General features: G+C 69.5%; 52 protein-coding genes and 3 tRNA genes (1 of these 55 running past the window's edge). 32 read left to right on the forward strand and 23 right to left on the reverse strand.

The genetic code is table 11. The annotated features are described in order from the left end of the window. From EXE52_RS18395 to EXE52_RS02550, 7 genes are all read right to left on the reverse strand, one after another. The coding region (locus EXE52_RS18395; protein ID WP_199239130.1) for a hypothetical protein at positions 1-940 on the reverse strand (940 nt) is incomplete at its 3' end. Further along, complete coding sequence (locus EXE52_RS02525; RefSeq protein WP_137703410.1) at positions 940-2,055, reverse strand: signal peptidase I; 1,116 nt, start codon at positions 2,053-2,055, stop codon at positions 940-942. The genes EXE52_RS18395 and EXE52_RS02525, both read right to left, overlap by 1 nt. After that, complete coding sequence (locus EXE52_RS02530; RefSeq protein ID WP_137703411.1) at positions 2,055-3,164, reverse strand: hypothetical protein; 1,110 nt, start codon at positions 3,162-3,164, stop codon at positions 2,055-2,057. The genes EXE52_RS02525 and EXE52_RS02530 overlap by 1 nt, the downstream gene beginning before the upstream one ends. After that, positions 3,161-3,934 (reverse strand): hypothetical protein, encoded by a 774-nt coding sequence (locus tag EXE52_RS02535; protein WP_086216600.1) that lies wholly within the window; start codon positions 3,932-3,934, stop codon positions 3,161-3,163. The genes EXE52_RS02530 and EXE52_RS02535 overlap by 4 nt, the downstream gene beginning before the upstream one ends. A 200-nt stretch (positions 3,935-4,134) precedes the next feature. Further along, complete coding sequence (locus EXE52_RS02540) at positions 4,135-5,841, reverse strand: SipW-dependent-type signal peptide-containing protein (protein ID WP_137703412.1); 1,707 nt, start codon at positions 5,839-5,841, stop codon at positions 4,135-4,137. Positions 5,842-5,955: 114 nt separating this feature from the next. Continuing rightward, entirely contained in the window at positions 5,956-7,299 is a 1,344-nt protein-coding gene (locus EXE52_RS02545; RefSeq protein ID WP_137703413.1) for a SipW-dependent-type signal peptide-containing protein, read from the reverse strand. 121 nt (positions 7,300-7,420) lie between these two features. Then, positions 7,421-8,908, reverse strand: a complete 1,488-nt coding sequence (locus tag EXE52_RS02550; protein ID WP_137703414.1) for a VWA domain-containing protein — start codon at positions 8,906-8,908, stop codon at positions 7,421-7,423. A 395-nt stretch (positions 8,909-9,303) separates the two neighbouring features. Between EXE52_RS02550 and EXE52_RS02555 the strand changes: the two genes are divergently transcribed. Then, entirely contained in the window at positions 9,304-9,834 is a 531-nt protein-coding gene (locus tag EXE52_RS02555) for a hypothetical protein (RefSeq protein WP_049932183.1), read from the forward strand. 86 nt (positions 9,835-9,920) lie between these two features. Here the strand turns inward: EXE52_RS02555 and EXE52_RS02560 are convergent, their stop codons facing one another. Beyond that, positions 9,921-10,784, reverse strand: a complete 864-nt coding sequence (locus EXE52_RS02560; RefSeq protein ID WP_094553616.1) for a hypothetical protein — start codon at positions 10,782-10,784, stop codon at positions 9,921-9,923. Positions 10,785-11,053: 269 nt separating this feature from the next. Here EXE52_RS02560 and EXE52_RS02565 point away from each other — a divergent pair, with 269 nt between their 5' ends. The 4 genes from EXE52_RS02565 (at position 11,054) to azf (ending at position 15,936) form a co-directional block, all read left to right on the forward strand. Next, on the forward strand, positions 11,054-11,608 hold the full coding sequence (locus tag EXE52_RS02565) for a hypothetical protein (protein WP_049932185.1): 555 nt from the start codon (positions 11,054-11,056) through the stop codon (positions 11,606-11,608). Between the two features lie 84 nt (positions 11,609-11,692). Continuing rightward, on the forward strand, positions 11,693-14,503 hold the full coding sequence (mutS, locus tag EXE52_RS02570) for a DNA mismatch repair protein MutS (protein WP_137703415.1): 2,811 nt from the start codon (positions 11,693-11,695) through the stop codon (positions 14,501-14,503). Between the two features lie 68 nt (positions 14,504-14,571). Next, positions 14,572-14,922 (forward strand): cell division protein SepF, encoded by a 351-nt coding sequence (gene sepF, locus EXE52_RS02575; protein WP_049932189.1) that lies wholly within the window; start codon positions 14,572-14,574, stop codon positions 14,920-14,922. A 120-nt stretch (positions 14,923-15,042) separates the two neighbouring features. Then, complete coding sequence (gene azf / locus EXE52_RS02580) at positions 15,043-15,936, forward strand: NAD-dependent glucose-6-phosphate dehydrogenase Azf (protein WP_049932190.1); 894 nt, start codon at positions 15,043-15,045, stop codon at positions 15,934-15,936. Positions 15,937-15,974: 38 nt separating this feature from the next. Here the strand turns inward: azf and EXE52_RS02585 are convergent, their stop codons facing one another. Both EXE52_RS02585 and EXE52_RS02590 read right to left on the reverse strand, forming a co-directional pair. Then, a complete protein-coding gene (locus EXE52_RS02585) occupies positions 15,975-16,655 on the reverse strand; it encodes a hypothetical protein (RefSeq protein WP_137703416.1) in 681 nt (226 codons plus the stop codon). Positions 16,656-16,815: 160 nt separating this feature from the next. Then, complete coding sequence (locus EXE52_RS02590; RefSeq protein WP_241897935.1) at positions 16,816-17,064, reverse strand: hypothetical protein; 249 nt, start codon at positions 17,062-17,064, stop codon at positions 16,816-16,818. Between the two features lie 490 nt (positions 17,065-17,554). On the opposite strand from EXE52_RS02590, the gene EXE52_RS02595 reads away from it, so the two are divergent. Further along, on the forward strand, positions 17,555-19,390 hold the full coding sequence (locus tag EXE52_RS02595; protein ID WP_094553613.1) for a sodium:proton antiporter: 1,836 nt from the start codon (positions 17,555-17,557) through the stop codon (positions 19,388-19,390). Between the two features lie 336 nt (positions 19,391-19,726). Here the strand turns inward: EXE52_RS02595 and EXE52_RS02600 are convergent. After that, a tRNA-Arg gene (locus EXE52_RS02600) sits at positions 19,727-19,799 on the reverse strand. 246 nt (positions 19,800-20,045) lie between these two features. Between EXE52_RS02600 and EXE52_RS02605 the strand changes: the two genes are divergently transcribed. The 3 genes from EXE52_RS02605 to EXE52_RS02615 all read left to right on the forward strand — a co-directional run bounded on the left by EXE52_RS02605 (position 20,046) and on the right by EXE52_RS02615 (position 23,062). After that, entirely contained in the window at positions 20,046-21,536 is a 1,491-nt protein-coding gene (locus EXE52_RS02605) for a single-stranded DNA binding protein (protein ID WP_179231124.1), read from the forward strand. An 89-nt stretch (positions 21,537-21,625) separates the two neighbouring features. Next, complete coding sequence (locus tag EXE52_RS02610; protein WP_049932198.1) at positions 21,626-22,057, forward strand: histone family protein; 432 nt, start codon at positions 21,626-21,628, stop codon at positions 22,055-22,057. Then, positions 22,058-23,062: a histone deacetylase gene (locus tag EXE52_RS02615; protein WP_049932199.1), complete on the forward strand. Its 1,005-nt coding sequence runs from the start codon at positions 22,058-22,060 to the stop codon at positions 23,060-23,062. 212 nt (positions 23,063-23,274) lie between these two features. Here EXE52_RS02615 and EXE52_RS02620 read toward each other — a convergent pair. Next, positions 23,275-23,347 (reverse strand) — tRNA-Asp (locus EXE52_RS02620). Positions 23,348-23,377: 30 nt separating this feature from the next. After that, a tRNA-Asp gene (locus tag EXE52_RS02625) sits at positions 23,378-23,450 on the reverse strand. 239 nt (positions 23,451-23,689) lie between these two features. Here EXE52_RS02625 and EXE52_RS02630 point away from each other — a divergent pair. The 8 genes from EXE52_RS02630 (at position 23,690) to EXE52_RS02665 (ending at position 33,213) form a co-directional block, all read left to right on the forward strand. After that, positions 23,690-23,920 (forward strand): DNA-directed RNA polymerase subunit H, encoded by a 231-nt coding sequence (locus tag EXE52_RS02630; RefSeq protein ID WP_004599097.1) that lies wholly within the window; start codon positions 23,690-23,692, stop codon positions 23,918-23,920. Further along, positions 23,917-25,482, forward strand: coding sequence for a DNA-directed RNA polymerase subunit B'' (locus tag EXE52_RS02635; protein ID WP_006111499.1), 1,566 nt, complete (start codon positions 23,917-23,919; stop codon positions 25,480-25,482). The genes EXE52_RS02630 and EXE52_RS02635 overlap by 4 nt, the downstream gene beginning before the upstream one ends. A gap of 2 nt (positions 25,483-25,484) precedes the next feature. Next, positions 25,485-27,314, forward strand: a complete 1,830-nt coding sequence (rpoB, locus tag EXE52_RS02640) for a DNA-directed RNA polymerase subunit B (protein ID WP_004599095.1) — start codon at positions 25,485-25,487, stop codon at positions 27,312-27,314. Between the two features lie 6 nt (positions 27,315-27,320). Then, a complete protein-coding gene (locus tag EXE52_RS02645; RefSeq protein ID WP_049932201.1) occupies positions 27,321-30,248 on the forward strand; it encodes a DNA-directed RNA polymerase subunit A' in 2,928 nt (975 codons plus the stop codon). After that, positions 30,241-31,455, forward strand: a complete 1,215-nt coding sequence (gene rpoA2 / locus EXE52_RS02650) for a DNA-directed RNA polymerase subunit A'' (protein WP_049932202.1) — start codon at positions 30,241-30,243, stop codon at positions 31,453-31,455. The genes EXE52_RS02645 and rpoA2 overlap by 8 nt, the downstream gene beginning before the upstream one ends. Further along, a complete protein-coding gene (locus EXE52_RS02655; RefSeq protein ID WP_049932204.1) occupies positions 31,455-31,874 on the forward strand; it encodes a NusA-like transcription termination signal-binding factor in 420 nt (139 codons plus the stop codon). Before rpoA2 ends, EXE52_RS02655 begins: the two co-directional genes overlap by 1 nt. 260 nt (positions 31,875-32,134) lie before the next feature. Then, positions 32,135-32,563 carry a 30S ribosomal protein S12 gene (locus EXE52_RS02660; RefSeq protein ID WP_006111505.1) on the forward strand — a complete coding sequence of 143 codons (429 nt, stop codon included), beginning with the start codon at positions 32,135-32,137 and terminating at the stop codon, positions 32,561-32,563. After that, on the forward strand, positions 32,560-33,213 hold the full coding sequence (locus EXE52_RS02665) for a 30S ribosomal protein S7 (RefSeq protein ID WP_049932207.1): 654 nt from the start codon (positions 32,560-32,562) through the stop codon (positions 33,211-33,213). The genes EXE52_RS02660 and EXE52_RS02665 overlap by 4 nt, the downstream gene beginning before the upstream one ends. A 134-nt stretch (positions 33,214-33,347) precedes the next feature. Here the strand turns inward: EXE52_RS02665 and EXE52_RS02670 are convergent, their stop codons facing one another. Beyond that, a complete protein-coding gene (locus tag EXE52_RS02670; RefSeq protein WP_049932208.1) occupies positions 33,348-35,333 on the reverse strand; it encodes an aconitate hydratase in 1,986 nt (661 codons plus the stop codon). A 275-nt stretch (positions 35,334-35,608) separates the two neighbouring features. On the opposite strand from EXE52_RS02670, the gene EXE52_RS02675 reads away from it, so the two are divergent. Continuing rightward, positions 35,609-36,082 carry a deoxyuridine 5'-triphosphate nucleotidohydrolase gene (locus EXE52_RS02675; protein WP_049932211.1) on the forward strand — a complete coding sequence of 158 codons (474 nt, stop codon included), beginning with the start codon at positions 35,609-35,611 and terminating at the stop codon, positions 36,080-36,082. 391 nt (positions 36,083-36,473) lie between these two features. On the opposite strand, the gene EXE52_RS02680 is transcribed toward EXE52_RS02675, so the two are convergent. The 3 genes from EXE52_RS02680 to EXE52_RS02690 form a co-directional block, all read right to left on the reverse strand. Then, a complete protein-coding gene (locus EXE52_RS02680) occupies positions 36,474-37,838 on the reverse strand; it encodes an LLM class flavin-dependent oxidoreductase (protein ID WP_086219935.1) in 1,365 nt (454 codons plus the stop codon). 122 nt (positions 37,839-37,960) lie between these two features. Continuing rightward, positions 37,961-38,368 carry a cyclic nucleotide-binding/CBS domain-containing protein gene (locus tag EXE52_RS02685; RefSeq protein WP_086215291.1) on the reverse strand — a complete coding sequence of 136 codons (408 nt, stop codon included), beginning with the start codon at positions 38,366-38,368 and terminating at the stop codon, positions 37,961-37,963. A 34-nt stretch (positions 38,369-38,402) separates the two neighbouring features. Next, a complete protein-coding gene (locus EXE52_RS02690) occupies positions 38,403-39,359 on the reverse strand; it encodes a DUF5787 family protein (protein ID WP_049932219.1) in 957 nt (318 codons plus the stop codon). Positions 39,360-39,524: 165 nt separating this feature from the next. Here EXE52_RS02690 and EXE52_RS02695 point away from each other — a divergent pair, with 165 nt between their 5' ends. The 3 genes from EXE52_RS02695 (at position 39,525) to EXE52_RS02705 (ending at position 41,496) form a co-directional block, all read left to right on the forward strand. Then, a complete protein-coding gene (locus EXE52_RS02695; protein WP_137703417.1) occupies positions 39,525-39,908 on the forward strand; it encodes a hypothetical protein in 384 nt (127 codons plus the stop codon). Continuing rightward, positions 39,905-40,552, forward strand: a complete 648-nt coding sequence (locus EXE52_RS02700) for an NUDIX hydrolase (RefSeq protein WP_137703418.1) — start codon at positions 39,905-39,907, stop codon at positions 40,550-40,552. Before EXE52_RS02695 ends, EXE52_RS02700 begins: the two co-directional genes overlap by 4 nt. Positions 40,553-40,656: 104 nt before the next feature. Further along, entirely contained in the window at positions 40,657-41,496 is an 840-nt protein-coding gene (locus EXE52_RS02705) for an NAD+ synthase (protein ID WP_049932225.1), read from the forward strand. 18 nt (positions 41,497-41,514) lie between these two features. Here EXE52_RS02705 and EXE52_RS02710 read toward each other — a convergent pair whose 3' ends face one another. Further along, positions 41,515-42,606: an anthranilate phosphoribosyltransferase gene (locus tag EXE52_RS02710; protein WP_094495608.1), complete on the reverse strand. Its 1,092-nt coding sequence runs from the start codon at positions 42,604-42,606 to the stop codon at positions 41,515-41,517. Between the two features lie 301 nt (positions 42,607-42,907). Between EXE52_RS02710 and EXE52_RS18400 the strand changes: the two genes are divergently transcribed. Both EXE52_RS18400 and EXE52_RS02715 read left to right on the forward strand, forming a co-directional pair. Continuing rightward, positions 42,908-43,066, forward strand: coding sequence for a hypothetical protein (locus EXE52_RS18400; protein ID WP_167373093.1), 159 nt, complete (start codon positions 42,908-42,910; stop codon positions 43,064-43,066). 141 nt (positions 43,067-43,207) lie between these two features. Further along, complete coding sequence (locus EXE52_RS02715) at positions 43,208-44,266, forward strand: Lrp/AsnC family transcriptional regulator (protein WP_137703419.1); 1,059 nt, start codon at positions 43,208-43,210, stop codon at positions 44,264-44,266. Between the two features lie 21 nt (positions 44,267-44,287). Here EXE52_RS02715 and EXE52_RS02720 read toward each other — a convergent pair whose 3' ends face one another. Continuing rightward, complete coding sequence (locus tag EXE52_RS02720; protein ID WP_086215295.1) at positions 44,288-45,037, reverse strand: bacteriorhodopsin; 750 nt, start codon at positions 45,035-45,037, stop codon at positions 44,288-44,290. 1 nt (position 45,038) lies between these two features. Next, positions 45,039-46,715: a methyl-accepting chemotaxis protein gene (locus EXE52_RS02725; RefSeq protein ID WP_094495606.1), complete on the reverse strand. Its 1,677-nt coding sequence runs from the start codon at positions 46,713-46,715 to the stop codon at positions 45,039-45,041. A 198-nt stretch (positions 46,716-46,913) separates the two neighbouring features. On the opposite strand from EXE52_RS02725, the gene EXE52_RS02730 reads away from it, so the two are divergent. The 3 genes from EXE52_RS02730 (at position 46,914) to EXE52_RS02740 (ending at position 48,544) form a co-directional block, all read left to right on the forward strand. Next, entirely contained in the window at positions 46,914-47,729 is an 816-nt protein-coding gene (locus tag EXE52_RS02730) for an aldo/keto reductase (protein ID WP_137703420.1), read from the forward strand. A gap of 64 nt (positions 47,730-47,793) precedes the next feature. Beyond that, positions 47,794-48,021 (forward strand): hypothetical protein, encoded by a 228-nt coding sequence (locus EXE52_RS02735; RefSeq protein WP_086215298.1) that lies wholly within the window; start codon positions 47,794-47,796, stop codon positions 48,019-48,021. 124 nt (positions 48,022-48,145) lie between these two features. Then, positions 48,146-48,544, forward strand: a complete 399-nt coding sequence (locus tag EXE52_RS02740; RefSeq protein WP_049932236.1) for a DUF5790 family protein — start codon at positions 48,146-48,148, stop codon at positions 48,542-48,544. Positions 48,545-48,564: 20 nt separating this feature from the next. Here the strand turns inward: EXE52_RS02740 and EXE52_RS02745 are convergent, their stop codons facing one another. Beyond that, a complete protein-coding gene (locus tag EXE52_RS02745) occupies positions 48,565-49,344 on the reverse strand; it encodes a creatininase family protein (RefSeq protein ID WP_137703421.1) in 780 nt (259 codons plus the stop codon). 149 nt (positions 49,345-49,493) lie between these two features. Here EXE52_RS02745 and EXE52_RS02750 point away from each other — a divergent pair, with 149 nt between their 5' ends. Beyond that, positions 49,494-49,832 (forward strand): hypothetical protein, encoded by a 339-nt coding sequence (locus EXE52_RS02750; RefSeq protein WP_137703422.1) that lies wholly within the window; start codon positions 49,494-49,496, stop codon positions 49,830-49,832. 46 nt (positions 49,833-49,878) lie between these two features. On the opposite strand, the gene EXE52_RS02755 is transcribed toward EXE52_RS02750, so the two are convergent. After that, positions 49,879-51,825: an ABC transporter ATP-binding protein gene (locus EXE52_RS02755; RefSeq protein ID WP_094495602.1), complete on the reverse strand. Its 1,947-nt coding sequence runs from the start codon at positions 51,823-51,825 to the stop codon at positions 49,879-49,881. Positions 51,826-52,021: 196 nt separating this feature from the next. Continuing rightward, the gene (locus EXE52_RS02760; protein WP_049932243.1) at positions 52,022-52,300 is read right to left on the reverse strand and encodes a hypothetical protein; all 279 of its coding nucleotides are present in this window, start codon (positions 52,298-52,300) and stop codon (positions 52,022-52,024) included. Between the two features lie 117 nt (positions 52,301-52,417). On the opposite strand from EXE52_RS02760, the gene rnz reads away from it, so the two are divergent. The 5 genes from rnz to pdhA all read left to right on the forward strand — a co-directional run. After that, on the forward strand, positions 52,418-53,350 hold the full coding sequence (gene rnz / locus EXE52_RS02765; RefSeq protein ID WP_094583469.1) for a ribonuclease Z: 933 nt from the start codon (positions 52,418-52,420) through the stop codon (positions 53,348-53,350). Between the two features lie 304 nt (positions 53,351-53,654). After that, complete coding sequence (locus tag EXE52_RS02770; protein WP_049932247.1) at positions 53,655-54,581, forward strand: replication factor A; 927 nt, start codon at positions 53,655-53,657, stop codon at positions 54,579-54,581. Position 54,582: 1 nt separating this feature from the next. Then, positions 54,583-55,215 carry an RPA family protein gene (locus tag EXE52_RS02775; protein ID WP_086219920.1) on the forward strand — a complete coding sequence of 211 codons (633 nt, stop codon included), beginning with the start codon at positions 54,583-54,585 and terminating at the stop codon, positions 55,213-55,215. Positions 55,216-55,339: 124 nt separating this feature from the next. After that, positions 55,340-55,744, forward strand: a complete 405-nt coding sequence (locus EXE52_RS02780) for a CopG family transcriptional regulator (RefSeq protein WP_049932250.1) — start codon at positions 55,340-55,342, stop codon at positions 55,742-55,744. 350 nt (positions 55,745-56,094) lie between these two features. Beyond that, positions 56,095-56,596: the beginning of a pyruvate dehydrogenase (acetyl-transferring) E1 component subunit alpha gene (gene pdhA / locus EXE52_RS02785; RefSeq protein WP_049932323.1), read on the forward strand. 602 nt of this gene lie beyond the right edge of the window; only the first 502 of its 1,104 coding nucleotides appear in the window; it begins with the start codon at positions 56,095-56,097; its stop codon lies beyond the right edge, outside the window.

Raw genomic sequence — 56,596 nt, forward strand, 5'->3', positions numbered from 1 at the left:
CGGTGTTCGACGTGTCGTCGGTGTTCGACGTGTCGTCGGTGTTCGACGTGTCGTCGGTGTTCGACGTGTCGTCGGTGTTCGACGTGTCGTCGGTGTTCGACGTGTCGTCGGTGTTCGACGTGTCGTCGGTGTTCGACGTGTCGTCATCGTCTGTCAGAGTCTTCGCGTTGGTCTCCGAACTCTGTGCGTCAGACGTGCTGTCGTCGGTGTTCGACGTGTCGTCGGTGCCCGAGGATGTCACGGCCGGGTCGGACTCGTTGCTGTCCGTGTCTGCGGATGTCACGGCCGGGTCAGACTCGTTGCTGTCCGTGTCTGCGGATGTCACGGCCGGGTCAGACTCGTTGCTGTCCGTGTCTGCGGATGTCACGGCCGGGCTCGACGCGCTCTCGTTCGCAGCGTCAGCCGTATCGGAATCCGTGGTGTCCGGCGTTTCAGACGGACTATCCTCGTTTTCCACGGTTGCCGTTTCGTTCCCCGACTGATCCGCTTCGGCTGTCGCCGAGTCGGTTACCGGGACCGAGGCGTTGGTGTCCGCGGTGGGTTCCGAGACGTTCTCTTCGGTAGGCGCCGAGACGTTGCCGCCAGTGGGCGCCGAGACGTTGCCGCCAGTGGGCGCCGAGACGTTGCTCCCAGCGGGCGCCGAAACGTTGCTCCCAACGGGCGCCGAGACATTCTGGTCCAGTCCGGCGCCGTCTCCGTCAGGGTCGCTCGTCCTGTTCTCGACGGCCACCGCGGTGAGATCGACATCGGCGGTCTCGTTGGTCTGGCTGCCGTTGGTCGAGGTCTCGTTGATCTGGTTCAGTTCGTCCGGGGTTTCGAACGTCGCGGTCACGTCGACGCTCGCCGAGAGGACGGCGACCGTGGCCCCTCCGGCGAACGCGACGCCCCACACGAGGACCGCCAGCGCGACGAGCGCGACGAGCCCACGGTTCGCGGCCATCAGTCGCCCTCCCCGGCGGCCTCGGGACGTGAGACCGGTGTCGACCCGGGCGTCGACGCCGGCTCGGCCCCGTCCTCGGCCGCCGTCGTCTCCGCCCCGGCGGCGACCGCCGCCGAGTCGACGGTGTCGTTCGGCTCGGACGCGCCCCCGTCGGACTCGGGGGAGTCTCCGTTACGCATCGCGTCTGTCGTCGGTCCGCTTGCGTCCGTTTCGACAGCCGGATCCGGCGTTCCACCGCTGCGGTCCAAGACACCGCTGGCGGGCACCCACGCGGCGAGCGCCCCGAGCAGCAGCGTCGACACGCCGATCGCGACCGATATCGCGACGGCGGTCCGGAGCTCGAACGCGACGTACACCACGTACGGGGCGAACGCGGCGAGCACCGCCGCCGCGCCGCCGACGGCGTCGACCGAGACGCCCCCGGAACCGCTCGCCTCCTCCGTCGCCTGCGCCGTCACGATTTCGGCCGCGGGACCGGGTCCAGCCGCCGGGTCGGGCCCGACTACCGGATCGAGTCCGGCCGTCGCCCCGTCTCCGTCGCCGGGTTCGTCGACGGGGTCGACCGGATCGACGGTCATCGAGGGTTGCGATTCAGATCCGTCGCGGCCCCAGACGATAGACCAGATCTCCGTCGCGGCGAGCAGCCCGAACGGGAACAGGACCAGCGCGACGAACCCCACTCGCGTCCCCGCGAACTGGATCACGTACCCGACGTACGGGATCGTCAGCGTCACGGCGCCGACGAGGCTCCCGGCGGGGACGAGCCCCGGATCCGGCCCCTCGTTGGCGTCGCCCATCGTCTCGAACGCGAGCGTGCCGGCCTCGTCGACCACGTCGATCACGCGGTGCGTCACCGGCACGTCGCTCGTGCCGCGGACGAACGTGATCACGTCGCCCTCGGCGATCGCAGTCGGGTCGCGCTCGGCGACGATCACCACGTCGCCCGGCGCGATGGCGGGCGTCATGCTCGCCGTGAGCACGACGAAGCTCTCGTCCGCGCCGACGACCTCCGGCGCCGCGTACACCGCGAACGGTGCGACGAGGGCGATCAGCAGGACGATCCCGAGTACGTTCGCCGCGCGCTTCGTCCGTGGTGATGTGAGTAGTTTGGTCATCAGTTCTCCTCCGTGCCGCACAGCGGCTCACCGCCCGTGGTCGCGGCCGCGGCGATCTCGTACAGCCCGCCGTAGACGTCGCCGACCCGGAGCGGAACCGAACAGCTCGTGTGGATGTTGACGCCCGCGTGGCCGCCGCCGTTGCCGCCATTTCCGTTTCCTCTGCTGCCGCCGCCGTTTCCACCAGTACCGTCGGCGTCGGTCTCGGGGTCGGTGCCCGTCCCGCCGTCGTCGAGGTAGATGTTGGGGCCGATCCAGCCCGGGTCGCCGTTGGTCGGCGCGGCGGTCCCGTCGACCACGAAAGTCCCGTCCGGAGTCACCTCGCCGTCGAACACGGTCGTCCCGGCGGTGCCTCGACCGCCCGCGCCGCCGCCGGTGGCGACGACGACCACGGTCGCCGGGTCGTCGCCGAGGTACCGGAGCGTGAGCGAGCCGACCGCGACGCCGTTCTCGTCCTCGCAGGGGACGCACGCGGACGCGCACTCGGTCTCTACGAAGGGGTTCGACCTCGCCGCGTCCGCCTCGGCGACGTGGCGGCACTGCTCCGCGTACACCCGGAACGTCAGGTCGGTCGCCGCGCCGCCCACGTCGGGCGAGTCCGCCGGGAGGTACGGGAACACCTCGACGGCGACCGGGTCGTCGTCGGGCCCGAGACACCGGGCGTCGATCCGCACCCCGGTCGCGAGGTCGCGCTCGACCTCGGCGAGGGGGCGGTACCCGCCGGTCACGGATTCGCCGTCGACGACGACCTCGACCTCTAGGGCGTTCCCGAGGCGATCGCCGTCCGGACAGGGGGTCGCGAGCCACACCCGTACCGGGTTCGCCGACGCCCCCACGTCAAACGTCTCGGGCCCGGGACGCTCGTCGAACGTCGTCCGATCGACCGTCAGCGGGCCGAGCGAGACGGTCCCGTCGGTGGGCACCCCATCGACCGTCAGTCCGACCTCGCCGGCGCCGAAGACATTGCCCGGGAACGTCTCCCGATCGGCGAGGTACGCGCCCGTGCCCATGCCGCTCGCCATGCCGACCGCGCCGACGCCGCCGATCCCGGCGAGCAGCCGTCGTCGGCTCAGCCCGCTCGGGCGCCGCCCGCCGTCGTCGGGGCTCATGCGTCGCCTCCGGCGCCGCCGCCGCCCCCGGCCGCTACGTTCCCGTCGAAGGGGTTCCCCTCGGCGCCGCACTCGTCGGCGGCGAACTCCACGAGGAAGTCGACCGCGCCGCCCTGTCCGGCGTTGCCGCCCTCGCCGTCGAACTCCCACGCGAAGGTCAGGCAGCGCTGTTCGCCCGGGGCGAGGCAGCCGTCGCCGAGGAGCCCGGGGCGCAGTTCGATCCCGTCCGCGAGCGCGGAGCCGTCGATGTCCGCGAACGTCTCGTCGGCGATCAGCTCCCCGGCGCTCGCGAACTCGCCTTCGGCGCCGCCGCAGCTACCGATGCCGAATATCCCGGTGTCTTGCCGGACCGTGAGCGTGACGCGCTCCGCGAGCGCGGCGCTCGCGGCGTCGGCGCCGTCGAGGTGCGGGTCGATCCGCAGCCACACGCGGGCGGTGTCCTCCGGATCTTCGAGCCGGAGCCCGACGCTCGCGGTGCCGTAATCGTGCGGCAGCGCGTTGCCCACGTCGACGAGCCGGACGCCGACCGCTCCGACGTCGTCGACCGCGCCGACCGCGCTCGAATCAACGAGCGTCCCGTTCTCCGTGCGCCGCCACCCGACGAGCAGATTGAACGGCGTGTCCGTCTGAGCGTACGTGTAGTTCGTGTACTCGTCCCAGTTGTCCGTTCCCGTCGGTCGTCCGGAGGCGGCCCCGAGGGCCGCGAAGCCGACGGCTCCGGCGCCCGCGAGTGCCTCCCGCCGCGTGAGTCCCGATTCTTTCTGTGTCATTGTGTGTCGTCGCGGCTCCGAACGGCCGTATCGTCGATACCCTTCCTACTCTCACGACGCTCGTATGTATGCGCGCCCTACCCGCCCGGACCGGTGACCGTACCGGGCGGTACGGACGCCGTACCCGCCCGCGGTCGGCCGATCGGCAACAGACCTCCGTTCTCGCCCGCCGACGCCGCGACGCGGTCCGAGACGCGCTCTCAGGCCGACTGAACCCCCGCGCCGTCGTTGTGGCGCGCCTGCTCGGTGTAGAAGCCGAGGTCGAAGCCGAGCGCGTCGCCCTGAACCTCGTTGCCCACGCCGATCGGCAGCTCCCATTCGAGCGCGACGCAGTGTATCACGCCGTCGCCCGCGAACGGGTCGCGGTTCCCGTCGTCGGCCGGGTCGGCCAGCTCGCCGTACGGCGTCGCGCGGTTCCCATCGAGCGGGATTCCGTCGCCGCTCTCGAGCTCGTCGAGCACGTCCGCGAGCGAGCCCTCGATGATGATCTTCTCCTGTCCAGTCTGTGCCGCGAGGTTCCCGAACACCGAGGGAATGACGAGCGGGTCGTCGACGTCGTTGAAGAATGACGGATCGCCGCCCGGCCCCCCCGCGGGGCCGGCCATCGACGACAGCACCGCGTCGTTCGCGCTGCCGACGGAGATGGTGTACACGTTCGTCGCGGGGTTCGGCGACGCCGCGCGGGCGTCGTCGGCCGCGTCCACGGGGTCGGCGAACTGGGTGCTGCCGGTCCCGTTGAACGACTCCCCGTCGGAGAGGACGATGTTCCGGAACTCGACGCCGCCGCGGCCGTTCGCGTCGAGTTCGGCCTGCGCGTCGTTGACGCCCTCGCCGATGTACGTCCCCGTCGCGATGCCGCTCGCGTTCGAGAACGGGTCCGCGTCGCTGTCGTCGATGTCGGGGTCGTTGTTCGTCCCGCTGACGACGTTCGCGAGCTTCTTCCGGAGCCCGTCGAGCGCGTCGTCGACATCGTCGAGGTCGGCCGTCAGCGGCTGGAGGAGCCCGGTCCTAGGCTCGGTGTCGCCGCTCCCCTCGCCGTCGAAGTACGTGACGCCGACCTGGACGTCCGACCCCTGCGACTCGAGGTAGTCGACGAACTGGCGGGTGCCGAGCTCGACGAGGTCGATCTTCGTGGTCTCGTCGTAGGTGGTCCCGCCCACCGTGATGTTGTCCTCGCTCACCACGCCGTCGAACTGATCGTACAGCATCGACCCCGAGAAGTCCAGCGTGAGCATGATGTCGGCCGGCTCCGCGCCGTCGTACACGTTGTCGCAGTCCTCGTCGTACCAGAGCTTCGCCTCAATGGCGTCGCCGAGGTCGCCGAGGTTATCCGGGTCGACGGTCAGTTCCGGTTCGGTTTCGGTGCCGCCGTCGTCGTCGACGTTGGCCGCCTGCATCCAGATGTAGCCGGGGTTGTCACAGAGGTGGAGCGAGAAGGTGATCTCGCCGGAGTCGCCGGGCTTCACGTCGGTGAGCCGGACCAGCGTCTCCATCACCTCGCCCGTGACGGGGTCCGTGCCGAAGTCCGCCTCCGACAGCGGCGGGATGGTCTCGCAGTCCAGGATCGGGAGGTTCGCGCCGTTGCTGTCCTCGTCGTCCTCGTCCGGGAAGTCGCTGTACGTGAACACCTCGCCGTCGATCTCGATCGACTGCTCGCCGTCGCCGTCGTGGTCCGGGTGCGCGCTGACGAACTGGTTGCCCTCGCCGAAGTCGTAGGTCTGTTGCCAGTCGACGAGCAGGTCCAGCTGGCCCGCGGTGAGGGTGTTCCCGTCGAACGACTCGGTGTCGTTGAAGTACGCCGTGGTACCGAGACCCGCGCCAGCCGAGGCCACGCCGACCGCGCCGAGGCCGGCCAGCACGGTCCGCCGCGACAGTCCGATGGAGTCGATGTTGTCGTTGTCTGCCATGATTGTGAATCCCCGAAGGGAGTCCCACCGACGGAGTCGAACCGTCGTCCCGGCCGCCCGCGCGGGTCCGGGGTGGGAGGCGATCACGCCGCTTCGAGCGACGTCGTCAGCACGTCAGTCGCTGAACTCGATCGCGTTCGCGCTGTTGTAGAAGTCCGGGCCCAACGAGGGGTCGACGTTGACCTCCGCGATGGGTCCCTCGCCGCCGGTGCTGCCGTACCCGAGCAGCCGGAACGTCGAGTTGATGTCGCTGTTCGGGATTCCGAACACGATCGTGTTCCCGACCTTCACTGCCGAGAAGCCGGCCGGAAGCGGTTCGGCGGCGCCGTAGCTCCCGCCGTTGTTCGGCTGGTAGCCGAACGGCGCGTCCGGGAACCCGGCGTTGGGCTGCCAGATGAGCTGCCAGTCGTGGGTGCCGTCATCGTCCGCGTCGACCGCGACCGGGAGATTCGTGCTGGAGTAGTCCGCGGTGTCGAGGAAGTCGACCCCGTCGCCGTCGTCGGCGAACGCGAAGCTCAGAACAGTCTGGTTCTGGCCGAACGAGACGCTGGTGTAGACGTTGCCCTCGGTGGGGTTGCCGAGCGTCTGGCCCTTCCAGTCGTTGTCGTACGCCGTGACGACGGTCTCGTCGACGCAGGGGTTGTGCGCCCCGTCGTTGTGGCGAGCCTGAACCGCGTAGAACTCGAAGTCGAACATGACCGAGTCCGTCTGGATCTCGTTTTCGACGCTCGTCGGCACCTCCCAAGTGAAGCAGACGCACTGCTCGTCGACGTTCGGTTCGCCGTCGGTGAACGCCTCCGTGACGCCATCGAAGGTTGGACGATCCGCGAGGGGCGCGTTCGCATCGCCGTCGCTGGACAGCGGGACGCCGGCCCGGAGCGCGAGCATCACGTCCCGCAGCGAGCCGGAGACGATTTCGTCGCCGATGTCGTTGCCGCCGTCGCCGTCGTCGGTACAGTACGAGACGGTTACCTGCATCGCGTCCGCGAGTTCGCCCGTGCCGTCTCCGGGGTCGCCGCCGGTGTCGTCGTCGTCCATCTCGGGCTCGGACTGCCCGTTCTCCGCGTTCGCGGTCAGCTCGCCGCACATCCACATGTACGCGGGGTTGTCGACGATCGAGAAGCAGAACTCGCCCTCGCCGGAGTCGCCGGGTTTCAGGTCGGAGACCCGGATGCTGAGGGGGTCGCCCGTCGAGCCTTGGCCCTCGATCCCGACCACGTTCCCGTCGACGTACGTTCCCGGCTCCGTGGAGTACTGCGCGTAGTTGCCCTGGTCCTCAGAGTAGTCGACGTGGACGAACAGGTCGAGCGAACCGGCCGTCAGCTCGTTGTTCGCGAACGTCTCCGTGTCGTTGAAGTACGCCGTGGTGCCGAGGCCCGCGCCCGCGGAGGCCACGCCGACCGCACCGAGTCCGACCAGCATCTTGCGCCGCGATAGTCCGATCTTGTCGTCGTTCATTGTGTATCATCCCCGAAGGGAACTCCCGGCGGCGGTCGCGAACCGCCGCGTCGGCCGCCCGAAGGCGCCGAGCCGGGAACCGGACGTGTCTCGTCGTCCGGGGCCGCGTCGCTCCGAGGAGCTAGTTCTGACCGCTCATGTTGCCGGTGACGTTGGGGGCGGGACCGGGGCTGGTGCTGTTCACGTCGGTCCCGTTGAACGCCACCTGCGGGTCGTCGTTGTGCCGCGACTGCTCGGCGTAGACGGCGAGATCGAAGCTCACGGAGTCGGTCTGGATCTCGTTGCCGACATCCGCCGGGAGCGTCCACTCGAAGCCGATGCACTGGGTGGTCGCGCCGGGGTACGGCTGCCGACCCTCCTCCTGCCGGTTGCCGTCGAGCGCCTCGCCGTCGGCCAGCTCCGCGAAGACCTCGCTCATCGTGCCGGAGAGGATCTTCTGTTCGCCCGCTAAGACGATCTGCGCGATCTCGGCGTAGACCGTGTCGAGGTCGGCCGGGTCGGGCGCGAGGAACGCGTCGCCGGGCGACGACGAGATGTCCTGGACGAGGCTGGCGTCGACGTTGTTGCCGAGCCCGATCCCGAAGATACGCGTGCCGGCGTTCTTGGCCGCGGTGGCGGCCGTCCGAGCGTCGCCGACGTTCTCGAAGCCGTCGGTCAAGACGATCATGACCTTCGAGGCGCCGGGCGTCGCGTTCGTGCCGCTCGTGAGCTCGGTCTGTGCGACGTTGATCCCGCCCGCGACGTTCGTGCTGCCGGACGCGGTGTAGTTGTTGATTGCGTTGATGACGTCTTGGTAGGTGGTCGTCAGCTTCTGGTCCAGCGACGCGCCGCTCGCGAACGAGATCGCGGCGGCCTCGTCCGGCGACGAGAGGTTACCGACGAAGCTCGTTGCGGCCGCCTGTAGCGCCGAAAGGTTCGCGCCGCTCATCGAGCCGGAGGTGTCGCTGACCAAGGCGACCTCAAGCTCCTGCCGCTCGCCCGTGCCCGTGGGCTCGTACACGTTGTCGCAGTCCTCGTCGTACCAGACGCAGACCTCGATGGCGTCGGCGAGGTCGCCCTGGTCGGGCGTGTCGTCCGCGTCCGCCTCGGGCTCGGACTGCCCGTTCTCCGCCTGGGTTAGCTCGCCCGCGAGGTAGACGTACGCGGGGTTGTCACAGATGTGGAGGCTGATCGTCACCTCGCCGGAGTCGCCGGGCTTCACGTCGTCGAGCGTGAACACCGGGATCCCGTCGCCGTTGACGAGGAACTCGTCCATCGCCGGTGAACAGAAGTCGATCTCGCCGGTCACGTAGTCCTCCCAACTCTGCCCCTCTCCGGGCGCGGGCGTCTGGTCGAGCAGGTAGCGCCCGTCGCCGAGGTCCTCGACGTCAGGGTACCCCATCGCCTCGATGTCGTCTAGGCGCCCGGGGCCGCCGAGGTACGTCGACTTGTAGTCCAGCTTCAGGTCCAGCTCGCCCGCGGTGAGGGTGTTCCCGTCGAACGACTCGGTGTCGTTGAAGTACGCCGTGGTACCGAGTCCCGCGCCCGCGGACGCGACGCCGACCGCGCCGAGGCCCGCGAGCACCTTGCGCCGCGAGAGTCCGATTTTGTCGTTTGTGTCTTTGCTCATGGTGTCTCCTCCGACTCGCCCCCCGTCCGCGCTGGGCTGACCGAATCGGTTACTTTCCCCTCCGAGGGACACCCACCTAGTTACGCGCTCCCACGTCACCGTCGAACGACCGATTCCAGCCGGTAGAAGCTTTCACGCCACCGGTCAAATGTCGCGTTCGACGGGCGGTCCGGCGCCCCTACCGTGGCGGATCGCGACCGCATGCGATTCATACCCACACCCCAGATCGCCGCACGGACACCGTACTCGGCGGGTCGAACCCGGCAGGCGACCCGTACCTCCCGCACCCGATCGGCGGTCCCCCCGGGTAGCCAGCCCATACATATACCCCCGTCAGACGCAGGAAGTAGCAGAACTCGGGCGCCGCCGGGCGCGGCCGCCCGGCCCCCATCTCCATGAAACTCCGAAACGACGTGCTTCCGGCCGAACAGGTGTACGCCATCCTCGCGAACGAGCGCCGACGGCGCGCGATCGAACAGCTCAGCTCCGTCGGCGGGACGGTCTCGGTCAACGAGCTGTCGACGCTCGTCGCGCGCCGCGAGACGGGGGAGACCCCGCCCCCGAAGCGCTGTCGCGAGAGCGTGTACACGTCGCTGGTCCAGACGCACCTCCCGAAGCTGGCCGAGGCGGGCGTGATAACGTACGACCGCGAGTCGCAGACGCTCGAACTCTCTCGACGCGCACGCGACGTGCGCCTGTACACGGAGATTCTCGCGCCCGGCGGCGCGACGTGGTCGGAGCTGTACCGCGCGCTGGCGGTGGGATCGCTGCTCGTCGTGCTCGCCGCGCTCCTCGACGTCCCGCTCGTGTCGGCGGTCGACCCCATGCTGTGGACCAGCCTCGCGCTCGGCGCCTTCGCCGCCGCCAGCGCCGCCCAGCTGTGGGTCAACCGCTTCTCGGTATTGCGACAGCTACGGCTACGCTGAGGCCTCTCCGACGCGACTTCCCGGAAACCCACTCCCCGAAAACTGACCGTCCATTCCTCTCGACTCGTCCGACCTCCCTCGGCTTCCTACTCGCTCGCGGCCGCGAGCGACGCCGGCAGTCGCAGTTCGAACAGCCGCGCGTCACAGCCCGCACAGCGACCGGCGACCACGTCGTAGCTGGAACAGCAGGACTCGACGACGCGCTCTTCGAGCGCCACGTCCCCGGCGCACGACGGACACTCCGCGACGAACAGCCGGAGGGCGCCGAGGACCGCGCTCCGCTCGGCGAGCGGGCGATCCGCCCAGTCGCCGTCGAGCCCCGTCAGCACGCGGTCGGCCGCGGCGTCGGCCCGGAACGCCGGCCGCGACTCCCAGTGACCGATCCGCTCCTCGCCGGCGTACGCGAACCCCGCGCCGCCCCGCCAGTCGATTGAGAGTTCGTGCCGGTCGAGTCCGGTGAGCGCCGCGAGCGCCGCGAGGTCGTCGCGGTCGGTCCGTCTCCCCTCGTCGGGCGTCGCTCCCGCCCCGTCCTCGGCCGCCGCCCGCCACGACGCGGCGAAGTCGGGGGCGAACGCGAAGTCGTCGCCCGCGGGCGTCTCGACGAGGACGCCCGCGTCGAGGAGGTACGTTTCGGGGTCTACCTCACCGACGCCCAGCCCGCGGGGCTCGGCGTTGCCGGGCGCCTTGCCGAACAGCGCGAGCGCCCGCTCCGGGAGGTAGCGCTTCGTGAGTTCCGGCGTCCCGGGAACGAGGTACCCGCGGAGCCAGATGGCTCCGAGCGCGCCGCCGAACCCGACCGCCCCGAGTAGCGGCGCGCCCACCGCGGCCACCGCTCCCGCCCCGGCCGCCGCGATGCCGACGTTGACGGCCGTACAGGGGAGACACCGGTTCGCACCGGTGTACTCCGGCTGCCGGAGGCGACCGACGACCGAGTCTCGTGACACGTTCATGCTGGTCCGAACGCGACGCACCGACCTATGTATGCGCCGCCTACCGCGTCCGACGCGGGCTCTCCGGCCCACAACATCGTTACAGCGCCCGGACAAATCCACTTGTATCGATGTGATGAACTGTGTCGGAGACGTCAAGAACGCCCGAAGTACGGCGAGTGTGTACGCTTCTGTTCGGGCGAATCTTCCGGGGACCGGCTCTAGTGGGTACAATGCGAAGTGATATATCCTCCCATGATAACCGTACTCTCATTCGGCATGTATGAGCTATGACACCACAACTCGCCAAACAAGCGGCGTCGTCGGACACCGACGGTGAGGGCCCCTCGCGCGACGAGGTGTTCACCGCGCTGAGCAATCGGCGGCGTCGCAACGTGATCAAGTACCTGAAGACCAACGGCACCGAGGCGCGCGTCAGGGATATCGCCGAGCAGCTGGCCGCGTGGGAGAACGACGTCGAGATTCCGGCGGTGACGTACAAGCAGCGCAAGCGCGTGTACACCGCGCTCCACCAGTCGCACCTGCCGAAGCTGGCGGCGAGCGGGTTCATCGACTACGAGTCGGACCGGGGGCTGGTGTCGCTCACCGAGGAGAGCCGACAGCTGGAGGTGTACCTGGAGATCGTCTCGGAGAACGAGATCCTCTGGGCCGAGTACTACGCGGGGCTCGCGGTCGTGTGCGGACTGCTGGCGACGGCGGGGTGGACCGGGACCGCCCCGTTCGGCGCGGTCTCCGGGTACGCGTACGCGGCGCTCTTCACGCTCGTGTTCGGGGCGTCCGGGATCGCTCACCGGGCGTCGACGAAGCGGAACCGGCTGGGATGACGGCGCGCCGGCGCGCGGCGGGGCTCGGGCCGACCGGACGGACACCCGCAGGGTTTTAGCCGCGCACGGCGGGAGTAGAGACATATGGCAACGGGGATCGTCGGGGAGTTCCTCGATCTCAAGGCGGAGACGGACGCGGACGTCCTCGCGATGCAGTGCGGCGACTTCTACGAGTTCTTTGCGGACGACGCGGAGTTGGTCGCCGACGAGCTCGATCTGTCGATCTCGCAGAAGTCCTCCCACGGCTCGTCGTACCCGATGGCGGGCGTGCCCCTCTCGGAGCTGACGCCGTACGTGAACGCCTTGGTCGAGCGCGGCTACCGGGTCGCGGTCGCGGACCAGTACGAGACCGAGGGCGGCGACCACGCCCGCGAGATCGTCCGCGTCGTCACGCCGGGCACGGTGTTGGAGACGAGCGACGACGACGCGCGCTACCTCGCGGCGGTCGTCCGCGAGGAGGACGGGCGCGGCGCGGCGGACGGACCCGCCGACGACGGGCCGTACGGCCTCGCGTTCGCCGACGTGACCACGGGGCGGTTCCTCGCCACGACCGTCGACGACGGGGGCGACCTGCGCGCCGAGCTCTACCGGTTCGGCCCGGCCGAGGTGCTGCCCGGGCCGCGGGTCCGCAACGACGACGGCCTCCTCGGCGCGGTCCGCGAGGACCTCTCGGGGCGCGTCACCGCCTTCGACGCGGAGGCGTTCGCGACCGGGCGCGCAGAGCACGCGGTACGGGAGCAGTTCGGCCGCGAGACGACCGACAGCGTCGGGCTCGACTCGACGCTCGCCGTCCGCGCCGCGGGCGCGGTCCTCTCGTACGTCGAGGAGACGGGGGCGGGCGTGTTGGCCTCGATGACCCGCCTGACGGCGTACGGCGCGGACGACCGCGCCGACGTGGACGCGACCACGCAGCGCAACCTCGAGATCACGGAGACGATGCGGGGCGACGCCGACGGCTCGCTGTTCGACACGGTGGACCACACACTCACGGCCGCCGGCGGGCGGCTACTCCGCGAGTGGCTCACCCGGCCGCGACGTGACCGCGAGACGCTCGACGACCGGCTCGACGCGGTCGAGGCGCTGGCGTCCGCGGCGCTCGCGCGCGACCGGCTCCGCGAGGTGCTCGGCGACGCGTACGACCTCGAACGGCTCGCGGCGCGCACGACGAGCGGGAGCGCGGGCGCGCGCGAACTGCTCTCGATCCGCGACACGCTCGCGCTGCTGCCCGCCCTCGCGGACGCGCTCGACGACACCGCCCTCGCCGACTCGCCCGCGGCCGCCGTGCTCGGTAGGGTCGACCGCGACCGCGCGGCCGCGCTCCGGGAAGAGCTCGCCGACGCCCTCGCCGAGGATCCGCCCAAGGCGAAGACGAGCGGCGGACTCCTGAAGCGCGGCTACGACGACGAGCTCGACGACCTGATCGACCGCCACGAGGGCGTGAACTCGTGGCTCGACGGGCTCGCGGAGCGCGAGAAGCGAGAGCACGGGCTCAGCCACGTCACCGTCGACCGCAACAAGACGGACGGCTACTACATTCAGGTCGGCAAGTCGGTCGCCGATCAGGTGCCCGAGCACTACCGCGAGATCAAGACGCTGAAGAACTCGAAGCGGTTCGTCACCGACGAGCTCGCGGAGAAGGAACGGGCGGTCCTCCGCCTCGAGGAGGCCCGCGGCGAGCTGGAGTACGAGCTGTTCGAGGAACTGCGCGAGCGCGTCGCCGAGCGCGCGGAACTGCTTCAGGACGCCGGGCGCGCGATCGCCGAACTCGACGCGCTCGCCTCGCTCGCGACCCACGCCGCGCGTCGCGACTGGACGCGCCCGGAGCTGACGACGGAGCGCCGGCTCGACGTGGAGGCCGGCCGCCACCCCGTCGTCGAGGGGACGACCGACTTCGTCCCGAACGACCTGCGGCTCGACGCCGACCGCGGCTTCCTCATCGTCACCGGCCCGAACATGAGCGGCAAGTCGACGTACATGCGGCAGGCCGCGCTGATCCAGCTGCTCGCGCAGGCGGGCTCGTTCGTCCCCGCGCGAGCCGCCGAGGTGGGGCTCGTCGACGGCATCTACACGCGCGTCGGCGCGCTCGACGAGCTGGCGCAGGGTCGATCGACGTTCATGGTGGAGATGCAGGAGCTGTCGAACATCCTCCACTCGGCCACCGAGGACTCGCTGGTCATCCTCGACGAGGTCGGCCGCGGCACCGCCACCTACGACGGCATCTCCATCGCGTGGGCCGCGACCGAGTACCTCCACAACGAGGTCCGCGCGCGCACCCTTTTCGCCACCCACTACCACGAGCTGACGACGCTCGCCGACCACCTTCCGCGCGTCGAGAACGTCCACGTCGCCGTCGACGAGCGCGACGGCGAGGTGACGTTCCTCCGCACCGTCCGGGACGGCCCGACCAACCGCTCGTACGGCGTCCACGTCGCCGACCTCGCCGGCGTCCCGGACCCCGTCGTCTCCCGCTCGGACGAGGTCCTCGACCGGCTCCGCGAGGAGAAGGCGATCGAGGCCCGCGGCTCGCGGACCGGGAGAAACGGGAGCCGCAGGGGCGCCGGCGGCGACGGCGAAGGCGGCACCCAGCAGGTCGTGTTCGACCTCTCGTCCGGGTCGTTCTCGGACGCGTCCGACGCCGACGGGGAAACGGGGGCGGACGCCCAGCCCTCGAACGCGCGTCGGAACGGAGGCAATTCCGCGGACACGTCGGTCGAATCCGGCGGCTCCGGCGGCGCTGCGAAGACCGCAGCGACCGGAGCCGACGCCGAGGCGGCCGAGCGGCTCGACGCCGAGACCCGCGCCGTGATCGAGGAGCTGAGCGACGTCGACGTCGCGGAGACGCCCCCGGTGGAGCTGCTCTCGCGGGTCCAGGAGTGGCAGGAGCGACTCGACTGAGGCCGCGTCCGCTCGCCGGGGGTGCGTCTGACGTAAGAACTAATGTCCGACCTCGTCGTGTGGTGTGTATGGGCATCATGAGCAAGATCCTCGGCGGGGGTGGGAGCCGCTCCGTCGACGACTACGTCGAACTCGACGCGGACGACTTCGCCGACGCGCACGCGGAAACGGACACGCAGGTACACTTCGCGGAGATCGCCGACCAGAGCGACGTCATCCCGATCAAGGACGCGGTGTACGACGGCGACTTCGTCATCGCCGACATCACCCGCCACTCCACGTCGGACCGGACGATAGAACACGTCTACGACGAGCTCCGGCAGGTCGTCCAGGAGGTCGACGGCGACATCGTCCAGAAGGGCGACGACCAGATCATCGTCACCCCCACCGGCGTCAAGGTCTCGCGGCAGAAGCTATAGGCGCGCCCTCCCGACCGCTCGTCCCCGTTCTCTTCTCGTGACCCCGGCCTCGCGGCCGGCATTCGGGCGTACCGGTCGAACCGTGTCATATATGCCGTTCTCCCGCCCACGTAGAGTCGAATGGACGAGCCGGTACTGCTGACGGGCGCCGGCGGACGGGTGGGACAGGCCATCCTCCGCGGTATCGGCGACGACTACGACTGGCGGCTCCTCGACCGCGAGCCGCTCCCGGCGGCGAAGGTGCCCGACGGGGTCACCGACGCCGACCGGTACGTCGCCGACATCACCGACGAGCGCGCCGTCCGCGAGGCGATCGCCGACGTCGGCGCGGTGATCCACCTCGCCGGCGACCCGCGGAAGACGGCGCCGTGGGACTCCGTCCTCCGGAACAACATCGACGGGACGCAGGTCGTGATGCGCGCCGCCGCCGAGGCCGGCGTCGAGAAGTTCGCGTTCGCCTCCTCGAACCACGCCGTCGGCGGCTACGAGACCGACGAGCGGACGCCCGACCTGTACCGCCCCGAAGACGAGTACCGGCTCGACGGGAGCGAACTCCCGCGCCCCGGCAACCTCTACGGCGTCTCGAAGGCGGCCGGCGAGTCGCTCGGCCGCTTCTACCACGACGAGTTCGACATGAGCGTCGTCTGCGTCCGCATCGGGAACCTCACCAAGGACCACCCGCCCCGCGAGTACGAGCGGGGGCAGGCGATGTGGCTCTCGCACCGCGACTGCGCGCACCTGTTCGACCGCTGTCTCCGGGCGACGTACGGCTACGAGGTCGTGTACGGCATCTCGGACAACGACCGGCGCTACTACTCCATCGAGCGAGCCCGCGAGGCGCTGGGCTACGACCCCGCGGACAACTCGGGCGACTACACCTTCGAGGGCGAACCCAAGCCGGACCGCGACACCGAGACGAACGGCGGCCGCTACGCCGCCGGCGCGGACGCCGCCGACGCGCCCGCTGAGCCCAACTTCCCGGCTGACCCGGACGCGCCGAGCGACGACGCCTGAGCGGCCGCCGCCGGCCGCCCTCGCGCCGGACCGCGCCGCTAGAACAGGTCCTCGACGTCCCGCCGCTTCCGCTCTTCTCGCTCCACGTGGTCGCCCAGTCGCGCGGCCACCTGCGGCCGCGCGTCCGGCGTCCGCAGGTACGCGAGCAGCAGTTCGGCGAACTCGGTCCGCCCGGTCCCGCGCTCCGCGGACGCGAACTCGGCCGCGGTCGCGAGCGTCGCCGCGTCGCCCGGCTCGCCCGTCGCCGCGAGCGCCGGCACCGCGAGACCCGCCGCCCCGAGCGACAGATCGCCGAACGTCGGCGTCTCGCCGTCGACGCGGATCCGCGGCGGCGTCGCCGGCCCCGTCGCCTCTGGCGCCTCGGCGAGCCGCTCAGCCCACTCCCGGACGGGGGCCATCGCGACCCCCAGCGAGTCGGAGTCCGCCGTCAGCGCCGTGACGGCGTCCGCCGCGCGCTCGGAAGCGCCCGGCTCGTCGCCGTCGGCCGCGCGGTGCGTCGCCGTCGCGGTCGCGGTCAGCCCCCGAAGCAGTCGCTCGGCGTCCTCCGGTCGCTCTGCGTCTTCCCCGCCGCCGTCATCGATCGACGCCCCCGCCGCTTCCCAGACGTGACGCGCCGCGAGGGGGTGCCCCTCGTTGAACAGCGCGGCGCCGGCGACGACGCGATCGCGATGGACGGCGTCCCCGCGGTCGCTCCGTGCCTCCGAGTCGCGGTCGCTCACGCGTCGCGGTCGGTGGCGGCGAGTGATAAATGTCGAGTTCCGCGAGCGGCTCGGGGGAGGGTTCGTGCGTCAGCGGGAGGCGGAGGGTTCGTGCGTCAGCGGGAGGCGGAGGGTTCGTGCGTCAGCGGGAGGCGGAGGGTTCGTGCGTCAGCGGGGTCGGTCAGGTCTCTCGGATGCTCGCGTCGTCGGCCGGGAGGCGGAGCGTCCGGCCGACCGCGCTCGGATACCGTCGGTGGAGCGCCGCGCCGACGACCGCGCCGGCGAGGGCCGCCAGCGCGACCGCGGCCGCGATCGGAAACGCGAGGACCCCGACCACCACGGCCGGCAGCGCCGCCAAGGCGATCGTCGCGCCGAGCGACGGGAGGGACTCGGTCGGGTGCGGGCACGCGTACAGGTCGGGGCGAACCATGCGTCTGGAGGGGGGTCGATCTGCTGTCATCGTCGGATTGGGGTGGTGGTGCGAGGCGTGCGCCTCGCGGTCGGCGTCAGTTCGGCCGCCGGAGACCGCACCGCGCGGTCGGAGGGCGACGGATCGGTGTCGAGAGCAGTCCGGTAGAAGCGGTCGCTCGCGTCGGCAGCGAGCGGGCCGCCCCCGCGTCGGGGTCACGCGGCGACGGCACCGAGGAGAGCGGCGACCGGCCCGCGGACCCGTTTCCGGACGCTCCAGCGGGGGGCGAACGTCGGAATGGGGTCGCGGACGGTCATGGATTCGACCCGGCGGTGGGGACCGACCGGGCGTACGTTCACCGTGTGACGGAACCGGATTAATAGTTTCCCGTGTGTGGAAACCAATGTCGTGGCCGGTCTCCGCCACTCCGCTCGGCGTCGGCGGATCCACCAGTACACTAACGACGTGGGGGGTCGTACTGTCGATCGACGTGTCCAGTAGTCTACTCCCAGTGATCGCGGTGATTCTCGTCTCGGGGCTCGCGGTCCAGCTGCTCGCTCACCGGCTCCGGGTGCCGAGCGTCATCTTCTACCTCGCAATCGGCGTGGTGCTCGGACCCGAGCTGCTCGGCCTCGTCACGCTGGAGACGTTCGGTGAGGGGCTGGAGATCATCGTCGGACTCAGTGTCGCGATCATCGTCTTCGAGGGGGCGTTCGCGCTCCGGATCGACCGGATCCGCCGCGCGTCGACGGTGTCGCTCCGGCTGGTGACGATCAGCGCGGTCGTGATGTTCCTCGGCACCGCGGCGGCGGTCCGCGCGTTCACGGACGGCACGTGGGAGATCGCGCTGCTGATCGGCGCGCTGCTGGTGGCGACCGGCCCGACCGTCATCACGCCGATCCTCAACGTGGTCCGGGTGCGGGACCACGTCGCGACCGCGCTGGAGACGGAGGGGATCGTCAACGACGTGACGGCCGCGATCGTCGCGGTCGTCATCTTCGAGACGCTGCTGCTCGACGACCTCGGCGTCCCCGCGACGGTGCTCTCGTTCCTCCAGCGGTTCGGCGTCGGGGTCGCCGCGGGGCTGCTCGCCACGGGGATCATCTACCTGTTACTGGACAGCGACATCGTCCCCGAACGCGACGTACAGGCGTCGCAGTTCCTCGTGCTGTCGGCCGCGATCGGCTCGTTCGCGGCCGCCGAGGCCGTCGCCGCGGAGGCGGGCATCGCGGCGGCGGCGACGAGCGGGACCCTCCTCGGGAACCTCGGGATCGACAACCGCGAGGAGATAGAGACGTTCGCGGAGAACACCACCACGATCGTCTTATCCTTCGTCTTCATCTCGCTCGCCGCGCTGATCGACGTCGAGGCGATCGCCGGCCTCGGGGTCGGCGTGATCGCGATCGTCGCCGTCATCATGCTCGTCTTGCGACCCCTCGGTGCGTTCCTCGCGACGTTCGGCGTCGAGCGGTTCACCCGCCCGGAGCGCCTGTTCATCGCGACCGTCGGGCCGCGGGGGATCATCCCGGCGAGCGTGGCGACGCTGTTCGCCATCGAGCTGGAGCTCGCTGGCAGCATCGCCGCCGGCGAACTGCTCGTCGGCACGGTGTTCGCGGTCATCTTCGCGACGGTCCTCGTCGAGGCGGGGTTCGCGCGGCAGATCGGAGAGTTTCTCGGAGTGTCACCAATGCGCACGATAATCATCGGCGGGGGCCGGGTCGGTCAGGCGCTCGCCACGCGACTGGAGAACAGGGGCGAGTACGTCGTCGTCGTCGAGACGGACCCGGACGTCGCCGAACGGGCGCGCGCAGAGGGGTTCACCGTCTACGAGGGGGACGGCAGTGACACGGAGGCGCTTCGCGCCGCCGACATCGACGACGCGAAGCGGTTCATTACGACGACGGCCGACGACGACATCAATCTCCTCGCGTGCCAGCTCGCCATCACCAAGTTCGACGTTGCGTCCGTCTACTCACGGGTGAACGACCCGGACAACGTCGACGCCTTCGACAGCATCGGCGTCACCGGCATCGACGCCACGACGGCGACCGCGGCGGCCATCGACGACGAGATAGAACGCCCCGCGCTCACCCACTGGATGAACGAGCTCGGCGACAGCCACGACGTTCAGGAGGTTGAGGTGACCTCTCGCGAATTGGCGGGGAAGAGCATCCGCGACCTCAACGCGCGGATCCCGGACGACACCTTCGTCGCCGTGATCAGCCGCGACGGCGAGAACCGCGTTCCCTCGGCCGACAGCGTCCTCGAAATGGGCGACAGCGTGACGTTCATCGGCGCCACCGACGGGGTCCGCCGAGCGATGGAGCGGTTCCACCCGCACGATTAACAGCTCGGTCAGATCGCCCGTGGAGTGAGGGTGACCGGCTCTGAGCCCCAGTCGCGGGGGCGACATACTCTCCACTGCGCCCGTCGTTTGGTGTGGCCGAAACGTCTCGACGGAGTCCGACGCGAGTGAAACAAGCGTCGGGCACGTCGGGACCGAACGCAGTCGCTGCCGAACGAAGTGAGGCAGCCGCAAAGTGAGCGTCCTGACGGAGATTTGAACTCGGAAAGACGTTCGGCCTCGCTTCGCTCGGCCGCTCCGACTTTCCTGCTCAAATCTTCGCGGAGTTTTCGGACACACGCACGGCTCGCTACGCTCGCCGTTTGGTTTGTCCGAAAACGTCCTGACGGAGATTTGAACTCCGGTCCCTGGCTCCGCAAGCCAAGAGGATAGTCCACTACCCTACCAGGACTCATCTCTACGTATCGCGGTGGAACTTAAGACGGTTACGGTCCGGCGGCCGCGTGCCTGCGGTCCGCATACTCCCCGTGCCGGATGAACACCTTTTGTATCGACGGGACCCATGAACGCCCATGAGACGCTTTCGAGCCGCGACCGCGACCCGCTCCGGTCCCCGTGCCGACCGGGGGGTGTCCGGCGCGACCCCCGGCCAACGGCAACGCTTATGCGCGAACCCGTCGACCACGGAGGGACGAGTATGGGCGCCATAGAGGAGGTGTACGAGGACCTCGACACCGACGTCGAGTTCGAGGAGTTCGAGGCCGCCGTCGAGGACAAGGTCGAGCAGATGGGCGGGCTCGCGGACGAGGAGACCGCCGCGATGCTCATCGCACACGAGCTGCGCGACGAGGAGGCCGACACCATCGCCGACATCGAACCGGGGATGAACGAAGTGAAGTTCCTCGGCAAGGTGACAGCCATCGGCGAGATCCGGACCTTCGAGCGCGACGACGAGGACGCGGAGGAGGGTCGCGTGTGTAACGTCGATGTCGCCGACGCCTCCGGCTCCGTCCGGGTCGCACTGTGGGACGACATGGCCGCGGCGGCCGAGGAGGAGCTCGAAGTCGGGCAGGTCCTCCGCGTCATGGGCCGTCCCAAGGAGGGGTACAGCGGCCTCGAAGTGAGCGCGGACAAGGTCGAGCCGGACGAGGACGCCGAGGTCGACGTCCAAGTGCTCGACACCTACCGCGTCGAGGACCTGACGCTCGGGGCGTCCGACGTGGACCTCGTGGGGCAGGTGTTAGACACCGACTCGATCCGGACGTTCGACCGCGACGACGGCAGCGAGGGACGCGTCGCCAACCTCACGCTCGGCGACGAGACGGGGCGCGTGCGCGTCACGCTCTGGGACGGGAAGGCCGACCTCGCCGAGGAGTTCGCGGCGGGCGAGGTCGTCGAGGTCGGCGACGGCTACGTCCGCGAGCGCGACGGCGACCTGGAGCTCCACGTCGGCGACCGCGGCACGGTCGAGCGCGTCGACGAGGACGTCGAGTACGTCCCGGAGACCACCGACATCGCCGACCTCGAGATCGGCCAGACCGTCGACATCGGGGGCGGCGTCATCGAGACCGACCCGAAGCGGACGTTCGACCGCGACGACGGCAGCGAGGGACAGGTCCGCAACGTCCGGATCAAAGACGAGACCGGCGAGATCCGCGTCGCGCTGTGGGGCGATAAGGCCGACCGCGAGATCGAACTGGCCGACCGGGTCGTCTTCACCGACGTCGAGATCCAGGACGGCTGGCAGGACGACCTCGAGGCGTCCGCGAACTGGCGCTCGACCGTCTCCGTCCTCGACGAGGGGAGCGACGCGGCGGCCGGCGTCGCGGGCGGCGCGTCCGGGGCCGGAAGCACCGGGGGCGACGGAGACGGCCGCGGGTCGAACGAAACCGGTCTCGGTGCCTTCTCCGATGACGGCAAGAAGGCGGCGGCCGAGGCCGTCGCCGGTGAGGCCGGCGACGAGGAAGGGAGCGGTGCGAGCGGCGGCGCGGCGACCGCGGCGGCGGAGCGATCGGACGGCGCCGTCGAGTTCACCGGCACGGTCGTCCAGACCGGGGACCCGGTCGTGCTCGACGACGGACAGCAGACGAAATCGGTCGACACCGACGCGAGCCTCCGGCTCGGCGAGGAGATAACCGTCCGCGGCCCGGAGCGCGACGGGACCATCGACGCCGACGACGTCTTCTGACGCGCCCGACCGCCGCGGCGGCCCGTCCGGATCCGGCGGCAAAGCGGGTAACGGAAAGCGTTATACGACACACGGACGCGACTGTGTGTATGAGTGTCGAGTTACCGTTCGCGCCGGTCGACGGGATCATCCGGCGGAACGCGGGGGAACTCCGCGTCAGCGCGGACGCCGCCGAGGAGCTCGCGCGACGGATCCAATCGCACGGCGCCGAGCTCGCCGTCGACGCGGCCGAGCAGGCGACCGCGGACGGCCGGAAGACGCTGATGGCCGCGGACTTCGGCGTCGAGCAGGTCGTCGGCCGGGAGGATCTCACGCTCCCGGTCGCGCCCATCGACCGGATCGCTCGACTCCGGATCGACGACCGCTATCGGGTCGGCGTCGACGCGCGCGTCGCGCTGGCCGACATTTTGGAAGACTACGCCGACAACGTCGCGAGCGCGGCCGCGACGCTGGCCCGGCACGCGGACCGACGGACCGTACAGGCCGAGGACATCGAGACGTACTTCGCGTTGTTCGAGTAGATGCAGTTTGGCTACAGCGAGCGGTGTCTCGACCACGACACCGGCGAGCGACACCCGGAGAACCCGGACCGACTCCGCGCGATCCGCCGCGGTCTCGCGAAGCGGCACGGCGTCGAGTACGTCGAGGCCGATCCCGCGGCGAAGGCGGCCGTCTCGGCCGTTCACGACCCCGATTACGTCGACGAACTGGAGTCGTTCGTCGCGGACGGCGGCGGCAGCTGGGACCCCGACACCGTTGCCAGCGACGGGACGTGGGACGCGGCGCTCACTTCGGCCGGGCTCGCCCAGTGGGCCGCCCGCGCGGCGCTCGACGGCTCGACCGGGCGGCAGACCCCGTTCGCGATCGGCCGCCCGCCGGGCCACCACGCCGTCACCGACGACGCGATGGGGTTCTGCTTCTTCAACAACGCCGCCGTCGCGGCCCAGACCGCCCTTGACGAGGACCTCGCTGACCGCGTCGCGATCTTCGACTGGGACGTGCACCACGGGAACGGCACGCAGGACATCTTCTACGACCGCGGCGACGTCCTCTACGCGTCGATCCACGAGGACGGCCTCTACCCGGACACGGGGGACCTCGACGAGACCGGCGAGGGAGACGGCGACGGGACGACCGTGAACCTCCCGCTGGCGGCCGGTGCCGGCGACGCCGACTACCTCTACGCCGTCGACGAGGGGATCGGGCCTGCGATCGATCGGTTCGACCCCGACCTGCTGATCGTCTCGGCGGGGTTCGACGCGCACCGCCACGACCCCATCTCGCGGATGCGCGTCTCCTCGGAGGGGTACGCGCTGTTGACCGACCGGATCCGGACGCTCGCCGATGACGCCGGCGCCGCCCACGCGTACGTGCTGGAGGGCGGATACGGCCTCGACACGCTCGCCGAGGGGGTCTCGATGGTCCACGAGACGTACGACGGGCGCCCCCCGGTCGACACCGACGAGGACCCGGACGCGAAGACCGAGTCCCTCGTCGACGACCTGCGGGCGGAACTGGACCTGTAGCCCGGAAGGTGGGTCGACGCCGGACTCGCTCGTCGCTATCGCTCCTCGCTCGTAGTCGGCGTCGACAGAAACGCCCGGAGCGGGATTTGAACCCCGGTCGTTCCGCTCGCTACGCTCGCTTCACTCCCTGACTCAAATCCCTTCGACGGTTTCTGCTGTCGCGGTACTCGCTCGTCGCTACCGCTCCTCGCTCGCAATTGCGACAGCAGAAACGCCCGGAGCGGGATTTGAACCCGCGTCACGACCGTGACAGGGTCGTATGATGGGCCACTACACCATCCGGGCAACCAAGCGACAGCGCCCCGAAACCGGGGACGCCCGGAGCGGGATTTGAACCCGCGTCACGACCGTGACAGGGTCGTATGATGGGCCACTACACCATCCGGGCTTGTCGTACCAGTTCGTATCCCTGTCTGGCAAATAAGGCTTGTCATCGCCGACGAGGATGGGGTCCGGTGACAGGGGGGTTGCCTCCGATATCCTTTTGTGTCAACCTCGCGTGTGTGGGAGTGTCGAACGCCCCGCGACCCGTGAGCCGCGCGCGGCGGCGCTTGGTAAGTCTTATGACGCTGGCGCATATACCTACCTGTAGTATCTCGTGATAGCTTCTCCCCACCACCAGCACCCATGGTAGACGTAAGCCAACACGAACTCGTCCCGGACCACGTCCTCCTCGACGACCCCGAGGAGGTCGAAGAGGTCCTGGCGGAGTACGACGTGAAGAAAACGAACTTACCGAAGATCAAACGCACGGATCCCGCGCTCCCCGACGAGGCCGAGGTCGGGGACGTGGTGAAGATCGTCCGCGACTCCCGCACGACCGACGAGGCGGTCGTGTATCGACTGGTCGTCTCATGAACAGGCAAGACCGACGCGTGGTTTCACGCGAATACTTCTCCGACGAACGGCTCGCCGAACACCACTTCCGCTCGTTCAACAACTTCCTGGACCGCGGCATGCAGGAAGTCGTCGACGAGAAGGAGACGATCGAGACGGACATCGGCGACAAGGAGGGCCAGGAGCCCGTCTACGTCGAGCTCGGCGACGTGCGGATGGTCACCCCGCGCGTCCGCGAGGCCGACGGCTCCGAGGAGCTGCTCTATCCCCAGGAGGCGCGCCTCCGCAACATCACCTACTCGGCGCCCGTGTTCATGGAGATGTCCATCGTCCGCGGCGGCGAGGACGAACCGGAGCAGGTCGTCGACACGACCGAGACGAAGGTCGGTCGGATGCCGATCATGGTCGGCTCGGACAAGTGTAACATGGCGGGCTTCTCCGACGAGGAGCTCATCGACATCGGCGAGGACCCCGTCGACCCCGGCGGCTACTTCATCGTCAACGGCTCCGAGCGCGTGCTGATGACCTCGGAGGACCTGGCGCCGAACAAGATCCTCGCCGAGTACGACTCGAAGTACGGCGACGAGATCCAGGTCGCGAAGACGTTCTCCCAGCGCCGGGGCTACCGCGCCTTAGTGCTCTGTGAACGCAACCGCGAGGGGCTGCTCGAAGTGTCGTTCCCCTCCGTCTCCGGCTCCATCGACTTCGTGACGCTCGTCCGCGCGCTCGGGCTCGAATCCGACGAGGAGATCGTCCACCGCGTCTCGGACGACCCCGAGATCGTGAAGTTCATGCTGGAGAACTTAGAGGAGGCCTCGGTCCAGACGACCGAGGAGGCAATTGAGACCCTCGGCGAGCGCGTCGCGAGCGGTCAGGGGAAGAACTACCAGCTCAAGCGGGCGAACTACGTCATCGACCGCTACCTCCTCCCGCACCTCCACGAGGAGGGCGTCGACGAGGAGGACGTGCGGATCAACAAGGCGTACTACCTCTGCCGGATGGCCGAGGCGTGCTTCGAGCTCGCTCTCGACCGCCGCGAGGCCGACGACAAGGACCACTACGCGAACAAGCGCCTGAAGGTCTCCGGCGACCTGATGCGCGACCTGTTCCGGACCGCTCTCAACAAGCTGGCGCGCGACGTGAAGTACCAGCTGGAGCGCGCGAACATGCGGAACCGGCAGCTCACCGTCAACACGGTGGTCCGCTCCGACGTGCTGACCGAGCGCCTCGAACACCCGATCGCGACGGGGAACTGGGTCGGCGGCCGCTCGGGCGTCTCCCAGCTCGTCGACCGGACCGACTACATGGGCGTGCTCTCGCACCTGCGGCGCCTGCGCTCGCCGCTGTCGCGGTCGCAGCCGCACTTCGAGGCGCGGGACCTCCACGCGACCCAGTGGGGTCGCATCTGTCCCTCCGAGACGCCGGAGGGGCCGAACTGCGGGCTCGTGAAGAACTTCGCGCAGGCGATGGAGCTCTCGCAGACGGTTGAGGACGAACAGGGGCTGAAACGAGAACTGGCGTCGATGGGTGTCGAGGGGATCCCCGGCATCGAGGGCGTCGAACGACAGACGGCGGACGACTGATCATGGCACAAGCAGAACGCGAAGCGAAGGTGTACGTCAACGGGAGCCTCGTCGGCACCCACGAGAACCCGGACGAGCTCGCCGAACAGATACGCGAGGCGCGCCGCCGCGGCGACGTCTCGGAGATGGTGAACGTCTCGGTGAAAGACCGGACCCGCGAGGTCATCGTCAACGCCGACGCGGGGCGGGCGCGACGCCCGCTCATCGTCGTCGAGAACGGCGAGCCGCTCCTCGGCGACGAGGAGATCGAGGCCCTCGAACGCGGCGACGTCGAGTTCGAGGACCTCGTCGAGCGCGGCTACGTCGAGTTCATCGACGCGGAGGAGGAGGAGGACATCCTCGTTGCGGTCGACGAGGAGGACGTGACCGAGGACCACACGCACCTCGAGATCGACCCGCAGCTCGTCTTCGGCATCGGCGCGGGGATGATTCCGTACCCCGAGCACAACGCGAGCCCGCGGATCACCATGGGCGCGGGGATGATGAAGCAGTCGCTCGGGCTCCCCTCGGCCAACTACCGCATCCGGCCGGACACGCGTCAGCACCTCCTGCACTACCCGCAGCTGGCGATGGTGAAGACGCAGACGTCCGACCAGATCAGCTTCGACAAGCGGCCGGCGGCGCAGAACTTCGTCGTCGCCGTGATGTCCTACGAGGGCTTCAACATCGAGGACGCGCTGGTGATGAACCAGGGCTCCGTCGACCGCGCGCTCACCCGCTCGCACTTCTTCCGGACCTACGAGGGCGAGGAGCGCCGGTACCCCGGCGGCCAGGAGGACCGCTTCGAGATTCCGGACCAGGACGTTCGCGGCGCGCGCGGCGAGGACGCGTACACCCACCTCGACGAGGACGGCCTCGTCAACCCCGAGACGAAGGTCGACGAGTCGTCCGTCCTGCTCGGGAAGACCAGCCCGCCGCGCTTCCTCGAAGAGCCGGACGACATGGGCGGGCTCTCACCGCAGAAGCGCCGCGAGACCTCCGTGACGATGCGCTCGGGCGAATCGGGCGTCGTCGACACGGTGACGCTGATGGAAGGCGAGGACGGCTCCAAGCTCTCGAAGGTGAAGGTGCGCGACCAGCGCGTTCCCGAACTGGGCGACAAGTTCGCGTCCCGACACGGACAGAAGGGCGTCGTCGGCCACCTCGCGCCCCAGGAGGACATGCCGTTCACCGAGGAGGGGGTCGTCCCGGACCTCGTGATGAATCCGCACGCGCTGCCGTCGCGGATGACGGTCGGCCACGTGCTGGAGATGCTCGGCGGGAAGGTCGGCTCGCTCCGCGGCTCGCGCGTCGACGGGACGCCGTTCCAGGGGGAAGACGAGGAGGAGCTCCGCGGTCAGCTGGAGGAGTACGGCTTCGAGTCCTCCGGCAAGGAGGTCATGTACTCCGGCGTCACCGGCGAGAAGATCGACGCCGAGATCTTCGTCGGGACGATCTTCTACCACAAGCTGTACCACATGGTGTCGAACAAGCTCCACGCCCGCTCGCGCGGGCCGGTCCAGGTGCTCACGCGCCAGCCGACCGAGGGGCGCGCCCGCGAGGGCGGGCTGCGCGTCGGGGAGATGGAGCGCGACACGATCATCGGCCACGGCGCGTCGATGGTGCTCAACGAGCGGCTGCTGGAGTCCTCTGACGCCGAGACGGTCCACGTCTCAGCGGAGACCGGGCTCGTCGCCGTCGAGGACCGCGAGCAGCGCCGCGTGTACGACCCGGTCACGGGCGACGAGGACGACATCCACGAGCTGGAGGTCAGCTACGCGTTCAAGCTGCTGCTCGACGAGATGATCGCCCTCGGCATCCGACCGAAACTCGAACTGGAGGACGCGATTTAGATGTCAATGCAAACACCGAAAGTGCTCGGCGGGATCGACTTCGGCCTCATGGACCCGGAGACGTACCGGGACATGTCCGCGACGAAGGTGATCACGGCCGACACGTACGACGACGACGGCTATCCGATCGACATGGGGCTGATGGACCCGCGACTGGGGGTCATCGACCCCGGCCTGGAGTGCCGGACCTGCGGCTCGCACTCCGGCTCCTGTAACGGCCACTTCGGCCACATCGAGCTGGCCGCGCCGGTCATCCACGTGGGCTTCACGAAGCTCATCCGGCGGCTGCTGCGCTCGACGTGCCGCGAGTGCGGTCGGCTCGCCCTGGACGACGCCCAGCGCGACGAGTTCCGCGACCGCTACGAGCGGGCGAAGGAGCTCGGCGACGACGAACACGACGTGCTGAAGGCCGCCGTCCGGCAGGCCCGCAAGGCGTCGACGTGCCCGTTCTGCGGCGAGCCGCAGGCGGACATCAAACACGAGAAGCCGACCACCTACTACGAGGTTCAGGACGTGCTCTCCGGAGACTACTCCGAGCGAATCGCGGCCGCGATGCAGCCCGATGAGGAGGAGGACGACCCGGGCACCTCGCCGCAGGAGCTCGCCGAGAAGACGGACATCGCCGTCGACCGGATCAACGAGATCATGGCCGGCGAGTTCCGCCCGCGCAAGGAGGACCGCCGCGCCATCGAGAAGGCGCTGGACGTCGACCTCACCGAGGAGGACATGAACAAGCTGATGCCCTCGGACATCCGCGACTGGTTCGAGGACATCCCGGACGAGGACCTCGAGGTCCTCGGCATCGACTCCGAGCACTCCCGCCCCGAGTGGATGATCCTGACGGTGCTCCCGGTCCCGCCGGTGACCACTCGTCCCTCGATCACGCTCGACAACGGCCAGCGCTCCGAGGACGACCTCACCCACAAGCTGGTCGACATCATCCGGATCAACCAGCGGTTCATGGAGAACCGCGAGGCCGGCGCCCCGCAGCTGATCATCGAGGACCTCTGGGAGCTGCTCCAGTACCACGTCACAACCTTCGTCGACAACGAGATCAGCGGGACACCGCCGGCGCGACACCGCTCCGGCCGTCCCCTCAAGACCCTCAGTCAGCGGCTGAAGGGGAAGGAGGGCCGCTTCCGCGGCTCGCTCTCCGGAAAGCGCGTCAACTTCTCCGCCCGGACCGTTATCTCGCCGGACCCGACCCTCTCGCTGAACGAGGTCGGCGTTCCGGACCGGGTCGCCAAGGAGATGACCCAGACGCTCAACGTCACCGAGCGCAACGTCGAGGAGGCGCGGCAGTACGTACGCAACGGGCCCGAGGCCCACCCCGGCGCGAACTACGTGCGCCGTCCCGACGGCCGCCGGCTGAAGGTGACCGAGAAGAACTGCGAGGAGCTCGCCGAGAAGGTCGAGGCCGACTGGGAGGTGAACCGCCACCTCGTGGACGGCGACATCGTGATCTTCAACCGACAGCCGTCGCTCCACCGGATGTCCATCATGGCCCACGAGGTCGTGGTGATGCCGTACAAGACGTTCCGGCTCAACACCGTCGTCTGCCCGCCGTACAACGCCGACTTCGACGGCGACGAGATGAACATGCACGCGCTCCAAAACGAGGAGGCCCGCGCCGAGGCCCGCGTCCTCATGCGCGTCCAAGAGCAGATCCTCTCGCCCCGGTTCGGCGGGAACATCATCGGCGCGATCCAGGACCACATCTCCGGCACCTACCTACTCACCCACTCGAACCCCGAGTTCACGGAGACGCAGGCGCTGGACCTGCTCCGCGCCACGCGCGTGGACGAACTGCCCGAGGCGGACGGCGTCGACGACGACGGCCGCGAGTTCTGGACCGGCCGGACGCTGTTCTCGGAGCTGCTCCCGGACGACCTCGACCTCTCCTTTACCTCCTCGGCCGGCGACAGCGTCGTCATCGAGGACGGACAGCTGATAGAGGGGACCATCGACGAGGACGCGGTCGGCGCGTTCGGCGGCGAGGTCGTCGACACGCTCACGAAGGAGTACGGCGAGACCCGCGCCCGCGTGTTCATCAACGAGATCGCGTCGCTGGCGATGCGCGCGATCATGAACTTCGGGTTCTCGATCGGGATCGACGACGAGTCGATCCCGCCGGAGGCCGAAGAGCAGGTCGACGAAGCGATCGAGAGCGCCTACGACCGCGTTCAGGAGCTCATCGCGACGTACGAGGCCGACGAGCTGGAGTCGCTGCCGGGCCGCGGCGTCGACGAGACGCTCGAGATGAAGATCATGCAGACGCTCGGGAAGGCCCGCGACTCGGCCGGGGAGATCGCCGACCAGCACTTCGGCGACGACAACCCGGCGGTCGTGATGGCGCGCTCGGGCGCCCGCGGTTCGATGCTGAACCTGACGCAGATGGCCGGGTCGGTCGGCCAACAGGCGGTCCGCGGCGAGCGGATCAACCGCGGCTACGAGGACCGGACGCTCTCGCACTACCGACCGAACGACCTCTCCTCTGAGGCGCACGGCTTCGTGGAAAACTCCTACCGCGGCGGGCTCACCCCGCAGGAGTTCTTCTTCCACGCGATGGGCGGCCGCGAGGGGCTCGTCGACACGGCGGTCCGGACCTCCAAGTCCGGTTACCTCCAGCGTCGGCTCATCAACGCGCTCTCCGAGCTGGAGGCGCAGTACGACGGCACGGTCCGGGACACCTCGGGCCGGATCGTCCAGTTCGAGTTCGGCGAGGACGGCACCTCGCCCGTGAAGGTCTCCTCCGGCGAGGAGGACGGCATCGACGTCGACGGGATCGTCGACCGCGTGGTCGACGCGGAGTTCGCCTCCGACGAGGAGAAGGAGCGGTTCCTCGGCGAGCGCGAGCCGCCGACGAACCTCTCGGAGCACGCCGGGCCGGGGCTCAACAAGGCCGGCGGGCCGGGGGTGGAGTCCGATGACTGAGTACGACAACGTCACCGACGACATGGAGGCGGTCGTGGAGGCGACCGAGCTCCCCCGCCGACTCAGGACGAAGGTGTACGAGGCGATAGACCGGAAGGCCGAGGAGGCCGGCGAGGTCACCATCGAGCAGGCGACCGACATCGCCGAGGGCGTCGAGAACCGCTACGAGCAGACGCGGGTTGATCCCTTGGACCCTGTGGGCACTGTTTCTGCCCAATCGATTGGTGAACCCGGTACTCAGATGACAATGAATACTTTTCACTACGCTGGCGTCGCAGAAATCGACGTCACGCAGGGGCTCCCCCGACTCATCGAGCTGGTGGACGCCCGGAAGACGCCGGACACGCCGATGATGACGGTCCACCTCGACGGGGAGTACGCGACGGACCGCGAGAAGGCCCACGAGGTCGTCTGGTCGATCGAGGCGACGCGCATCCTCGCGCTCGGCGACGTATCGACCAACGTCGCGGACATGCTGGTCCGGATCGACTTAAACGACGACACCCTCTTGGAGCGGTGGCCCACCCACTCCGACCCGACGGAGATCGCGGGGATCATCGCCGAGACGATCGAGGACGCGTTAGGCGTCGACGCCCGGCAGGCCGGCACCGTGATCGAGTTCGGCCCCAACGAGCCGAGCTACCGCGAGCTGCTCCAACTCGTCGAGCGGCTCCGGGAGATCGTCTTCAAGGGGATCGAAGAGATCGAGCGCGTCGTCATCCGCAAAGAGGAGATCGACGGCGACGAGGAGTTCGTCCTCTACACCGAGGGGTCGGCGTTCGGCGACACCCTCGACATCGAGGGCGTCGACGCCTCGCGGACGACGTGTAACAACATCCACGAGATCTACCGCAACCTCGGCGTCGAGGCGGCCCGCGAGACGATCATCGACGAGACGAAGAACACGCTCGAAGAGCAGGGGCTCGACGACGTGAACGTCCGCCACCTCATGCTCGTCGCCGACATCATGACGAACAACGGCGAGATCGAGTCCATCGGCCGGCACGGCATCTCCGGCAACAAGGACTCGGTGCTCGCGCGCGCGGCGTTCGAGGTGACGGTGAACCACCTGCTCGACGCCGCGATCCACGGCGAGTACGACGACCTCGACGGGGTCATCGAGAACGTCATCGCCGGCAAGCCCATCTCGATGGGGACCGGCGACGTCGACCTCCGGATGGGGTCGCGCGTCGTGAGCGACGACTAATGCGCGTCGAGCTCTCCGACGAGGCGCGGCGCTACATCGGTCGGTTCGACGAGCTGACCGGCGTCACGCCGACCGACTGCCTCGTGGAGGGCGACCGGCTCGTGTTCGTGGTACCCGCGGGCGAGATGGCGGCCGCGATCGGGCAGGCCGGCGAGACCGTCACGGAGGCGGAGCGGCGGCTCGACAAGTCGATCGAACTGGTCGAGGACGCCGACACCGCCGAGGCGTTCGTCGCGAGCACGCTCGCGCCGGCGGCCGTCAACGCGGTCACCATCTCGGAGCAGAACGACCGCGTGGCGTACGTCGAGGTTCCGGAGGCGGACCGCGGCGTCGCCATCGGCGCGGAGGGTGCGAACATCGAGACCGCCCGCCGGCTCGCCGAGCGTCACTACGACGTCGACGACGTACAGCTGACCTGAGGGGAGCGACGCTCCGCCGGTCGTCCGGGGTCCCCCGGTTCGCGCGCCGAAGGCGCCCGAACCCGCGCACTCTTCCGCCGGCTTCGACCGGAGAACGAACGCGTCTCTCGGCGGCTTATCGCCTCAACGTTGTTTTGCGCCCGTCGTTCCGCCGCGAAACGCCCTCAGATCCGTCGAGAGGTACCGCTCGGGGAATCTGAGGGCGTTTCGCGGCGGCGAAAGACGACGCTTAAGTAGCTCCGTTCGGAAGTAGACGTACGATGGCGAACGGCAAGTACGCGGCCCGTAAGCTCAAAAAGGACCGGCAGAAGCGACGCTGGTCCGACTCCGAGTACGCTCGGCGCGAGCGCGGGCTCAAGACGAAGTCCGACCCCCTGGAGGGTGCCCCGCAGGCGCGCGGCATCGTCCTCGAAAAGGTCGGCATCGAGGCAAAGCAGCCGAACTCGGCGATCCGAAAGTGCGTCCGGGTTCAGCTCATCAAAAACGGGAAGCAGGTCACCGCGTTCTGCCCCGGTGACGGCGCGATCTCGTTCATCGACGAGCACGACGAGGTCACGATCGCCGGGATCGGCGGCGCGAAGGGTCGCGCGATGGGCGACCTCTCCGGCGTCAACTACAAAGTCGAGAAGGTCAACGGCGTGTCGATGATCGAACTGGTTCGCGGCAACGCGGAGAAGCCGGTCAGATGAGCGGCGAGGAAACCGAGGCGCCGTCCGAGGAGGACGTCGCCGCCGAGGAGCCGGACCCGGACGCGCCCGCGTCGAGCGAGGCCGCCAACGAGAACGCCAAGCTGTTCGGCGTCTGGGACGTCACCGAGATCGCCTACGAGGATCCCTCGACGAAGCGGTACATGACGGTGACGCCCATCGCGCACACGATGGGCCGCCACGCGTCGAAGCAGTTCAAGAAGTCGGAGATCTCCCTGGTCGAGCGGCTGATCAACCGCCTGATGCAGACCGAGGAGAACACCGGGAAGAAACAGCAGGCGACGCGGATCGTCCGCGACGCCTTCGACATCGTTCACGACCGGACCGAGGAGAACCCGGTCCAGATCCTCGTGAGCGCCGTCGAGAACGCCGCGCCCCGCGAGGAGACCGTCCGCCTGAAGTACGGCGGCATCTCCGTCCCGAAGGCGGTCGACGTCGCGCCCCAGCGCCGCGTCGATCAGGCGTTGCTCTTCATCTCCGACGCCGTCGCGAGCGCGACGTACAAGTCGACGACCGCCGCCGCCGAGGCGCTCGCGAACGAACTCGTCGCCGCCGCCGACTACGACGTCGAGGGCTCCTACTCCATCTCGCAGAAGGAGGAGCGCGAACGCGTCGCCGCCGCGGCCCGCTGACGCCGCCGGCGTTTTCTGTATCTCTTTCCGACCGCCCACCGACGGGTCCGCCTCGATCTCGCCGCGTCGGGCGCGTCGCCGCCGCTGGTGAGGAGCGAAAAAAGAAAGTCGGGTTCGGCCGCGCGGTCGCGGCGTCAGTCGTCGGCCGGCGTCGCGCCGGAGCCGCCGTCGGCGTGCTGCTGTTTGACCCACGAGAGCTTGCCGCCGGCCGCGAGGATGTCGCGCTCGCGCTCGGAGGCGTCGAGGTCGGCGGTGAACTCCCACTCGCCGTTGACGCTCACGGTGAACTCCTCCTGCCCGGAGCGGACGCCCGCGGGCACGTCGTCGACGATTTCGAGGTCGTCGCCCTGGTCGATCTCCTCGTACGTCTCCTCGTCGATCGCCAGCGGGACGATCCCGAAGTTGAACAGGTTCGCCTTGTGGATGCGGGCGAAGCTCTGCGCAAAGACGGCCTCGATGCCGAGGTACATCGGACAGAGCGCGGCGTGTTCGCGCGAGGAGCCCTGGCCGTAGTTCTCGCCGGCCACGAGGACGCCGCCGTCGGCGTCGAGCGCGCGGTCGGCGAACGTGTCGTCGACGCGCGAGAGCGTGAACTCGGAGAGCTTCTCGATGTTCGAGCGGAACTTCAGGATGTCCGCCGTCGCCGGGATGATGTGGTCGGTGGTGATGTTGTCCTCCATCTTGAGGAGGGCCTCGCCGCCGTCCACGTCGATGTCGTCCTTCAGCGGCACGTCGCCGATGTTCGGACCCTTGACGAGCCCGTCGTCGATCGCCTCGTCGGGCGAGATGATGTCGGAGTCGTCCTCTCCCATGCCGGGGCCGTACTTCGTACCCATTTCGAGACCGGGCGCTTCGAGGTCGCCGAGCTCGTCCGCGAGGTCACGCGGGTCGACGATCTCGCCGGTGATGGCCGCCGCGGTGGCGACCTCGGGCGAGCAGAGGAAGACGGAGTCGTCCTCGATGCCCGAGCGGCCCTCGAAGTTGCGGTTGAAGGTGCGCAGCGAGACGGAGTCGGAGGCGGGCACGTGACCGATGCCGATACACGCGCCGCAGGTCGCCTCGGAGAAGTTGACGCCGGCCGCCATCATCTCCGCGGTCCAGCCCTCGCGTGCCAGCATCTCGGAGGCCTGCTTCGAGCCGGGCGCGACGATCATCTCGGTCTGCTTGGCGACCTCGCGGTCCTCCAGCATCTTCGCGCTGGGGAGGATGTCCTCGTAGGCGCCGTTGGTACAGGAGCCGACGATGACCTGCTCGACGTCGGTGCCCTCGTACTCGCTGACGGGGGCGACGTTGTCGGGCATCGAGGGGGCGGCCACGAGCGGCTCGAGCTCGGTCAGGTCGACCTCGATCGTCTCCGCGTACTCCGCGTCCTCGTCGGGCTGGAGGTCGACGAACTCGTCCTCGCGGTCCTGGCGCGCGAGCCAGTCCTTCGTCTTCTCGTCGGTCGCGAAGATCGAGGAGGTGGCGCCGAGCTCGGTGCCGAGGTTCGTGATCGTGGTGCGCTCGGGGATCGTGAGCTTCTCGGCGCCGGGGCCGGTGTACTCGAAGATCTTGCCGACGCCGCCCTTGACGGTCAGCTCGCCGAGCAGGTGGAGCGCGATGTCCTTCGCGGTCGCCCACTCGGGGAGCTCGCCCTCGAGGTGGACGTTGACGACCTCCGGCATCTCGACGTAGTAGGGGCCGCCGCCCATCGCGACGGCGATGTCGAGCCCGCCGGCGCCGATCGCGAGCTGGCCGAGCCCGCCGGGGGTCGGCGTGTGCGAGTCGGAGCCGAGCAGCGTCTTGCCGGGCGCCGCGAAGTTCTCCTTGTGGACTTGGTGGCAGATACCGTTGCCGGGCCGCGAGAAGTACGCGCCGTACGTGCCGGCCGCGGAGCGGAGGAAGCGGTGGTCGTCGGTGTTCTTGAAGTCGAACTGGTACGTCTGGTGGTCGCAGTACTGCGCGGCCAGCTCCGTCTGGACCTCGTCCATTTCGAGGGCCTCGAACTGGAGCCACACCATCGTCCCCGTGGTGTCCTGCGTCAGCACTTGGTCTATCTCGATGCCGATCTCCTCGCCGGGCGTCAGCTCGCCCTCGACGAGATGCTCATCGAGGATCTTCTCTGTAATCGTTTGTCCCATATCATCCGCAGTTGGCTCTCCCGTGGATATAAAACCCGCGAGTTTCCCGAAGATCGACCGTGTTAGATCGTCCGATGCGGCAACGTTCGCTGTGAACTCACAGTGGTACCATACACCGTGAAATACGTAGCCGTGCCGAGTATTTTAGGTCATTAAACGCCTGAAACGGCCGAAAACCACCGTCTCCGCGCCTCCGGCGAGAGCTGCCGCTTTCCGCGCGAGCGACCCGCCGCGCGGTCGACACCGTTTAGGCTCGGCCGCGGTTCCGGACGCGCATGTTCGATTCGGGAGCCGCGGTCGCGGCGGCGCTCTCCGCGGCCGGCGCCGACCTCGACGACGCGCAGCGACAGCCGAACGGCGTCGACCTCACCGTCGACGCGCTGTTCGAACAGGCGGAACCGGGCCGGCTCGGGCGCGACGGGAAGCGCGTGGGCGAGCGCCGGGAGCTGGAGCCGCGGGGCGACTGTTACCGGCTCGAACGCGGGAGCTACGTCGTCCGGTACGGCGAGCCGGTGCGGATCCCGGACGAGCGGATCGGCTTCGTCCTCCCGCGCTCGACGCTGCTGCGGAACGCCTGTACCCTCGACACCGCGGTGTGGGACGCGGGCTACGAGGGGGTCGGCGAGGGGCGCCTCGACGTGGGACACCCGATCGAGATCGAGCCGGGCGCGCGGATCGCGCAGCTGGTGCTCGCAGAGGCCGACCACGACGGGACGTACGACGGCGCGTACCAGCAAGAGAACCTCTGAAACGATCGGTTGGCGCCCGTCGGCCACATCCACCGCCGCGCGCGAGTGCGACGCCGCTGGGCGCACCGGTCGGTGACGAGCGCTTCCATCACTACCACGCCGTTGTCGCAAACGGACGGAACACCCGTAGCTCGGGAGTCAAAGGAACGAACGGCACGCCCGTGCCGGGAAAAGGTGGCACGAGCGTGTCGTTCAGTAGGTCCCCGCTGACGCTTCGGCCCTCCAAGCGAAGCGTCACCTGAAACAAGCGGAGGTAGATACTTAAGCGTGCCGGGGGCGGCAGCGTTATCGTATTAGCTAGCGGCAAGATGTTCACAACACGTGACCAACAGGAACCGAAACAGCCCGACTGCGGTCCGGTCCCGTCGACTCGGCGGCGGACTCTCTCCCGCTACTGGCGGGCGGGGTGGTCGGCGCGGAGCCGCGTCTGTCCTTCGCCGAGGAGTCGCTCGCGGAGCGTCTCACCCGGCGGCTCGGCGTCGGCCGGGGGGACGAGCCCGCGCTCGCGGAGCTCCGGGACGACGAGGTCGACGAAGTCGACGAGCGAGTCCGGGCGGACGACCTCCTTGACGTTGAACCCGTGGACGCCGACCTCTTCGTGCCAGCGCTGGAGCTCGTCGGCGATCACCTCCGGGGTGCCGACGATCTTCGGCGAGGTGGTGCCGAGCCCGCAGAACTCCGCGACTTCGCGGACCGTCCACTCGCGGTCCGGCTGCGCCTTCGTGAACGCGTTCATCGTCCCTTGGATCGCGTCCGTCTCGATGTGTTCGACCTTCTGGTCGGGGTCGAGTTCGGATAGGTCCATGTCGAGGAAGCCGGACAGCAGCGCGAGCGTCGCCTCGACGTCGACGTGCCGCTTGTACTCCGCGTGCTTCGCCTCCGCGAGCGCCTGCGTCTCGCCGACGATCGGCACCACGCCGATGAAAAAGCGGAGGCTCTCGGGGTCGCGCCCGGCGTCGGCCGCGCGCGACTTCACGTCCGACATGTACTCGACGACGCCCTCCTCGGTCGGCTGGCTGGCGAAGACGGCCTCGGCGTTGCGCGCGGCGAACGACCGGCCGTAGTCGGAGGAGCCGGCCTGGTAGACGACGGGGGTGCGCTGAGGCGACGGCTCGCAGCCGTGCGGCCCCGGCACAGAGAAGTGATCGCCCTCGTAATCGATCGCGTGGACCTTCTCCGGGTCGCTGTACCGCCCGGCCTCGCGGTCGACCTCGACCGCGTCGTCTTCCCACGACTCCTCCCACAGCTCGTAGCAGACGTCGAGGAACTCGTCGGCGCGGTCGTAGCGCGTCTCCTTGTCCATCCGATCGTCGAGGCCGAGGTTCGCCGCGGCCGACTCTAGGTACGAGGTGACGACGTTGATCGCCACCCGGCCGTCGGTGAGGTGATCGAGCGTCGAGAACTCCCGCGCCAGCTGGTAGGGGTGGGTGTACGTCGTCGAGCGCGTCACCGCGAAGCCGAGGTCGTCCGTGACCTCCGCCATCGCGGGCACGACCAGCTGCGGGTCGTTCGCTGGCGTCTGGACCGCCCGCTCGACGGCCGTCTCGCGGTCGTCGCCGTACACGTCGTAGATTCCGCGCACGTCGGCGAAGAACACCGCGTCGAAGCCGCCGCGCTCGGCGGTGCGCGCGACCTCGGTCCAGTACTCGCGGTCGGCGTAGTCCGCCGACCGGTCGCCGGGGTACCGCCACGATCCGGGCGAGACGTGCTCCACCGAGGTCATGGTGAAGAGGTTGAGGTGTAGGTGATCGGACACGGACCACGGTACGCGTTCCGGTGTAATACGGCCACAGGAAGTGGCGTCACTTGTCGCGGTCGCGGACGCCTCGCGACGGAGACGCGCGGAGCGACCGCCGACCGGACGCCGACCCGCGGGCCCTACGCGGAGACCGACTCCGGCGAGGAGACGTACGCGGCGAAGTCGGAGGTGGTGATGATGCCGATGGGGGTCTTCCCGTCGACGACCGGGACGTGGTGGAACCCGCGTTCCAGCATCGTCGCGGCGACCGCCGACACGTCGTCTTGCGCGCCGGTGGTGATCGGGTCGCGCGTCATGTACCGCTCGACGGTCGTCTCGGCTTTCGGTTGGCTCTTGGCGACGATGTCGACGAAGTCCGTCGAGGTGAGGATCCCGACGAGGTCGCCGTCGTCGTCGACGACCAGCACGGAGCTGATGTCGTTTTCGAGCAGCACCGCGGCCGCGTCCTCGACCAACGTGTCCGGCGTCACCGTGTGGAGGTCCGTCGACATCAGTCGCGCGACGAAGACGTCTTCGATCTCGTCCATACCGGAGAGACCCGCCCTCGCCGTATAAGCGTTCTCACAGATACCGTGAGAGCCCGGACTGACGGCGCGGGCCGTCCCCCTCGGGAGCCGCGACCCACGCCGTCCGTTCGTCGCGGAGGCCGTCGCGCTCGGCCGCCGGCGGGTCGGCCGCCTCGAACGCGGGACACCCGCCTCCGCACTCGCGGCCGGGGTCGACGACGCGGTCGAAGTGCGCGCAGCGCGGTCGCCCGTCGGCGGTCGCCTCGCCGTGCGCGCACGCCGGCGGCTCGGGGCGCCACCCCTTCCCGTAGGCGCGCTCGGCGACCCGCCGCCGCTTGCGGGCCTTCGCCTCGGGGCCGACGAGCGCCACGTCCGTGCGGGAGGGCCGCTCGTCGCGGATCTCGACGCCCGGCGCCGCCGGGTCGAGCGGCGTCGGCTCGCGGACGACCTCGCGCTCGCCCGTCTCCGGGTCGAACCGCCAGACGCCGACCGCGTCCGGGATCCGATTGAGGTGCGCGCGGGTGACGTACGAGGCGGTGGCGAGGACCACCTCGTCGAAGAGTCCGAGCGCGGCGTCGTACCGGAGCTGCGCCTCCAGGTCGCCCGGCGTCCCGAGGTCGGGCTTGTTCTCGACGGCGACGAGCTCGCCCACCCAGTCGTCCGGGTAGCGCGCGGTCGCGCGGACGACCTCCCGGCCGTTCCGCCGCTCGCGTTCGAGGTAGCCGACCTCGACCGCGCGGTCGACGACGGCTGCGGCCCGGTCCGGCGGGAGGTCGAAGGCGTCGGCGACGGGGACGGCCTCGCCCGGGCCGACCGCGGCCTCGACGGCCGGACCGGGGATCCGCTCGGCGCTGATCGCGGCGCGGTCGTCGAAGCCGGGTCCCGGCGACAGCAGACAGACATCGACGATGCGCGCGCCGGGCGTCTCGACGCCCGCCCCGAGCTGGCGGGCGACGACCCGGTCAGGCGATTCGAGCGCGGCGCACAACGCCAGCTCGAACCGGTACTCCATACCGCGAACAGGGCGGCCTCGGGCTAAAACGCGTCGCCGCCCTCTCGCCGTGAGTCGCCGCCGTCGCGGTCGCGTCACCGCGAGTCGTCACCCACGCGGTCGCGTCCCGCCGACCGCGGTCCGGTCGGCCGAAACCGGTATTCCCCGCGGGACCCTACGGCGACCATGCGCCGGGTCACCCGGAACCTCCTCATCGCCATCGTTCTCGTCGTCGTCGCGCTGCTCGCGCTCGGCGGGCTCCCGAGCTACCTCGGGAGCGGCGACCCCTACTACCTCACCGTCGAACCGATCGAGACGAACGGCACTGCCGCCGACGTGAACAACGTCTCCGACCGCCGGTACCCGTACCTGATCGGTGCGATAGAGAGCCCTGACGGGCGCTCCGACGGCTACCAGGCCGGGCCGTACGGGATGAAGGAGTGGTTCACCCACACCCCGTTCGACGAGGTCGACGCGCTCACCCAACAGGTGCCGAACGCCTCGACCGAGACCGGCGTGCGGGTGCGCCGCGGCGGCGAGGTGTACCACGCCGAGGTGGTCCGCCCGTGACGGACGAAGACGGGGCGCCCGGCGCGGACGAGGGACCCGCCGGCGCCGACGCGCCGGCCGCCGACCTCCGCGAGCTCCCCGCGTTCTCCGACGGGCGCAACCACTCGCTGCCGGGCGGGCCCGAGTGGCCGGTGGAGGAGGTCGTCGTCGAGTACGACGAGGGGTGGTTCGTCGGCGGTTACGACCGCGTCGAGCAGCCCGACGGCACGGAGAAGAAGTACTACTGGGCGGAGCTGTCGCCCGCGACGGTGATCGTCGCGGTCGCCGACGACCGGGTGCTGTTCGTCGAGCAGTACCGGCCCACCGTGCGGAACACGCAGCTGGAGCTCCCGGCCGGAATCGTCGAGTCCGGCGAGTCCTACACCGAGGCCGGTGCGCGCGAACTCGCCGAGGAGACCGGCTTTGCGCCGTCCTCGACGTCGCTGCTCCAGGAGGTGTGGTGTTCGACGGGCGTGTTGCGCCACACGCGCGGCTACGTGTTCGCCGAGGGGTTGGAGCCGGTCGACGTCGACCACGACAGCAACGAGTTCCTCGCGCCGCGAGCGGTCCCGGTCGACGAGGCGCTGGACATCGCCCGGGAGCCCCCGACGAACGACGCGACGCTCGAAGGGCTCCTGCTCGCCGAGCGCGAGGGGCTGTTATAGGCGACCCCTCCGGGCGTCCGCCGGCGACCGGACAGAACCCGACACGCGTCCAGTTCACGGGGCCAACGCGGAGGTATTAATCGCTGCGGCCCCTCAATAGACGTATGAGCCACGCATCGGAGCAGTCGGTGTTGCTGTCGGACGACCCCCCGCTCGACCTCCGCCTCTCGGACGACGAACTTGCGGCGACCCGCGAGCGCATCGTCTCGTTCATCCGCGACGTCGTCGACGACGCGGGCGCCGAGGGGGCGGTCCTCGGCCTCTCGGGCGGTATCGACTCGACGCTCACCGCCCACCTCGCGGTCGAGGCGCTCGGCGAGGACGGCCTCCACGGCCTCACGATGCCCTCGGCGGTGAACGACGCGGACGTGATGAGCGACGCGGAGCGCGTCGCCCACGACCTCGGCGTCGAGTACGACGTGATCGAGATCCAGCCGATCGCGGAGGCCTTCTTCGACGCGGTCCCGGAGGCCGCGACGGACCAGATGGCGGCCGGGAACGTCTACGTCCGCACCCGCGCCGTGTTGAACTACTTCGTCGCTAACGCCGAGAACCGGGTCGTCCTCGGCACCGGGAACCGCGCAGAGGCGATGACCGGCTACTACACGAAGTACGGCGACCAGGCGGTCGACTGTAACCCCATCGGCAACCTCTACAAACAGCAGGTGCGCCAGCTGGCCGCCCACGTCGGCGTCCCCCGCGACCTCGTGATGCAGGAGCCGACCGCGGGGATGTGGGAGGGCCAGACCGACGCCGAGGAGATGGGGCTCGACTACGACACCGTCGACGCCATCCTCGCGGTCCACGTCGACGGCGGACTCTCGCGGTCGGCGACGGTCAGCGAACTCGACGTGCCCGAAGAGGCCGTCGACCGCGTGGTCGACCTCCACGAGCGCAGCGCCCACAAGCGGGCGATGCCCCCGGCGCCCGCCCGCGAACTGTAACGCCCGCGTCGCGCCCCTTCAGAACTCCCGCACCGCTTCGAGCACGTCGTGCGCGGAGCCGTCGTCGATGGCCTCGCGGGCGGCGTCGAGGCCCTCCTCGATGGAGTCGGCGTCGCCGCCGGCGTAGATCCGAAGCGCGGCGTTGACCGCGACCGCGTCCGCGAAGGCGCCGTCTCGCTCGCCCGCCAGCACCTCCTCGGTGATCGCGGCGGAGTCGGTCGCGACGTCGTCGACCGCGAGGTCGTCTTCCTCGAGGTCCATCCCGTACTCCGCGGTCTCGATCTCGAAGTCGTCGAAGGACGCGCCCTCGCTGCCCTCGCCGTCGTCGCCCGACGCGTCCCACTCGGCGACCTTGGTGTAGCCGGGGCGTACGTCGTCGTACCCCTCCATGCCCTGGAACATCAGGACGCGGTCGAGGTCGTGGAACTCGCTTTCGACGAACGTGTCGACCACCTTCTTCGCGAACGCGAGGTGGTAGAAGGAGCCGAGGTGGACGGACGCGCCGGCGGGGTTCGCCAGCGTCTCGACGGTGTTGACGAACGACCGGACGCCCATCTGGTCGCGCCGGTCGAACAGGTCGTCGATGGCGGGGTTGAACGCGGGCTGGTAGTAGAAGCCGAAGCCGGTCTCGTCGACCATGTCGGCTGAGTCGGCGGGGGTCAGCTCCGTGTGGACGCCGAGCTCGTCGAGGACGTGTTTGTACGCGTCCTGCTTCTGCGTGGGCACGCGGTCGCCCGAGTGGACGACGACGGGAGTGCCCGCGGCGGCCGCGACCGCGCCCGCCGCGACGCCGAGGATCGCCGTCCGTCCCTTCCCGTCGTAGTTCGCGCCGCAGTCGACGGGGTCGGCGTCGGGTTCGGCGTACTCGACGCGGTCGCACATCACGTCGACGTACGCGCCGAGCTCCTCGGCCGTGTTCCGCTTCCAGCGGTTCGAGAGCCAGAACGCCCCGAGCGTCGTCGGGTCGGGCTCGCCCGCGAGGATGCGCTCGAACGCCTCGGTCGCCTGCGCGCGCGTCAGGTCGTCGGCCGACTTGTGGCCGGAGCCGCAGACCTCGGTCATCAGCCGCTTGAGGGGCCAGTCGCCGAACTCCTGAGTCGCCTGAGCCATACGCTCCGTTAGGCTTCTCGCACGAAAAGTCCCCCGTTCGACTCCCGCACCGCGGGAACGAGAGGGACCGCCTCCGCCCTCCGACTCGACGCGGCAACACCGCGCGCGAGCGATGAGCCGGGACGGCGCGACCGCTCTCGCCCGATCTGTGGCACTCACTCACACAGTATAAATGAACGAATGTCTCGTTCTGTGAGAAAATATGTGAATAAGCGCTAAACTTGCTCTGTAGGTGTGTCGTATCAGAGTCAAAATAGCGTTAGAGTTATATGCTTGTCCAGATAGTTAGCGATCGTACCCGATGACGTCCAAATCCGTCGCCACCGCGCTCACGCTGTATCGGTCCCGCACGCTGACGCTCGAACAGGCCGCGACCGTCGGCGGCTGCTCGACGGCGCAGTTGGAGAAGAGCGCCCGGGCGTTCGCGCCGACGCCCGGCGAGGCCCCCGCCGACGACTGAATCACCGTCGCGACGCCCGGCGAGGCCCCCCGCCGACGACCGACGCTCCACCCCGACCGACGCTCCGCCCCGAACGTGGTGTCCCCCTGACGGTCGGCGCCCTCCGAAACCCGTACGTACACTCCGCCCCAAGCGTTTCCAATGAGTTTGGACGCCGACTGGCGGGCCGACCTCGACGCGGTCGACGCGGCCCTCATCGACGAGTACCAGAGCGGCTTCCCCGTCGAACGCCGTCCGTTCGAGCGGGTCGCCCGCGAGATCGCGGCCGAGACGGGCGTCGCGGTCGACGCCGACGACCTCCTCGACCGCGTCCGCGACCTCCGCGAGCGCGGCGTGTTCCGCCGGTTCGGCGCGGTCCTCAACCCGCCGGTCATCGGCTCGTCGACGCTCGCGGCGGTGCGCGCGCCGGACGACCGGTTCGACGAGGTCGCCGAGGTGATCAACGGGTACCGGCAGGTGAACCACAACTACCGCCGCGACCACGAGTGGAACCAGTGGTTCGTCGTCACCGCGGGCTCCCGCGAGAAGCGCGACGAGATCCTCGCGGAGATCGAGGAGCGAACCGGCTGCGAGGTGCTGGCGCTCCCGATGCTCACGGACTACTACATCGACCTTGAGTTCCCCGTAGTCAACGCCGACCGGTTCGCGCGGGAGTCGCTCGACCACACCGACGTCTCCGCCACCCGCATCTCCGAGGACGCGCGCGGCGACCTGAGCCCGCTCGAAGCGGACCTCCTCTTGGCGATCCAGGACGGCTTCCCGCTGTCCGCGACCCCCTACGCCGACGTGGCGAACGAGATCGACGCGCCCGTCGACGACGTGCTCGCGGCGGTCGAGCGCCTCCTCGCCGACGGCTGTATCAAGCGGATCGGTTGCGTCGTCAACCACGTCGTCACCGGCTTCACGAACAACTGTATGGTGGTTTGGGACGTGCCGGACGAGGAGCTCGACGAGCGCGGCGAGGCGGTCGGCAGCCTCCCGTACGTCACGCTCTGTTACCACCGCCCGCGTCGCCCCGACCAGGACTGGGAGTACAACCTGTTCACGATGATCCACGGTCGGGAGGCGGAGGCGGTCGACGCGAAGATCGACGAGCTGGCGACCGACCACCTCCCGTTCGACCACGAGCGACTCTACTCGACCGAGACGCTGAAACAGACCGGCGCGCGCTACGAGGACCTCGTCGCGGACGACGCGTAACGCAGGAAAAATCTCCGCGGCTCAGTCGTCGCCGAGGGCGGCCGTCCGCTCCTCTGCCGCCGAGTCGGCGGCGGCGAACTCATCGGCGCCGAGGCGGTCGAGCGCGTCCGCGCCCGCGACCGCGATGACGACGAAGCCGACCTTCGAGACGATGTCGAGGTAGACGAACACGAGCATCTCCGTCGCGGACGTCAGCAGGCCGAAGCCGGTGGGCGCGAGCAGCCACACGACCGGGTACAGCGTCCACAGCACCACGGTGATGTTCCGCAGCGTGCCGAAGACGGCGCGGACCCGGTCGCCCTCCGCCGATGCCGACCGCGGGAGCGCGACGAGCAGCCCGTAGACGAGCGCGAGGTACGCGGCTCCGCCGACGGCGAAGGCGGCCCACGACACCGCTCCGCCGGTGGCGGCGGCGGTGACCCCGCCGGCGATGACCACCACGTCGACGCCGATCAGCCCGGTGAGCACCCGTCGGGACGGGCGGGCGAGCAGCCCGAGGTAGAGGAGTATGAGCGGCGTGGTCACGAGCCAGTCGACGTACCGGACGACCTCCAGCTCGCCGGCCGCCGTCGACAGCGTGCCGACGCCGAGCGCCATCGCGAGGTACGCGAGCGCCGCGACGCCGGTGACGCCGGCGAGGGTCCCGTAGTAGACGCCGTGCGACTCGTCGGTCGCCGACGATCCGGAGAGCCACGCCCACAGCGGGGGAACCGTTCCGGCGCCCATCGCGAGCGCGCCGATCCACGCCCAGACGGTGGTGTCGACGAGCATCTCAGTTCACCCCCTCCCCGGCGGGCGCGTCGTCGCCCCCGCCGCGCGAGAAGTCAAACTCGCTCCCGTCGCCGTCGCCTCCCCCGTCGGGGACGGCGGTGGCGCCGTCGGCCGCCGCGCCGCGGCCCGTCCCGTCGCCCGCGGCGCCGAGACCGTCGCCGGCCGCGAACTCGAAGTCGTCGACCGCGTCGCGCAGCGCGAGCGCCCGGTCGGAGAGCGACCCGGCCGCGGTCTCGACCGCCCCGAGGGTCCGCTCCTGCTCGTCGACCGCACCGGTGACGTCGCCGGCCGCGCTGGCCGTCTGCGCGCTGATCGCGGAGACGTCCTCGACGTGGCCGACCACCGCGTCGACGGAGTCGGCCTGCGTCTCCGTCGTCCGGGTGATCTCGGTCATGCTCGCGTCGGTGCGCTCGGAGGCCTCCGCGAGGCGTTCGAGGGCGTCGATCGAGGTCTCGACCGTGTCGACGCCGGCCGAGATCCGCTGTTCCGTGCGCGCCATCGCGTCGGCGCCCGTCTCCGCGCGCTCCTGGACGGAGCGGATCCGGGCCTCGATCTCGCTCGCCGACTCCTGGGTCTCCTCGGCCAGCGCCTTCACCTCCTCGGCGACGACCGCGAAGCCGGCGCCGTCGGCCCCGGAGCGGGCCGCCTCGATGGAGGCGTTCAGCGCGAGCAGGTTCGTCTGCTCGGCGATCTCCGAGATGGTGTCGACCACCTCGCCGATCTCCTCGACCTCCGCGGCGAGCGCCTCGACCTCCGCGGTCGTCTCCGCGGTCGTCTCCTCGACCGCGTCCATCTCCGCGAGCGCCTCCTCGGCGGCCTCGCGACCCTCGTCGCCGACTTCCGCCGCGTGTTCCGCGGTCTCCGCCACGTCGGTGACGGTGGAGGCGACCTCCTCGGCCGAGGACGCGAGGTTCTCGGCCTCGTCGGTCGCCGCCCGCAGGTCGTCGCGCTGGGTGCGCGCGCCCTCGGCGATCTCCTCAACCGCCTCGCTCACGGTCCCTGTCGTCGCCCGCAGGTCCTCCGTGCGGTCGTCGACGGTCCCGGCCACGTCGGCGGTGTCCTCGGCGACGGTCGCGACGGACGCGACCGTCCCCTCCAGCTCGTCGGCCATCTCGTTGAACGCGGCGCCCACCCGCGCCATCGCCTCGTTGTCGCTCTCGGGGTCGACCCGGCGCGTCAGGTCGCCGTCGGCGAGCGCGCGCATGGCGGACTCGTACTCGGTCGCCTTGTGTTCGACCGTCTCGGCGCGCGTGTCGGCCTCCCGTCGCGCTCGTTCCGCCTCCTCGCGGGCCGCTTCGGCGTCGGAGATCTCCGAGCGCAGCGAACCGCGCATCTCGTCGAACGCGTGGAACAGCCGCCCGATCTCGTCGGTTCGCCCGGTGTCGAGCCGCACGTCGAGCTCTCCCTCGGCCATCCGCTCGGCCTTGTCAGTCAGTTGCCGCAGGGAGATGACCGTGTTCGAGCCGACGGTGACGCCGATGAGCGCGAGCCCGATCACCGTCAACAGCGTCATCCCGATCAGTCCGGAGCGCACTTCGGCGCCCGCGGCGCCGGTCCCCTCCGCGCGTAGATAGACGATGACTCCGTACGAAACTGAGACCGCCATGACCCCGATCAGCGACAGAGCGAGCTTCGCACCGTAGCTCGATCGGACGCCCGAGGCCGATCCCTCTTGCATGTATACCGAACGGCAGAGATCCTATCGTCATAATAACTCCTCCCCGAATATTACCAGTGATACTCTGCTCGCGGTCGACTCGGGCGGTACCGGCGGCTCGGCGAGCGGAAAGCGAGCACGTGCGCGAGGCCGCCGGGCCTGACACCCCGATCCGCCGGGACCGGTACGTTGAGGGCGTCGCCGCCCGCACGGACGCGCATGGCGACCGCCTTCGACAGACTCGGATACGGGACGTACAAGCTGGCCGCCGGCGAGGAGTGCGCGGCCGGCGTCGCCCACGCGATCGAGACCGGCTACCGCCACGTCGACACCGCCCAGGGGTACGACAACGAGGCCTCGGTCGGCGACGGGATCGACCGGAGCGACCGCGACCGCGAGGACCTGTTCGTCGCGACGAAGCTCTCGACGGACAACCTCTCGTACGACGACGCGGTCGAGACCGCGCGCGCCAGCCGCGACCGCCTCGGCGTCGACTCGATCGACCTGCTGTACGTCCACTGGCCGATCAACAGCTACGACCCGGAAGAGACGCTGCCCGCGCTCGACGACCTCGTCGACGACGGCGTGATCGACCGGATCGGGCTCTCGAACTTCGAGCCGGACCAGCTCGACGAGGCGACCGACCGCCTCGACCGCGAGGTGTTCGCCCATCAGGTGGAGTGTCACCCCCTCCTCCAGCAGGAGCGGCTCCGCGAGTACGCGGTCGAGGACGGCCACTGGCTCGTCGCCTACTCGCCGATCGCGCGCAACCGCGTCGCCGACGTCGACGTCCTCCGGGAGGTCGCCGCGGCGCACGACGCCACCCCGGCGCAGGTGAGCCTCGCGTGGCTGCTCTCGAAGGACCGCGTCGCGCCGATCCCGAAGGCGGCCGACTTCGGCCACGTCGAGGAGAACTGGGCCGCCCGCGGGATCGACCTGTCCGACGGGGAGATCGCCCGGATCGACGCGCTCGACCGCCGCGAGCGGATCGTCGACTTCGAGGAGGCGTCGTGGAACCGAGACCGATCTCCGTAACGCTCAATACCGGTATTGTGGCCTCATAGTCGGTTTAACGAGGATTCGGATCGAACCCCCGCCCGTGCCGGACCCGAACTCGCGGACCGACGCCGGCCCGCCCGCCGGCGGCTCCCCGAGCGCCGACTCGGACCCGGACGGCGAGTCCGGTCTCCGCGACCGTCCCGCCCTCCTCGCGGCGACGCCCGGGACGGACGCGGTGCTCGATCAGCTCCGGACGCTCGCGGTCCTCGCTGGCCTTCTCGCCCTCCTCGTGACGCTGATCGCCGTCGAGCTGCTCGTTCGCATCTGAGCCCGCCGGCCGACCGAAACTGAACGCGAGACCCGCCCGATCCGGCACCCGACCCGTCCTCTCCGTCGGTTTCACTTCCGCTTTCGGGCGCGTTTTTAAAAGGCGCGGGCGAGACGGGTCCGGTATGGGCCAGTCCACGTTCGATGACGACGACCTGTTCGGCGAGGCGGCCGCGGAGACCCGCGCGGAGGTCGAAGATCACCTCGCCGCGGCGCGCGAGGAACTCCCGGACCCGGACGCGGTGTGGGAGACGGACGCGGACAACGTCCTCGGCGCGCTCAACGGACTGAAATCCGCGCTCGACGCCGGCGACGCCGTCGACAGCGTCCGCTCGGCGAAGAAGGCGTACGTCCTCGGCGAGCGCGCCGACGCCTTCGAGGACGCCGCCGACCTGAAAGCGGAGATCGAGGAGCTCGAATCGCTCGTCGGCGACATCGAGAGCGCCGCCGACGAGGTCGCCTCCCTCACCGGCACCGTCCCCGCGATCCGCGGGGCGCTTCAGGACGCGGCGGACGAGGAGTAACCCTCCGCTCCGGCCGCGCCCTACGTCGACTTCCGGTCAGCGACCACTTCCGCCAGCGCCGCGAGCGCCGCGCTCGCGCGGTCGAGCAGGACCGCGCCCCGCTCGGCGTCGCCCTCCCGCGGGTCGCCGACGACGCCGTTGTCGGTGAACTCGGCAGAGTCGTGCGCGAGGTTCACCCCAGACACCCACTCGCCCCACCGGTCGGCGGCGCCCGCGCTCGCATCGTCGACCCGCTCCTCGCGGACCAAGTCCGGATTCGTCGCGCGCAGCAGCGCCGTCTCCAGCGGGCCAGCGTGACCCATGTCGCTCGCGTGGTCGCCGACCGACTCGAACCACGTGAACGCCACCCCGTACCCCGCGTGGGCGTCGTCGCGCGAGAAGCGGCGGGCGACCTCCGCCAGCGCCTCGACGTTCCCCCCGTGCCCGTTGACGAACACGACGCGGTCGACCCCGTGCGAGACCAGCGACTCCGCGGACTCCCGGACGTACGCCCGGAACGTCTCCGGGGAAACCCACATCGTCCCGTCGAAGGCGCGGTGCTCCTCCGCGACGCCGACCGGGATCGGCGGCGCGACCGCGACCTCCCCGCGGTCCGCTCCCGGCTCGCCGCCCGACCCCTCGTCGTCCGTTCCCGTCTCCTCGTAGGCGTCCGCGCTCGCCTCTGCGACCGCGACGGCGTTCAGCGCGTCGGTGCCGAGCGGGGCGTGCGGCCCGTGCTGTTCCGTGCTGCCGACCGGGAGGAACGCGACGTCGACGTCGGCGTCGCGAACGTCGGTCCACGTGACCTCGCTGAGGCGCATACCGACGCCTCGGTGGCCGGCGTCGTATAGCCGGCGGTCATCGCCGATGCCGAGTGGCCACCGCCGGCGTCTGGTGGTCGCCGCGGCGCAGGGGCGGTCGACCGCTCGCGAGACATGGGCGCTCGCCCCGCGGCCGCTCCCGGGGTATTATGACGCTTCCCGCGGATCGCGGCTCCGTGAGCGGTGACAACGCGGATCACGATACGGGGGCACACGACTCGGCTCCGGCCGTGACGTTCGGCCCGCTGAAGCGGGCGCTCCGCGAACACCGCTATCCGGTGACCGCGGCGGAGTTGATAGAGCAGTACGGCGCCGCGACGTTGGAGACGCCGGCGAGGACGGCGCGGCTCGACGGGCTGCTCGAAGGGCGCGAGGAGACGCAGTTTCGGGATCCGTCGGAGGTCCGCGAGGCCGTTCTCGATGCGCTCGGGCACGCCGACGCGTCCCCGGAGGCGGCCGCCGACGAGTGGACGCGGCTTCCGCGGTGACTCTTCGGTCGAGCCCCGCCCCGTTCCGCTCGGCGCGCGGCCCCGATCAGTCGTCGTCGGTATCGGCCTCTTCGACTATCCGCGCCGTGCGCTCCTGCGCGCGGTCGATGAACTCCTGCGGGAGCTCGTCGATCTCGCCCGCCTGAACGCCCCAGAGGTGCGCGTACAGCCCGTCGTTGTCGAGCAGCTCGTCGTGCGTCCCCCGCTCGGCGATCTGCCCGCCCTCCAACACGAGGATCGTGTCTGCGTCCTTGATCGTCGAGAGCCGGTGGGCGATCGCGAACGTCGTCCGCTCCTCGGTGAGCCGGTCGAGCGAGCGCTGGATCAGCATCTCCGTCTCCGTGTCGACGTCCGAGGTCGCCTCGTCGAGGATGAGAATGTCCGGATCCTTGAGCACCGCCCGCGCGATGGTGACGCGCTGGCGCTGCCCGCCGGAGAGCTTCACGCCGCGCTCGCCGACCATGGTGTCGTAGCCGTCGGGGAGGTTCTGGATGAACTCGTGCGCCTCGGCGGCCTCGGCGGCCTCGCGGACCTCCTCGTCGGTGGCGTCGAAGGTGCCGTAGGTGATGTTCTCGCGGACCGTCCCGTAGAACAGGTACGAGGACTGCCCGACGTAGCCGATCGAGCGACGGAGCGACTTGAGCGTCACGTCGCGGACGTCCTGTCCGTCGATCTCGATCGACCCCTCGTCGACGTCGTACATCCGGAGGAGCAGCTTGAGCACGGTCGACTTCCCCGCGCCGGTCGGGCCGACCAGCGCGAGCGTCTCGCCGCCCTCGACGGCGAAGTCGACGTCCTCGACGATCGTCTCGTCGTCGTAGCCGAAGGAGACGTCGTCGTACACCACGTCGCCGTCGCCGACCGTCAGGTCCTCCGCGCCCGGGTCCTCGGCGAGCCGCGACGGCTCGTCCATCAGCCCGAAGATCCGCGCGGAGGAGGCGCGGGCGCGCTGGTACATGTTGATGATCTGCCCGAACTGCGCCATCGGCCAGATGAACCGCTGGGTGTAGAGGATGAAGACGACGAACATCCCCACCGAGAGCTCGCCGGTGAACGGTCCCGGCGGCGTCTCCTGGAACACCCAGAGGCCGCCGATGATGAACGTCACCACGAAGCCGACCCCGGCGAGCACGCGGAGCCCCGGGAAGAACTTGATCCGGGTCGTGATCGCGTCCCAGTTGGCGTCGAAGTAGTCCATCGACACGTCGTCGACGCGGTCGGACTCGTACGGCTCCGTGTTCGACGACTTGATCACCTGGATGCCGCCGAGGTTGTTCTCCAGCCGGGAGTTCATCTTCCCGACCGACGAGCGGACCTCGGCGTACTTCGGCTGGATGATCCTGATGAACAGGTAGGTGAACCCGCCGATGATCGGCACCGGCAGCAGCGCGACTAAGGCGAGCTGCCAGTTGATCCAGAAGAGGAGGACGCCGATGCCGACGACCATCACCGACAGGCGGAACAGGGAGTTCATCCCGTCGTTGAGGAACCGTTCGAGCCGGTTCACGTCGTTCGAGAGGATCGACATCATCTCCCCGGTCTGCTTGTCGGAGAAGAACTCCATGTTGAGCCGCTGCATCTTGTCGTAGGTGTCCGTCCGGACGTCGTGCTGGATGTTCTGGGCGAAGGCGTTGAACCCCCAGTTCCGGATCCAGTGGAACCCGGCCCCGATCCCGAACGCGCCCCCGATGACGGCGATGGTGAACCAGAACTGCGCGGTCTGTCCCGTCGGCAGCCACGCGTCGGGGAGGACGACGAGCGGGATCTGCTCGCTGAACAGGGCGTCCTCGTAGAACACGGCGTCGATGGCGATCCCGAGCATCAGCGGCGGGAGCAGGTCGAGCAGCCGCGCGAAGACGCTCGCGAACACCCCAACGGTCACCTGCGGGACGTAGTCGCGGCCGTACTCGACGAACAGCCGCTTCATCGGATTCTCTATCTTGTCCCGCTGCTCCTCGAAGGGATCGTCGTCCTCCCATTCGACGCCACTCATCACGACTTCGTATCAGGTAGGCGGGCAAATAGGTTTCCTTCGAACCGAAATACGTCGGCAGAAAACGCCGGTAACACCCGTTCGATCGGGTGATATCTCCCGGAACCACCGCGGTCACCGGCGTCGGCGCAGCGGTCGACCCGACGGTCAGTCCGGCGTGCGCGGCGACCTCGGTCACGCCGACCGCGCGCCGGGCTCAGAGCTCGCGCCGCTCGACGGCGGTGTCGATCCCGGCCTCGTCGAGGTCGTCGCGCACACGTCGCCGGAGCGGGTCCGGCACCCCGTCCCGCGGGACCGGCGTCGCCGTTCCCTCCTCGTCTTCGTCGGTCGGGACGGACCAGTAGAGGACGTGGCCCGTCTCGGCGTAAAACTCCACCGCGTACCGGTCCCGGCCCCCCTCGTAGTGGACGCGGGCGGCCGCGCCCTCCGCGCGCCACCCCTCCTGTCTGACCAAGGCGGCGATCGGCTCTCGCATGGTCGCTCTCGGGCGGCCGGACTCATGTGGGTGTCGACCGATCGGCCGCCCGCCCGATCCGGCGCCCTCCTCCCCCGCATCGACACCGGTTTACAACCGCCGACCCGATGAGTCGCCATGTCTCTTCGCGTCACGTTCCTCGGGACGGGCGGCGCCGTTCCCACCGTCGAGCGCGCGGCCAGCGCCGTCTTCGTCAACCGCGAGGGCGACCGCTTCCTCTTCGACTGCGGCGAGGGCACGCAGCGCGAGATGATGCGCAGCGGCACCGGATTCGCCGTCGACCGCGTGTTCGTCTCGCACCTCCACGGCGACCACGTCCTCGGCATCCCCGGCCTCGTCCAGACGCTCGGGTTCAACGACCGCACCGACCCGCTGGCGATCCACTGCCCGCCGGGGACCGGCGGGCACCTCCACGACCTGGTCCACGCGGCCGGCCACGACCCCGCCTTCCCGATCCGGATCGAGCCGGTCGCTCCCGGCGAGGTCGCCCACGAGACCGACGAGTACGAGATCCGCGCGTTCGAGACGGAACACCGCACCGTCTCGCAGGGGTACGTCCTAGCGGAGGACGACCGCCCCGGCCGGTTCGACCGCCCGAAGGCGGAGGAGCTCGGCGTCCCCGTCGGGCCGAAGTTCGGCCGCCTCCACGGGGGCGAGCCGGTCGAGGCCGAGGACGGCACGGTCGTTGAGCCGGAGCAGGTCGTCGGCCCGCCGCGTCCGGGCCGGAAGCTTGTCTACACCGCGGACACGCGCCCGCGCGAGTCGACGGTCGAAGCGGCCGCGGACGCCGACCTGCTCATCCACGACGCCACCTTCGCCGACGACATGGCCGACCGCGCCCGCGACACGGCCCACTCGACCGGCGGCGAGGCGGGGTCGATCGCCGACCGCGCGGACGCGAAGCGGCTCGCCTTGGTCCACATCTCCTCGCGCTACGCCGCCGACCCGCGCCCGATCCACCGCGACGCCCGCGAGGCGTTCGACGGCGAGTGCCTGCTCCCCGACGACGGCGACCTGATCGAGGTGCCGTTCCCCGACGCCGACGAGTGAGGGTCCCGAACACCCGTTCCTCCGTTCGGCTCGTCCCCCTCCGTGCTACCGCAAACCGTGGGACGGTTCCACTCGAAACGGCGCCCGCGCACGGCTGACGCGCGTCTGACGCGGCCGCCGCCGCTCCGGTGTCTTCCGAGCATCTGATCCGCGGTCGGTCCGGCGCCGATCCGGAGAACTCCGGAGAGAAGCGCGCTCTCGACGGATACGTTCACTTTCACCGCGGTCACGGGCGTTTTAATACGGTGAGGAACCAACGGCCGTACGCCTCCCAGTGAAACAAGACCGGAGGCGGAGACACCCCATGAGCGAACTGCGACAGGAAGCGGAAGCGATAGCGGAACAGTTCTCGGACCACACGGACGTCGACCCCGACGATGTCGAGGAGCGCCTGACGACGCTCGTCGACGAGTACCGCGTGCCGCTCGACGAGGCGAGCCGGAGCGTCACCAACAGCTACCTCGAAGACGCCGGGATGGAGCGCGACGAGCTCGGCCGCGGCGGCAGCGAGGAGGTCCTCGTCAACGACATCGACGAGGACGAGCAGTGGGTGGACCTGCGCGTCGAGCTGGTCGACCTGTGGGAGCCCCGCAGCGACTCCATCTCGCAGGTCGGGCTCCTCGGCGACGAGTCGGGCACGATCAAGTTCGTCGCCTTCGAGACCTCCGACCTCCCCGAGCTGACGGAGGGACAGGCGTACGAGCTCTCGAACGTCGTCACCGACGAGTACGAGGGGAGCTACTCGGTGAAGCTCAACCGGACGACCGGTATCACCGAGATCGACGAAGCGATCGAGGTCGGCGACAACGCCGACACCGTCGAGGGCGCGCTGGTCGACATCCAGTCCGGCTCCGGGCTGATCAAGCGCTGCCCCGAGGAGGACTGTACGCGCGTCCTCCAGAACGGGCGCTGCTCCGAGCACGGCCAGGTCGAGGGCGAGTTCGACCTGCGGATCAAGGGCGTCCTCGACGACGGCGAGACCGTCACCGAGGTCATCTTCGACCGCGAGGCCACCGAGGATCTCACCGGCATGACCCTCGAGGAGGCCAAGGACATGGCGATGGACGCGCTCGACACCACCGTCGTCGCCGAGGAGATGGGCGAGGACGTGCTCGGGCGCTACTACCGCGTCACCGGCCCGACCTTCGGGCGGTACGTCCTGGTCGACGAGATGGAGGACCCCGGCACCGTCGACGTTGAAAGCGCGCTGATCGAAGCGAGGTCGATTTGAAATGAGCCAGTCAGCCCCCACCCGAGAGGTCGCCCGGCGCGTGTTCGCGAGCGAGTTCAACGACGCCGGCTACACGTTCACCGAGTCCGACGACGAGCGGGCCCCCGTCTACGCGCTGCTGCCGACGGGCGAGTCCTCGAACCGCGTGTTCTTCGTCGGCACCCTCACCGAGAAGGAGGACGTCGGCGAGGACAGCGAGTACTGGCGCGGTCGCATCGTCGACCCGACGGGCACGTTCTTCGTGTACGCCGGCCAGTACCAGCCCGAGGCCGCTTCCAAACTCCGGGACCTGGAGCCCCCGGCCTACGTCGCAGTCGTGGGGAAACCCCGGACCTACGAGACCGACGACGGCACGGTCCGAGTGTCCGTCCGCCCCGAATCGATCACCGAGGTCGACGCCGCCACCCGCGACCGCTGGGTCGCGGAGACCGCCCGCCGTACCGTCGAGCGCGTCGCCGCGTTCGACGACGAGGGCAACGAGTACGCGCGAATGGCCCGCGAGGAGTACGACCTCGACCCCGAGACGTACAAGGCCGCCGCGCTGTCGGCGTTAGAGGACCTCGACGAGAGCGGCGACGAGCTCGCCGGCGACGCCGGCGACGAGCCGGACCCGGCCGAGACGCCCGAGCCCTGACCGGCGACGGCCGACCGCCTCGACGAACCGATCGGGCGCGTCACCCCGTAACGACTCACTTTTCGCCGTTTCTTGCGACTGTCTGACAAACCATTAAGTGATCCGCGCGCCCACGTTTCGGGTGATGGGCAACAAGAACAAGACCATCTCGTTCCGCGTCAACGAGGACGCGTTCGAGGCCCTTCGCGACATCGCCGAGGAGCGGGACATCTCGCTGTCGGCGGTGTTCCGAGACTACGTGGACGCGCTCGTTGCCCACGACGGCCAGGTCCGGGTCGTCCCGGAGTCGGAACTGGCCGACGCGGGCGACGACGGCGAGCCGTTTCCCCCGAAAGTCGAGGTTCCGAAGAGCTTCGTCCGCGAGCACGAGCGGCTGGAACTCGAGGCCGAACACCTCCGGGAGCAGCTCGAAGAGCACAAGCGGTACGTCAATCACCTCCGGGAGCAGCTCGAGGACGAGGACGACGACGTGATCCAGCTCGAAGACCTCGACGGCGAGCCGGACGAACCCGCTTTCCGCCTCGGGTAGCCGCCGATTCCTTCCATTTCCACCGCTCCGTCGATCCGGGAGAGACCCGTCCACCGTTGAGCTACGGCGCCGTCCGCTCCGACCGTCCGCGACGTTCGGACCGTACTTCGATGACGGTCGGACGCGCGGACGAAAACCTTCCTGTTCGTCCGTTACTAACCGCTGAACCGCCCATGTTGGCGAAAATATTGCCGTGATGCTCCGAGTTTGTTCAGAAACGTCCGATTCTCGACCCGTCTGATGGACGGTCTCTCAGAGCGACGCCGCTATTTCTGAGTATACTAAATTATTTACGAAAACGATATTACCCGGGCGGTGAAGGGATCCTACATGCGAAGGTGGGTTCGACCGTGAACGTGTTCGATAGGGCGTACGACGATACGGTTCGCGTCCTCGACGAGGACGGCGAGGTCGTCGGCGACGTGCCGGACCTCGACGACGAATCGCTCGTCGACATGTACAGGCACATGCGGCTGGCGCGTCACTTCGACGGCCGCGCGGTGAGCCTCCAGCGACAGGGGCGGATGGGGACGTACCCCCCGCTCTCCGGCCAGGAGGGGGCCCAGATCGGCTCGGCGTTCGCGCTCGACGACGACGACTGGATGGTCCCGTCGTACCGCGAACACGGCGCCGCCCTCGTCCACGGGCTCCCGCTGAAACAGACCCTGCTCTACTGGATGGGTCACGAGGACGGCAACAACGCGCCGACGGACGTCAACGTCTTCCCGGTCGCCGTCCCCATCGCGTCGCAGATCCCCCACGCGACGGGCGCCGCGTGGGCCTCGAAGCTCCGCGGCGAGGACGACGCGTTCGTCTGCTACTTCGGCGACGGCGCGACGAGCGAGGGCGACT

The sequence above is a fragment of the Halorubrum sp. CGM4_25_10-8A genome, from assembly GCF_005435025.1.
In the GTDB taxonomy this organism is placed as follows: Archaea; Halobacteriota; Halobacteria; order Halobacteriales; family Haloferacaceae; genus Halorubrum; species Halorubrum ezzemoulense.

Bases quoted from the DNA above. Each gene is read 5' to 3' on its own strand.
- EXE52_RS02525 (WP_137703410.1), bottom strand. From the start codon at position 2,055: ATGACCAAACTACTCACATCACCACGGACGAAGCGCGCGGCGAACGTA.
- EXE52_RS02530 (WP_137703411.1), bottom strand. From the start codon at position 3,164: ATGAGCCCCGACGACGGCGGGCGGCGCCCGAGCGGGCTGAGCCGACGA.
- EXE52_RS02535 (WP_086216600.1), bottom strand. From the start codon at position 3,934: ATGACACAGAAAGAATCGGGACTCACGCGGCGGGAGGCACTCGCGGGC.
- EXE52_RS02540 (WP_137703412.1), bottom strand. From the start codon at position 5,841: ATGGCAGACAACGACAACATCGACTCCATCGGACTGTCGCGGCGGACC.
- EXE52_RS02545 (WP_137703413.1), bottom strand. From the start codon at position 7,299: ATGAACGACGACAAGATCGGACTATCGCGGCGCAAGATGCTGGTCGGA.
- EXE52_RS02550 (WP_137703414.1), bottom strand. From the start codon at position 8,908: ATGAGCAAAGACACAAACGACAAAATCGGACTCTCGCGGCGCAAGGTG.
- EXE52_RS02555 (WP_049932183.1), top strand. From the start codon at position 9,304: ATGAAACTCCGAAACGACGTGCTTCCGGCCGAACAGGTGTACGCCATC.
- EXE52_RS02560 (WP_094553616.1), bottom strand. From the start codon at position 10,784: ATGAACGTGTCACGAGACTCGGTCGTCGGTCGCCTCCGGCAGCCGGAG.
- EXE52_RS02565 (WP_049932185.1), top strand. From the start codon at position 11,054: ATGACACCACAACTCGCCAAACAAGCGGCGTCGTCGGACACCGACGGT.
- mutS (WP_137703415.1), top strand. From the start codon at position 11,693: ATGGCAACGGGGATCGTCGGGGAGTTCCTCGATCTCAAGGCGGAGACG.
- sepF (WP_049932189.1), top strand. From the start codon at position 14,572: ATGGGCATCATGAGCAAGATCCTCGGCGGGGGTGGGAGCCGCTCCGTC.
- azf (WP_049932190.1), top strand. From the start codon at position 15,043: ATGGACGAGCCGGTACTGCTGACGGGCGCCGGCGGACGGGTGGGACAG.
- EXE52_RS02590 (WP_241897935.1), bottom strand. From the start codon at position 17,064: ATGGTTCGCCCCGACCTGTACGCGTGCCCGCACCCGACCGAGTCCCTC.
- EXE52_RS02605 (WP_179231124.1), top strand. From the start codon at position 20,046: ATGGGCGCCATAGAGGAGGTGTACGAGGACCTCGACACCGACGTCGAG.
- EXE52_RS02610 (WP_049932198.1), top strand. From the start codon at position 21,626: ATGAGTGTCGAGTTACCGTTCGCGCCGGTCGACGGGATCATCCGGCGG.
- EXE52_RS02615 (WP_049932199.1), top strand. From the start codon at position 22,058: ATGCAGTTTGGCTACAGCGAGCGGTGTCTCGACCACGACACCGGCGAG.
- EXE52_RS02630 (WP_004599097.1), top strand. From the start codon at position 23,690: ATGGTAGACGTAAGCCAACACGAACTCGTCCCGGACCACGTCCTCCTC.
- EXE52_RS02635 (WP_006111499.1), top strand. From the start codon at position 23,917: ATGAACAGGCAAGACCGACGCGTGGTTTCACGCGAATACTTCTCCGAC.
- rpoB (WP_004599095.1), top strand. From the start codon at position 25,485: ATGGCACAAGCAGAACGCGAAGCGAAGGTGTACGTCAACGGGAGCCTC.
- EXE52_RS02645 (WP_049932201.1), top strand. From the start codon at position 27,321: ATGCAAACACCGAAAGTGCTCGGCGGGATCGACTTCGGCCTCATGGAC.
- rpoA2 (WP_049932202.1), top strand. From the start codon at position 30,241: ATGACTGAGTACGACAACGTCACCGACGACATGGAGGCGGTCGTGGAG.
- EXE52_RS02655 (WP_049932204.1), top strand. From the start codon at position 31,455: ATGCGCGTCGAGCTCTCCGACGAGGCGCGGCGCTACATCGGTCGGTTC.
- EXE52_RS02660 (WP_006111505.1), top strand. From the start codon at position 32,135: ATGGCGAACGGCAAGTACGCGGCCCGTAAGCTCAAAAAGGACCGGCAG.
- EXE52_RS02665 (WP_049932207.1), top strand. From the start codon at position 32,560: ATGAGCGGCGAGGAAACCGAGGCGCCGTCCGAGGAGGACGTCGCCGCC.
- EXE52_RS02670 (WP_049932208.1), bottom strand. From the start codon at position 35,333: ATGGGACAAACGATTACAGAGAAGATCCTCGATGAGCATCTCGTCGAG.
- EXE52_RS02675 (WP_049932211.1), top strand. From the start codon at position 35,609: ATGTTCGATTCGGGAGCCGCGGTCGCGGCGGCGCTCTCCGCGGCCGGC.
- EXE52_RS02685 (WP_086215291.1), bottom strand. From the start codon at position 38,368: ATGGACGAGATCGAAGACGTCTTCGTCGCGCGACTGATGTCGACGGAC.
- EXE52_RS02690 (WP_049932219.1), bottom strand. From the start codon at position 39,359: ATGGAGTACCGGTTCGAGCTGGCGTTGTGCGCCGCGCTCGAATCGCCT.
- EXE52_RS02695 (WP_137703417.1), top strand. From the start codon at position 39,525: ATGCGCCGGGTCACCCGGAACCTCCTCATCGCCATCGTTCTCGTCGTC.
- EXE52_RS02705 (WP_049932225.1), top strand. From the start codon at position 40,657: ATGAGCCACGCATCGGAGCAGTCGGTGTTGCTGTCGGACGACCCCCCG.
- EXE52_RS02710 (WP_094495608.1), bottom strand. From the start codon at position 42,606: ATGGCTCAGGCGACTCAGGAGTTCGGCGACTGGCCCCTCAAGCGGCTG.
- EXE52_RS18400 (WP_167373093.1), top strand. From the start codon at position 42,908: ATGACGTCCAAATCCGTCGCCACCGCGCTCACGCTGTATCGGTCCCGC.
- EXE52_RS02715 (WP_137703419.1), top strand. From the start codon at position 43,208: ATGAGTTTGGACGCCGACTGGCGGGCCGACCTCGACGCGGTCGACGCG.
- EXE52_RS02720 (WP_086215295.1), bottom strand. From the start codon at position 45,037: ATGCTCGTCGACACCACCGTCTGGGCGTGGATCGGCGCGCTCGCGATG.
- EXE52_RS02725 (WP_094495606.1), bottom strand. From the start codon at position 46,715: ATGCAAGAGGGATCGGCCTCGGGCGTCCGATCGAGCTACGGTGCGAAG.
- EXE52_RS02730 (WP_137703420.1), top strand. From the start codon at position 46,914: ATGGCGACCGCCTTCGACAGACTCGGATACGGGACGTACAAGCTGGCC.
- EXE52_RS02740 (WP_049932236.1), top strand. From the start codon at position 48,146: ATGGGCCAGTCCACGTTCGATGACGACGACCTGTTCGGCGAGGCGGCC.
- EXE52_RS02745 (WP_137703421.1), bottom strand. From the start codon at position 49,344: ATGCGCCTCAGCGAGGTCACGTGGACCGACGTTCGCGACGCCGACGTC.
- EXE52_RS02750 (WP_137703422.1), top strand. From the start codon at position 49,494: ATGACGCTTCCCGCGGATCGCGGCTCCGTGAGCGGTGACAACGCGGAT.
- EXE52_RS02755 (WP_094495602.1), bottom strand. From the start codon at position 51,825: ATGAGTGGCGTCGAATGGGAGGACGACGATCCCTTCGAGGAGCAGCGG.
- EXE52_RS02760 (WP_049932243.1), bottom strand. From the start codon at position 52,300: ATGCGAGAGCCGATCGCCGCCTTGGTCAGACAGGAGGGGTGGCGCGCG.
- rnz (WP_094583469.1), top strand. From the start codon at position 52,418: ATGTCTCTTCGCGTCACGTTCCTCGGGACGGGCGGCGCCGTTCCCACC.
- EXE52_RS02770 (WP_049932247.1), top strand. From the start codon at position 53,655: ATGAGCGAACTGCGACAGGAAGCGGAAGCGATAGCGGAACAGTTCTCG.
- EXE52_RS02775 (WP_086219920.1), top strand. From the start codon at position 54,583: ATGAGCCAGTCAGCCCCCACCCGAGAGGTCGCCCGGCGCGTGTTCGCG.
- EXE52_RS02780 (WP_049932250.1), top strand. From the start codon at position 55,340: ATGGGCAACAAGAACAAGACCATCTCGTTCCGCGTCAACGAGGACGCG.